Genomic DNA, 57,362 nt, shown 5'->3' with positions numbered 1-57,362 from the left:
ACAGGTGGCCACCAGCACAAGGCCGACGCCGAGGACGACGCCGATCATCGAGTTGGCCTCCAGCAGGAGCGTCACCGTGAGCAGGCCGCCGATCACACTGAACACCAGCGAACCGGCGAAACCCTCCCACGACTTCTTCGGGCTGATCGAGGGCACCATCGGATGCTTGCCGAACAGCACGCCCGCCACGTAACCGCCGACGTCGGAGCAGACCACCAGGATCATGAAGGTCAGCACCCGCAGGTTGCCGTCCGGCTCGAGCAGCAGCAACGTCGCGAACGAGGCGAGCAAGGGAATCCACGCCAGCGTGAACACGGTGATGGCGGTGTCGCGCAGGAAGTTTCGCGGCGCGGTCTGCAAACCGTGGTCGAACAGCCGCCACACCATGCAGATCAGCGTGGTGGCGGCGAACGCGCCCGCGACGCCGCTTGCACCGTACGGCCAGCCCAGCCAGAACACCGCTTGGCCGCCCGCGATCAGCGGAACCCGAGGGACCAGCACGTCGGCTTCGCGCAGCCGCTTGGCGACCTCCCAGGTGGCCACGCCGACCCCGGCCGCCGCGACCCCGATGAACACCTTCGGCACGAACAGCAGGATCGCGATCAGCGAGAGGCCCAAGCCGAAACCGACGGCGAGCGCGGCGGGCAGATTGCGGCCCGCACGTGAACCGCTCGACGCGGACGCGGTGTGGGCCGCCGCGGTGCCGGGAGACGACGCCGTGGGCCCGCCTAACGGTTCATGACAGGACGCCTCGGCATCGTGCGCGTGCTGTTGCCTCGCATCGGCTGTCCCGTTCACCGGCGGCTCCTCTGCCGCACCGGTCGCGGCGGCATTCTCGGCCACGATTGTCCCGTCGCTCAACTCGTCGTTCCGTTCGTCCCCCGCCCGGGCGGGCCTTGCGCTGTCTCGGCGGCACTCTCGGTGACGCGGGCCTCCTCCGGGCTCCGTCACGCCTGCTTGCCGATCCGCGTCAGACCTCGAGCAGTTCGGCTTCCTTGTGCTTGACCAGTTCGTCGACCTGGCCGACATACTTGGCGGTGGTCTTGTCGAGCTCCTTCTCGGCGCGCCCGACCTCGTCTTCGCCTGCCTCGCCATCCTTCTGGATGCGCGACAGTTCGTCCATCGCCTTGCGACGGACATTCCGGATGGCGACCTTGGCGTCCTCGCCCTTGCCCCTCGCCTGCTTGGCGAGTTCGCGGCGGCGCTCCTCGGTCAGCTGCGGAACACTGATCCGGATGATGTCGCCGTTATTGGTGGGGTTGACACCGAGATCCGAGTTACGGATCGCGGTTTCGATCGCGCCGAGCTGGCCGGCCTCGTAGGGCTTGATCACGACCATGCGCGGCTCCGGCACCGTGATGCTGGACATCTGGGTGATCGGGGTCGGCGACCCGTAGTAGTCGACCACGACCCGGGAGAACATGCCCGGATTCGCCCGGCCGGTACGAATGGTTCCGAGATCGTCCTTCGCCACCGAGACGGCCTTCTCCATCTTCTCCTCGGCGTCGAAGAGCGCTTCTTCAATCACGACCGTTTCCTCCACAGCGTCGTCATGTCATGATCCGCGGTCCGCGGGTATCAAGACCGAACCAGTGTGCCGATCTTCTCACCGGCGACCGCGCGGGCGATATTGCCCTTGGTCAACAAATTGAACACCAGAATCGGCATCTGGTTGTCCATGCACAAGCTGAAGGCGGTCGCGTCCGCGACTTTGAGGTCGCGCTCGATGACCTCTTTGTGCGTGATCTCGGAGTACATGGTCGCCGTCTCGTCGACGCGCGGGTCGGCGGTGAACACTCCGTCGACCGCCTTGGCCATCAGCACCACGTCCGCGCCGATCTCCAGCGCGCGCTGGGCGGCAGTGGTGTCGGTGGAGAAGTACGGCATGCCCATGCCCGCTCCGAAGATGACCACACGGCCCTTCTCCAGGTGCCGCTTGGCGCGCAACGGGAGATAGGGCTCGGCGACCTGGCCCATGGTGATCGCGGTCTGCACCCGGGTGTCAACGCCCTGCTGCTGCAGGAAGTCCTGCAGCGCAAGGCTGTTCATGACGGTGCCGAGCATGCCCATGTAGTCGGAGCGCGCGCGTTCCATGCCGCGCTCCTCGAGTTCGGCGCCACGGAAGAAGTTCCCGCCGCCGATCACCACGGCCACCTGGACGCCGGTGGCGACCACCTCGGCGATCTGCTCGGCCACCGTCTGCACGACGTCCGGGTCCAGCCCGACCTTCCCGCCGCCGAACATCTCCCCGCCGAGTTTCAGCAGTACCCGGCGATATCCTGGGCGATCGGTCCCCGGGTCCGTCATGGGTCTCCAGTCTCCTTCGGCGAGGGATTGTCGTTGTTGGGGCGATTCGTTGCGCATGGCAGGCGCCTGTGACGCAGATCAAGGCAGAGCGGCATCCATCCTGCCTTATTCGGTTGGAGCGGCAGCAGAAGGCCCCCCGTCAACCGGCGTTGGTTCGGTCGACGGGGGGCCTGCACGCTGGGGGTGCGGCGAGACTCAGTTCGCGCCGACCTCGAAGCGGGCGAAGCGGGTGACGGTGACACCGGCCTCGTCCAGCAGGGCCTTGACGGTCTTCTTCGAATCGGTGACCGACGCCTGCTCCAGCAGCACGACGTCCTTGAAGAAGCCGTTGACGCGGCCCTCGGTGATCTTCGGCAGCGCGGCCTCGGGCTTGCCCTCCTCGCGAGCGGTCTGCTCGGCGATGCGGCGTTCGTTCTCCACGATGTCGGCCGGGACCTCGTCGCGGGTGACGTACTTGGCCTTGAGCGCGGCGACCTGCATGGCGGCGGCACGGGCGGCCTCGGCCGCGGCGTCGCCCTCACCGGTGTACTCGACCAGCACGCCGACCGCGGGCGGCAGGTCGGAGGCACGCTTGTGCAGGTAGGTGGCGACCGGGCCGTTCAGCGAGATGACACGGCGCAGCTCGAGCTTCTCGCCGATCTTCGCGGCGAGCGCCTGCACCGCCTCGTCGACCGTCTTGCCGCCCAGGTCCAGGGCCTTCAGCGTCTCCAGGTCGCCCGGCTTGGCGGACGCCGCCGCGGCGACGACCTGCTCGGCCAACTGCTGGAACTCCGCGTTCTTCGCGACGAAGTCGGTTTCGGAGTTGATCTCGACCATGACGCCGTCCTTGGCGGCGACGAGGCCTTCGGCGGTGGTCCGCTCGGCACGCTTGCCGACGTCCTTCGCGCCCTTGATGCGCAGCAGCTCGACGGCCTTGTCGAAGTCACCGTCGGTCTCGGCCAGCGCGTTCTTGCAGTCCATCATCCCGGAGCCGGTCAGCTCCCGGAGCCGCTTCACATCGGCAGCGGTGTAGTTCGCCATTCTCGGCGAGCCTCCTTCGGAGAAGTGTGGGTGTTGGCAGCGGCGATCACGATGGCACTCGCCCGTGAACGCCGCCGAAACTGTGCCCAACCGCGGCGTTCGCGGGCCCCCGCGCGGTTACGCGGGCTGGTGCCTCCGGGACCGTCGCTCACGCCGCGGTGGTGACGAGCCTCAGGCCTCGGCCGAGGTCTCGGCGGCCTCGGCGCCGGGGGCGGCCTGCGCGAGCAGCTCCTGCTCCCACTCGGCCAGCGGCTCGCCCGCGCCCGCCTCCGGCTTCTCGTCGCCCGAAGCCCCGCCTGCGCGCGCCTGCACACCCTCGGCCACCGCGGAGGCGACGACCTTGGTCAGCAGGGCGGCGGAACGGATCGCGTCGTCGTTGCCCGGGATCGGGTAGTCGACCAGGTCGGGGTCGCAGTTGGTGTCCAGGATCGCGATGACCGGGATGTTCAGCTTGCGCGCCTCGCCGACGGCGATGTGCTCCTTGTTGGTGTCGACGACCCAGATGGCCGAAGGCACCTTCTGCATGTCGCGGATACCGCCGAGGGTGCGCTCCAGCTTGTTCATCTCACGCGTCAGCATGAGGATTTCCTTCTTGGTGCGACCCTCGAAGCCACCGGTCTGCTCCATGGCCTCGAGCTCCTTGAGGCGCTGCAGACGCTTGTGCACGGTGGAGAAGTTGGTGAGCATGCCACCCAGCCAGCGCTGGTTGACGTAGGGCATCCCGACGCGAGTCGCCTCGGCCGCGATCGACTCCTGGGCCTGCTTCTTGGTGCCGACGAAGAGAACGGTGCCACCGTGGGCGACGGTCTCCTTGACGAACTCGTAGGCCTTGTCGATGTAGGTCAGCGTCTGCTGCAGGTCGATGATGTAGATGCCGTTGCGGTCGGTGAAGATGAACCGCTTCATCTTCGGGTTCCAGCGCCGGGTCTGGTGTCCGAAGTGCGCGCCGCTGTCGAGCAGCTGCTTCATGGTTACGACAGCCATAGCTCCCGTATCTCTCTTTCGTTTGCCGGTTGACGCAGTGAATCGGTGATCCGCTGCCCTGGCGCCGCCGAATCGTCGGACCCGACCACGAAGGTGGGGACCAGCCGGCGATTCCCTGTTCCGAACACGCTGCCGCGAACCCAGATGTCTCGAGTCCGATTCGTACAGCGCCGCTATGAACAAGCACGGGTGGCGCGCGAAGTCGGTCCATGCAGGCACGGACCGCTCGATCAGTTTACGGCCTTCCGGCGCACAGATCTAAATCGGTCCGATCCGAAGGCTTTGACCAGGCGGAACGGTAGCTTTCCACAGGCGAGCGAGTTGTCCACAATCCACGGATCGGGCCCTCGGCGACGCCGGAACCGCGGAAGGCTGGAGCCATGAAACCGATCTCCACGGCGACCACCTTCCTCGTTCCGTTGTTCTTCGTGCTCGGCGTCGTGACCGCGCCGGCGAGCACAGCCGAGACGTCGGCCCCGAGACCCGCGTCCGGGGCATGCACGGGCTCTGCCTGCCTGCCCTCGTTGTCCGGATTACTGCGCCGCACGCCGCTTCCGTTCCGGCAATCCGGCCCCGGTGCGGCTAAGTACGCGGAGATGACTTCCGCCTCCGGCGATGGTGGCCTGTGCGCACCGCCCGTACCCCTTTGCGGGTCGTAGCCGACCTCCCGACCAGGCACGAATGCCCAATCCGAATGCCATGCGACTCGGTCGGCGTCTTTCCTCGGCGCTGGCTCTCGGCGTCGCCGCGATCGTCGCGACGACGCCGACCGCCGCAGCCGGACCCGAAGGGCGGTTCGGCTGGCCGCTGCAACCACGTCCGGCCGTGGTCCGGCACTTCGACAAGCCCGCGCAGAATTGGCTACCCGGACATCGCGGGGTCGATCTGGCCGGTGTCGAAGGGCAAGCCGTACTCGCCGCGGGGGAAGGGATCGTCGTGTTCGCGGGAACGGTGGCCGACAAGCCGGTCGTGTCCATCGAACACCCCGGCGGGTTGCGTACGACCTACGAGCCCGTACGCGCCGAGGTTTCCGTGGGAAGGCGGGTCGGACGCGGCGCGCGGATCGGCACGCTGGAGGCCGGGCACCCGGGATGCGCGACGGCGTGTCTGCACTGGGGAGCCCGCGTCGAGGGCGGTCGCCGCCGCAACCGTGAGTATCTGGACCCGCTCGGGCTTCTGCGCCTCACTCCCCTGCGGCTCAAACCGGTACGGCCCGAACCCGGCATCGGATGATCGGCCGCTGAGTTCGCGCCGCGTCTCAGTCTGTTTCGAGGCAGCCGAGACGATCGGGACCGGCGTGTCGGCGACCCGCGGTGGCGGGAGCGGGCGCGGCGGGGTGAAGATCGGGGGCATGACAGATGGGTTGTCGTCGTTCACATATTCCGAAGTCGGCGCGACCCGAGGGGTGCTGCCGGAGGGCTATCACGGGTTGCGACTGCGGCGGCGTCTCGGGCGCGGACGCGCGCTGTTCGAGCGGGCGGGAGCGGAGATTCTGAGCTACCGGGTGCAGAAGGGCACCGGGATCTTCCGGTCCGCCGATACGCCGACGGCCGAACCCGGTACCGCCGTCACGGTGCGGCTGGGGCTCGGCCCCGTGGGCATCACCGCTCCATGCCGGGTGGTGTACGTCCTCGACGAACCGGACCGGCGGGGGTTCGCGTACGGCACCTTGCCCGGACATCCGGCCTCGGGCGAAGAACTGTTCGCCGTCGAGTACGACTCCGCGGACGACACGGTGTACGGGCTCATCGTCGCGTTCTCCCGCGCCGCGACCTGGTACACCCGGATCGGCGGCCCGGTGGTGCGGCTGATCCAGCGTTTCGTCGCGGGCAGGTATATCGCGACGCTGCCGAGGTCTGCCTGACACACCGGCCGCGAGGCGCATCCGCCCAGCGTCCGACACTCTCGGGCGGGACGCGTGTCGATGAGCCTTGCCGGACCGGTGACTACGGTGTCACGATCGCGAAATCGGGGTCCGGGGCGTCGAAGATGTCGACGAGTTCGGCGAGCTTGGTGACATCTCCCTCGATCACGATGTCGCCCGCGGCTGCCGCGACGCCGAAGTCGTCGCCCGCCAGCAACACTCGGATCAGGGTCGCCTTGGCCAGCGTGAAGGTGGCGTCGGGTTCCGGCAGTTTCATGCCCGGCGCGACGTCGAAGTGGGTGAGGCGGCCGTTGCGCAGTTCCAGCCGATGCGTGCGGTCCTGGTCGGTGAGAATCCAATCCGTCACGAGCCGGTGGTTCCACGCCTTGGGACCGTCGACGCGCAACGCCAAGGCGTCGAAGATCTGGTCGACGTTCAGCGCCGCCACCATGGTCGGCGAATCGCTCTTGGTGGGCGTGCCGAACGAGCCGTAGCGCAGCTCGTAGGCTCCGCTGAGATAGAAGTTGCGCCAGGTCGCGTTCTCCGCCCCGTAGCCGAGTTGTTCGAACGTACTGGCCTGCAATTCTTTCGCGGCATCGTTGCCCGGATCGGCGAAGATGACGTAGTTGAGCACCTGCGCCACCCAGCGGTAGTCCCCAGCGTCATAGGACGTCCGCGCTTTACGCAGCACCTCGTCGGCGCCACCCATGAATTCCACGTGCCGCCGGGCGGATTCGACCGGCGGATGCTCCCACAGGTGCGCGGGGTTGCCGTCGAACCAGCCCATGTAGCGCTGGTAGATGGCTTTCACGTTGTGGCTGACCGAACCGTAGTATCCGCGCGCGTGCCAGGACTCCTCGATGGCGGGCGGAAGGGTGACCAGTTCAGCGATCTCCGCGCCCACGTACCCCTGGTTCAACAGGCGGACGGTCTGGTCGTGCAGGTACCCGTACAGGTCCCGTTGCAGCGAGAGGTACTCCACCAGTCGCGCGGTGCCCCAGGTCGGCCAATGGTGCGAGGCGAAGACGACGTCGGAGTCCCGGGCGAACAGGTTGATCGCCTCGGTCAGGTATTTCGCCCAGATGTGGGCGTCGCGCACCAGCGCGCCGCGCAGCGTGAGCACGTTGTGCAGCGTGTGGGTCGCGTTCTCCGCCATGCACAGGGCGCGGCGGTCGGGGAAGTAGAAGTTCATCTCCGCGGGGGCCTCGGTGCCGGGCGTCAGCTGGAAGACCATCCGGATTCCGTCGATCGTCTCCTCTTGACCGGTGGCGGTGATGTCGACGGTCGGCGGGATCAGCGTGACCGTGCCGACCGACGTGGTCTGCCCGAGCCCGGAGCCCACCGCGCCCAGTGGTCCGCGTGGCAGCACCGCGCCGTACATGTACCCCGCGCGGCGCGCCATCGCCGTGCCCGCGTAGATATTCTCGGCCACGGCGTGTTCCAGGAATCCGGCCGGCGCCAGCACCGGACAGCGCCCCGCCTCGACCGCCTCGGCGGTGGTGACTCCATACGCCCCGCCGAAATGGTCGGCGTGCGAATGGGTGTAGATCAGGCCGGTCACCGGGCGGTCGCCGCGATGGGCGCGGTAGAGCGCGAGACCGGCCGCCGCGGTCTCGGCCGAGATCAGCGGGTCGATCACGAGGACGCCGGTCGCGCCTTCGACCAGCGTCATGTTGGAGATGTCGAGACCTCGGATCTGGTAGATGCCGTCGCTGACCTCGAACAACCCCTGCCGTACCACGAGGCCGGACTGCCGCCAGAGACTGGGATGGACCGAGGCCGGGCAGGATTCCCGCAGGAACGAATAGGAGTCGTTGTCCCACACGACCGTCCCGTCCCCGGAGGTGACCACGCCGGGCTCCAGCGCCGCGATGAAGCCGCGCTCGGCGTCGGCCGGATCCGCCGTGTCGGCGAAGGGCAGTGCTGCGGCCGTACGCCGATGCTGCGCGACGATGAAGTCGCTCGGCTCGCTCGCTGTGCTCATTGTCGTCCTCCTGTCGTCTCGGCCAACGTTGCGGGCCGCTCCCCGTCAGGGCAGCGGATCGAGAAACCCGGCCGCCGCGGCGGCGGCAGCGACCACCACCACCGCCGCTGCGGTTACGGCGATGACGCGATCGCCATGGGCGTAGCGGCCTCGGCGCAGGCCGCGATTGCGGAGATAACAGGCCCCGGCCAGCGCCGCCATGGCGATCGCGGCGCCGACGGGCGCGACCGCGGCCGCGCGCCAGCCGCTGCCGAGCGCCTGATGCACGAACAGCGTGCCGACGACCATCGCCGACACGGCGGTGCGCCGCCACGCCAGTGCGGTGCGTTCGGCGGACAGATGTGGCGCGCTCACCGCAGCAGCACCGCCACCGCCGCCAGTACGGAGACGATCGCGATGCCCGCCGACAGGATCGGCACCAGCACCGTCTCCGGCAGCGGATCGCCGTGGCGCATGGCCACCCCGACGCGCCGCCAGTGCGCGTACGCACCGACCGCGACGACCACCGCCAGAACCAGGCAGCTCAGCGCTATAGCGCGCCGTAATCCGGCGATCCTGAAAGACTGCACCAGCGTGTGCACGGCGACGCCACCGGCCAGCAACCCCAGCGCGGTGCGCATCCAGGCCAGGAACGTGCGCTCGTTCGCGAGCGTGAAGCGGTAGTCGAGTTCCTCTTCGCCCTCTTCCGATTCGGCTTCCGGGTTCGGCAGCGTCACGCCGCCTCGGTTCGGGTCGGGAGACACCGCGTACCGGCCCATGTGCGTCCGGCGACGTCGGCCGGGCCACGACGGAAGGGGTGGCTTCTCTCGGCGCGAAGCGATGCCCCGGTGCATCGGGTGATGCCGGACTGCACGGTGGTCACGACGAACCACGCTAGTGCGCGCCGCGGGAACCCGCGCCGGACGATCACCTGCCACGGGAACGCACGCCGTGCCGGTAGGCGCGCCGGACGCAAGTGCTCGGTGAAAACGCCCATCGTCACGGTGTTCGAACGAAACTCTGCGGGCCTGCACCTGCGCGGCGGGGCCGGCAACCCCGATCCGATGGCCGGTCCGCCACCGCGCAGCTCTTGTGACGATCGTTCACCGTCGCGTGATCCGACCAGTTCGCAGCCTTCTTCGGCGGCACTGTTCCGGTCGGCGACGATCACGGGCACACTCCGTTGCTGAGCGCTTGGCAAACGATCGGCTACGTCAGGCTAACCGGAGCCGCGCCCGACCGTCCACGCTCCTCGCCCGCCCGTGACCGGGTGGTTATGCGGCCGGAGAGGGCGTCAGAGGGCGGTCGCGTCGTCGAATGTCATGGCCAGTCGCGAGACCGACGACGACATCAGCGCGCGCCGCGGCAGGCCGATCGACCGGAGCTCCGCGGCGATCTCGTGGTCGCCCAGGGTCAGCTGCGCCCCGCCGAGACGCGCTCGCATGCCGGAGGGACGCATCTCCCAGCGCGTGCAGCGGGTGACGCCGTCGATGTGCGAGTAGGCGTCGAACGACGACCCCGCGGCGCCGCGATTCGGGGTCGCGAACCCCGGCCGGACCGTGAGATCCGCGATGAGCCGCCCGTCCTGGTGCAGCGCGCCGCTGCGCGTCCGGTCGTCGTGGTCGACGACGAATTCGGCGAGTTCCTTGGGGAAGCACCAGATACCGCGGCCCGCGGCCAGGGTGAAGTCGCCGTCGACCGGCAGCCGGTGAATCAATACCCCGGCCCGCCCGGTGATCAGCGCTTTCAGATCGCCCGACCTCGATGCGGCGGTGTGGTGGCGCACCATGAACGAGACGCCGAACTCGTTGTAGGGGCCCAAGTCGCCGTCGACGTAGTCGACGAAGACCAGCGTGCACATCGCCCGCGCGCCCGGGAGCCGGAGAATCCGCAGACCGGAGTAGTCGATGAGGCGCTGTGCGGGCTCCGCGGGCACGAGGTAGGTCGCCATGAACGCGCGTGCGAGCCGGATGCGGACCGGCATTCGCACCTCTCGGCCGAGAACGGTGTGCGTGCTCATGTCGACGCCTTTCTGCACAGCGGCGCCCGGGCGCGCCGCGTTGCTTTGCGAGAGCCTCTCGCCGGATCAGATCAACCTATAGAACACGTTTCAATTTATCCCGGCAATATCGCTGTGCACCCGATTTCATTCTTGATAACACGTTTCAGGCGCGGCCGGGGTCTCTCGCCGGAGACTCTTGCCGGGGTTCCTGCAGATTGCGCAGACGCGCTTCCAGACCGTCGAGGACACAGAGCAGGCCGAAGTCGAACGCCATCGCACGCGCGGCCTCCTGGTCGGTCGGCGCGGTCGCCCGAAAGTCCGCGAGCATCTCGGGATAGTCGCCCGCCAGCTCCCCCATCACCTGCAGCATGCCGTCGGCGTCGATCTCCATACCCTGGGACACTTTGGCCCAGGCGATCTCCGGAATCACCTGGCCGAGGACGAAACACATCACCGTCCCGCTGGCCAGATAGATGTCCACACCGTGAAAACCGGCTTGGACGAACGCGCGGCGCAGCCGATCGCTCAACCGCAGCGAGTTCGGGCCGATGCTGGGCAGCTGCCCCACCAGCGATGCCATCCAGGGGTGCTCCCTGATGGACGCGCGCAGGCTGTAGGCGAAGGTGTTCAGCAGCTCGCGCCAGGAAGCCTGCTCGGGCTCCGGAGTTCGCACCAAGCCCCAGAACTCGTCGAGCACCAGCTCGAGCAACTCGTCCTTGTTGGACACATGCCAGTAGAGACTGGTTGCGCCGGCGCCCAGTTTGGCGCCGAGCTTGCGCATGCTCAGCGATTCCAGCCCCTCGGCGTCGAGAATCTCTACCGCCGCAGCGACGATCTGCTCGCGGCGCAGCCCGGACGACTTGGGCTGGCGCGACTGTTTGGTCCATACCGACGCGAACTGCTTGGTCACGACACGATTCTATAATCGCTCGCACACTGTTCGAGATTCTCGTACGCTGTGCGAGTGGAATCGAACGATGTACGAGACCCCCGCCGCTGGTGGGTCCTGGGGGTCCTCTGCCTGTCCTTACTCGTGCTGATGCTCGACAGCACCGTGCTCAATCTCGCGATCCCCTCGCTGATCCGGGAACTAGGCGCGACGCCGTCGGACGTGCAGTGGATTCTCGACGCCTACGTGCTGGTCTTCGCCGGGCTCCTGCTCACCGCGGGCAGCCTGTCCGACCGGTTCGGCAGGCGGCGAGCGCTGATCACGGGGCTGGCCGTGTTCGGCGTGGCGTCACTGGCCGCCGTGCTGGCGACCGAGCCGTGGCAGGTCGTGGCGGCGCGCGTCGCGATGGGCGTCGGAGGATCGCTGTTGATGCCGTCGACCCTCTCGATCCTGATGACCACTTTCGCCGAGGACGAACGGCGCACGGCGATGGCGGCATGGTCGACGGTGTCCATGGTCGGCATCGTCGCCGGACCGACACTCGGAGGCTTCCTGCTCCAGCACTACTGGTGGGGTTCGGTGTTCCTGCTGAACATCCCGGTGGCGCTGCTCGCGATCGTCGCGGCCGTTGTGCTGATGCCGGAGACCACCGGCGAACAGCGGCCGGTCGATCCGGTCGGCGTCGTCCTGTCCGTCGTGGCACTGAGCGCGACGGTCTACGTGATCATCGAGCGGGAATGGAACATCGGCGTGATCGCACTGGCCGTCGGGGCGGCGGCCGCCTTCGTCGTCTGGGAGAGCCGCTCGGACCATCCGATGCTGCCCTTGGCGGTGTTCCGCAGCCGCGATTTCACCGGCACGTGCTTCACCTTGCTGCTGATGGTCTTCGGCATGGGCGCGGTCATGCTGATGCTCACCCAATACCTGCAATTCGTCCTCGGCTACGGCCCGATGAAAGCCGGGCTGGCGCTGCTGCCGTACGCGGTAGCCGCGGCGATCTGCAACGGCCTGGGCGCGACGCTGGGCAAGACGCTGAGCAACAAGACACTGATCGTGTCGGGCCTGCTCGTCATGGGCGTGGCCTTCGGCATCCTCGCGGCGGGCAGCGGGTATCTGTGGGTGCTGGTCAGCATGCTGGTGATGGGGGTCGGCGGCGGTTTGGCGGGTCCGGCCGCCTACGCGGCCATCATGAGCGCGATACCGCTGCAGCACGCCGGCGTCGGCTCCGCGATGAACGACACGATCCAGCAGGTGGGCATGGCGATCAGCATCGCCATCCTCGGTAGCGTGCTGGCCGGTGTCTTCACCTCGCACATGCCCGCCGACGCCCCGGACGCGGCGCGCGAATCCATCGGTGCCGCCTTCCAGCTCGGGTACATCGAGCCCGCCAAGGACGCCTTCACCGCCGCCATGTCCACCGGCGCGTGGATCAGCGCCGGATTCAGCATCGCCGCCGCCTTGCTCGGTGCGGTCCTGCTGCGCGCCCGGCGGCCGCAAGTAGCCGGCCAGCCGGAAACCGCCCCGGTCGCGCACGGTTGATCACGCTCGCGGGCCGCGCCGGGCACGGTGCGCGCGCATCGCCCCCTCGCGGCCCGCCTGGCTCGACGAGTGCGTGCGGGCTGGGCAGAATAGCGATACCGAAGTCTCCTCGGTTCCCCCGGTATGAATGATTCCGACCCGGGGGTTGATGGTCTCACGCGCTCCTGCCGAGAAGAGTTGATGTGTATTCACAATGACGGCCTTCAACAAACGAGGGCTGGTGAAGCAATCAATCGCTGGAGACATCATGATCACGAACAAAATGCGCGTAACGGCGGCGGCGGTAGCGCTCGCACCGGTCATCGCTCTCGGTTCAGGTTTCGCTTCCGCCGCTCCGGACGTAGCGCCGGGACCCGTGCAAGTGGCGGATCAGCCGGTACCGGTTCAGGTCGAGCCCGCGACATTGGGCCTGATTTGGCCGCTCGGCATTTTCTGCGCTCCGCTGCTGCTGCTGCCGCCAGTGGTCAACGCGGTTGCCGTGTTCGTCTGCGCCGCTTGACCGCATTCGTCAGAAGTGCCTCGGACACGGGTGCGCCTCGGGCTGTGACCAGCCCGAGGCGTCTCGTCTTTCTCGGCCGTCGCGAATTTCGTTTCGGCTTTGCCGAAGCACCGATCGGGTGAACATCCGGGAATCAATCGTGACGCCCCGATAAGTGCGGTTGAATTACCGGATGACCAAGTTCAGGAAACTCGTGGGCGCTGCGGCGGCATTCGCCGCCGGCGCAGCGCTGTTCGGGGCACCCGGGACCGCGCAGGCCGCGACGCCATCCGTGCTGGGTGGCGGCTCCGGCATCGTCGTCGGCGGTCAGAACATCTGCACCCTCACCACGATCGGACGCGACTCCGGCGGTCGTCTGGTCGGGTTCACCGCGGGGCACTGCGGTGACGCGAACGCCGCCATCGTCCCCGAAGGCGACCGCGACGCCGGTACCGTCGGCACTGTCGTCTATGTCGGCAGCGAGATGGACTATTCCGTGATCGAATTCGATCCGGGCAAGGTCGCGCCGGTCAACCAGGTGGGCGGTACCACCATCACCGGCCTGGGCGGGCCCGCGCGATACCCGGACACCGTCTGCAAGGAAGGCCGGACGACCGGCCGGACCTGCGGACCCGCCTACGGCGACGTTTTCACCGGCGGCAATGTGACGTGGACGCAGACCTGTGTGGTCGAGGGCGATTCGGGCGCTCCGCTCGTCGTCGGGACCACACTCGTCGGCATGGTCAACGGCTACTTGGCCGTGCCGTGCATCGGCCCGCAACTGGGCACCGACATCACCGCCATCGTCGCCGACATCAACGCTCGCGGTGGCGCGGGTGCGGGTTTCCAACCGATCTGACCGGACCGCGAACTCTTCCGGTCATCCGGTCGGAGCCTTACCTTTCCTGGTCGGTGACGACACCGAATTCGATAGCGCGTTCGACCAGGAACAGCCGTTTCTGGTTCGGGGGTAAGGCTTCGACCTGGAATATCCGGAACAACGCACGCATGTGCGTCTTGACCGTCGAAAGACTCAGGCACAAATCGTCCGCGATCTGACGGTTGGAGGCCGGGTAGGAATAGGCGTCGCGCGCGTCGTACGGGCGGCACAACGCCGAGAGGACTAGATACTGGGCCGGGGTCAGCGAATTGCGGGTGGGCAACGGGGAATGCGCGAGCGTCATTTCCTCGCCTAAGGAGTCGGCGACCCGGAACACGAATACCGATCGGCCCACGCGAATCGAATCCCCGGAGCCGAGTTTCCGCCGCCCGCCGACGCGTTCGCCATTGACGAATGTCCCATTCTTGGACAGGCCGTCGTCGACGATGGTCCAGCATCCGCCGACGCGCTCCAGAATTGCATGCAACCGGGACACGGTCGGGTCGGAAGTCACGGTGATATCGGAAGTGCCGGAACGCCCGATCGTCATTCTGGACGCGCCGCCGTCGAGAGAGATTTCCCGCACGCCTTCCTCCTGCGCGACGGGCTGCGGCGAAATGGAAGCAGGGCGTCCCCACGCGGACTGCCCCACCAGTGGGTACAGTTCGCGACGCAGGGCCTGTGGTCCGCTGGACGTCGACATCGTTCGTCTTCCCACTCGAAGTACGCCGGGAACTGCGGGCACCGATTCGCTACTCTCAGGGTGCGCTTTCTCGGTGCCGAGCACAGGGGTTTCGACTACTTCGCTGCGTGAGTGAGTCGGTAGCAGACTCCGGGCACGTCAACGGCGACAAAACCAACCGAGCAGTCTGAATAGCCTGCCCGGGCCGGGTGCACGGACCCAGAATGGTCGGATGAGCGTCATCATCCGACCGCGCACCGAGACAGACCTCGACGCCTGCGCCGCGGCCCTGCGGCACGTCCACGAAATCGACCACTATCCGCAGGACTGGCCCGCCGACCCGGCGGGCTGGCTGTCGCCACCCAAACTGCTCGCGGCCGTTGTCGCCGACCGCGACGACGCCGTGGTCGGGCACATCGGCCTCGGCACGAGCCACAACACGCCGAAGGTCGTGCGCGAATCGGCCGGCACGGAGACTGTCGTCTCGGTGATCCGGTTGTACGTCCTCCCGGACGCGCGCCGAGCGGGAGTGGGTTCACGACTGCTGACCGAGGCCGCACGCATGGCCGCGAGCTGGGGCCAGCGCGCCGTCCTCACGGTGGCGTCCGACAGCACGGCGGCGATCGCCCTGTACGAGCGGCACGGTTGGCGGCATGTGCACAGCGGGCCCGGCGGCTGGCGTACCGCGGATGGACGAGAAGCACGGATGCGGTACTACGTCGGCCCCTGAGCCATGAAGCGGTCAAGCCCGGGGATGTGCCTGGTCGTGCACCTTCTTGAGCCGGTCGATGGAGACATGGGTGTACAGCTGCGTGGTGGCCAGACTGGCGTGCCCGAGAAGTTCCTGCACCATACGCAGGTCGGCCCCGCCTTCGAGAAGGTGCGTCGCGGCGGTGTGCCGCAGGCCGTGCGGTCCCATCCCCGGTGCACCGGGGATGGCCGAGACCACCTCGTGCACCACGGCTCTGGCCTGGCGTTGATCGAGACGCCTGCCGCGGCGGCCGAGCAGCAGCGCTCGACCGGACTCGGCGGTGGCGAAGGCAGGTCGGCCGTAGCGCAGCCAGTTGCCGACCGCGTCGTCGGCGGGGGCGCCGAACGGCGCCGATCGCTCCTTGTTGCCTTTGCCGAGCACGCGCACCACACGTCGTTCGCGGTCCACGTCCTCGACGTCCAGACCGCACAACTCGCTGACCCGGATGCCGGTGGCGTACAGCAACTCCACGATCACCCGGTCGCGCAGTGCCATCGGATCGCATTGCGCGGCACCGGATTCCGCGGCGCCCATGGCACCCAGCGCCTGTTGCCGCCCGAGTACGGCGGGTAGGACGCGATGCGCCTTCGGCGAACCCAGCCGCAGCCCCGGATCCGAGGGCAACCGGCCGGTCCGGGTAAGCCAGGCTGTGAACGTGCGCGCCGACGACGCGCGCCGTGCCACGGTCGTCCGCGCCGCGCCCGCCGCCGCTTGCTGGGCCAGCCACGAACGCAGCAACAGCAGGTCCAGCTCGCGGATCGCCGAATCCGCCGACCGCGTGTACAGATGTTCCAGCAGGGATCGCGCATCCCCGAGGTACGCGCGCACGGTGTGCTCCGAGCGGTTGCGCCCGAGCCGCAGATGCCTGCCGTATTCCATCAGCAGCGCTTCCAGGTCTTCGGGCAGTTCCTTCATGCTTCCACCGTCCCGATCCGCGGCGGGGATGGCAAGCGGCCGCGCCGGAGGCGCTCATCCGCGCCGCGCCGTTCGGTGCCAACCGCTTTCGTCACTCGCCACCAGACCCGTCAATTCGAGGGCGGACAAGCTCGCACGAACCGCGGGAAGGGGCAATCCGCACTGCCGGGACAGCTCCAGCGGCAGCCGGGAACCGATCCTCGGCAGCGCGGCGAAGACCAGCGCCTCCTCTCCCGTCAGCTGGCCCTCCGGGGCGCCGACCGCGGCTGCCGCTCCGGGAAGCGACAGCCGCAACGGCCCTGCTTCGTCGACGACCTCCTCCGCCCTGGTCACCAGAAGGGCTTCGCCGTCGCGGATCATGCGGTGGCAGCCCACCGAAGCGGCCGAGGTGACCGGCCCGGGCACGGCCAAGGCCGGACGGCCCAGGCGGCGAGCCCATTTGACGGTGTTCCGCGCACCGCTGCGCAGCCCTGCCTCGATGACGAGCACACCGTCGGCGAGGGCGGCGATCAACCGGTTCCGGGCGAGGAACTGATGCTTCTGCGCGGAGACGCCCGGCGGGTACTCGCTGACCACCAACCCGGACTCGGCTACATCGGCCAGCAAGCGCCCGTGCTGCGCGGGGTAGGGCCGGTCGATGCCGCAGGCCAGCACGGCGATGGTGAGACCCTCTACCGACAGCGCCGCCCGGTGCGCCATGCCGTCTATCCCGAAGGCGGCCCCGGAGACAATGGTCCACCCCTGTGCGGCCAGATCGCCCGCGATCTCTGCCGTGACCCGATTGCCGTACCCGGTGCTGCACCGCGCGCCCACCACCGCCACAGCGCGTTCGCTGGACTCCAGCAGCGAGCGGGGGCCGCGCACCCACAACACGAGCGGTACCGCGCCGTCGCGATCCCGGCCCGGCTCGAGCTGTGCGAGACCGAGCATGCGCCAGGCGGGCCACTCCGGGTCGTCGGGCGTCACCACCCGTCCGCCGATCCGCTCGATGATCTCCAGATCCCGCGCCGCCACGTCGACCGCGCGCCGCTGCGCGGTGGGTCCGCGAAGCGGTTCCGGCAACGCGCACTCCCGGACAGCACGCGCCGCCTCCACCACCCCGACCGACTCCACGAGCGCCGACAACGGCGCACAAGGCCCCTGCACCACCCGCGACAGGTACACCCAGGCGAGCCGCCGGGCATCCGATTCGCCGGGCGACGATCCGGGACCGCACGCGGGCACCCGAACCCCCGAGCGTCCCTCCGCGCCCGCAGGCGCTCGGGCCACCGCGCACGGGTCGTCGACGGTGCGCACGTTCGCCGCTGCCGGTCCGTCCTGCGCGAGCAGGTGCGCGACCGCGGGCGCATTCCCGGCGAACACTTCCCTGCCTCCAGGCAGGGCTCGGGCGGCAGGCGCGTCCGCGGCAGCGGGCAAGTCCGCCGAGGCAGGTGGGCCTGCGGCGGGCAAGAACTCGACGGCACGCACGTCGGCGACCGCCGACGCGTGGGCAGCCACACACTCGCCCCTGCCCACGGGCGCCTGACCCGCCGCAGGCAGCTCGGTGACCCCTGGCACGTCCACGTCAGCAGACACATCCCCGTCCTCAGGGGGCTCCCCCATTTCGAGCGGATTCGCGGTCGCGAACACGTCCCTGGCAGCACGCGGCGCCGCCATGGCGGACACGTCCGCAGCGACGCGCACGGTCACAGCCGCAGGCGGTTTTGCCGTCTCGTCTTCGGCCGGCGTTCTCGCGCTCATTGGGCACCCCGCTGACGAAAGTTCAGAGCCGCCAGAACGTCCTGCGCCGAAGGCACTTCGCCGCCACGCAAGTCGGAAATCGTCCAGGCGACGCGGATGGCCCGGTCCGCACCTCGCGCGGACATGCGACCGAGACGCAGTGCGGCCTCGACGGGCGCGAGCGATTCGCGCGGCAATCGGAATCGTTGACGCAGGACATGTCCGGGGACCTCGGCGTTGGTCAGCCACCCGTATTCGCGCCAGCGCTCGGCGGCGGCGCGCCGCGCGACGGCTACCCGGCCGCGGACCACCTCGCTGCTCTCCGCGGCGTCCGTGCTGAACGCCGCGCCGGACTGCCCGTGCATCCGCACCCAGATGTCGATCCGGTCCATCAGCGGCCCGGACAGTTTGCCGAGATAGCGGCGGCGCGCCAGCGGCGCGCAGATGCAGTCGACGTCGCGCGCCGGGGCACACGGGCACGGGTTGGCCGCCAGCACGAGCTGGAAACGAGCCGGATAGCGCGCGACACCGTCGCGCCGGGCAATGCGCACTTCCCCTTCTTCCAACGGCGTTCGCATCGCCTCCAGCACCTTCGCGCCGATCTCGGCGCATTCATCGAGGAACAGCACGCCGCGGTGGGCCCGGCTGACCGCACCCGGCCGGGCGGTGCCCGAACCACCGCCGATCATCGCGGTCACCGAAGTCGAATGATGTGGTGCGACGAACGGTGGCGCGGTGACCAACGGATGGTCACCGGCCAGCGTGCCCGCCATCGAGTGGATCGCGGTCACCTCCAGTGCCTCGCTCTCCGTGAGGGGCGGCAGCAGGCTCGGCAGACGTTGGGCCAGCATCGTTTTGCCGATGCCGGGCGGCCCGGTGAGCAGGAGATGGTGCCCGCCCGCCGCGGCCACCTCCAAGGCCCATCGAGCCTCGTCCTGCCCCACCACCTCGCTGAGATCGCCGCCGTGCCGCACCGCGTCCGGCAGATCGCCATCCGGCTCGTCGAGCGCGCCTTCTCCGCGCAGCCAGGCCACGACGGCGCGCAGGCTGCGCGCGCCGAAGACCTCGATGCCCTCTACCAGACCCGCCTCGGCCATGGTCACCGCCGGGACCACGACGGTGGACCAGCCGCCCTTGCGGGCCGCGAGCACGGCGGGCAGGATGCCGCGGACCCGCCGCACCCGGCCGTCCAGCGCGAGTTCGCCGAGCAGCACGGTCTTCGCGAGCCGGTCGGAGGGAACCGAGCCGGACGCGCCCAGCACCGCGACCGCCAGCGCAAGGTCGTAGACGCTGCCCAGCTTCGGCAATGTCGCGGGCGAGAGCGCGAGGACCACCCGGCCGTCGGGCCACTTCTCCCCCGAGTTCGCCACCGCCGAGCGGATCCGGTCGCGCGACTCCTGCAACGCGGTGTCGGGGAGCCCGACCAGGTGGACCGACGGCAGGCCTTGCCCGATATCGGCCTCGATCTCGACGAGCAGTCCGTCCACGCCGGTGACCGCGACCGAGTGCGCCCGTCCGAGGGCCATTCAGAACACCGCCCGGAGATGGTCGATGACCGGTGTACGACCACGCGCCACCAGCACCGACACGACGTCGAACCGGATACGCCGCCAGGGTCCGTCCTGTTCGGCCAGCCACAGCAGGGCCAGCCGCCGAATCCGCTGCTGCTTGACGAAGGTGACCGACTCGGCCGGAGTGCCGTAGCCAACGCCGGAACGGGTCTTGACCTCGACGAACGCCGTCACGTCCGCCTCTGTGGCGATCAGGTCGAGTTCGCCGTATCGGCAACGCCAGTTCCTGGCGACGATCTGCATCCCGGCGGCGCGCAGAAACGCCGCCGCCAGTTCCTCCCCGTGCGCGCCGAGCGCCTGTTTGTCTGTCACCCGGCCAGCGTGCGCCGGAACCTGATCAGGTCAGCGCCGCCGAACTGCGGATACAGAAAGCCTGGGGACAATCGAGCCGCTGTGCAGAACTCTCGGCCCGCTCACTCGGGCAGCCGCAGGTCCGGCTTCTCCAGCTCCTCGATGTTGACGTCCTTGAAGGTGATGACCCGGACGTGCTTGACGAAGCGGGCCGGGCGATACATGTCCCACACCCACGCGTCGCTCATCCGCACCTCGAAGTACACCTCGCCGTCCGCGTTCTGCGGGCGCAGCTCCACGGAGTTGGCCAGGTAGAAGCGGCGCTCGGTCTCCACCACGTACGAGAATTGACCGACGATGTCCTTGTACTCGCGATACAGCGAGAGCTCCATCTCGGTTTCGTACTTCTCGAGGTCCTCGGCACTCATCGGGTGGGACGTCCTCCTTCTCGCCGCATCGCGTCGTGTGCTGACATCATCGCGCATGCGCCGCGTCGGTAGCTACTCGGCCAGCCGTACGCCCGTCCGGAAACTGCTCGGACAGCGCTTCGTCCAGGCCCTCGGCCAGCACGGCGTCCGCGTCGTCGGCCGCCGCCGCGACCGGCCGCAACCCGGCGGCTTCGCGCACGTTGCGCCACGAGCGGCGGTGCTCGCTGCTGGGCCCGAGGCGGTGCAGCGCGGCGGTGTGCTCGGGCGTGTTGTAACCCTTGTGGGCGGCGAAGCCGTAGCCGGGGAACCGCTGGTCCAGCTCGACCATGATGCGGTCCCTGGTGACCTTCGCGAGGATGCTGGCCGCCGCGATGCAGGCGGCAGCGCCGTCACCCCCGATCACGGGCAGCGAGGGCACCGGGATACCGGGCACCCGGAATCCGTCGGTGAGCACGTAGCCGGGAGTGTGCCCGAGCCCGGCTACGGCGCGGCGCATTCCTTCGATATTGGCGACGTGGATGCCGATCGAGTCGATCTCCCAGGCCGGGATGACGATCACCTGGTAGGCGAGCGCCAGGCGAACGATCACCGGATACAGCTCTTCACGGGTGGCCTCGGTGAGCTTCTTGGAGTCGTCGAGGCCGGCCAGCTTGTCATACGCCTTCGGCGCGAGCAGGCACGCCGCCACCACGAGCGGTCCCGCGCAGGGGCCTCGCCCCGCTTCGTCCACACCGGCGACCGGCCCGAGACCGCTGCGGATCAACGCCGCCTCCAGCGTGCGCAGCCCTCCGGCCCTGCGCATCACCACGCGCGGCGGCCAAACGTTGCTCACCGGCACTCGCCCTTGCCCCACCGTCCAATTATCCTGCGCGCCGCGCGATCAGTTCTCCTGGGGATTCTCCGAACGCACCGGGCCGATCCGGCCGGGCGGCCAGATCTTGAACACCGCCTTGCCGCGGACGTTCTCCACGGGAATGGTGCCCTGCAGTTCGTCGGTGATGTGGGCGCGGGAGTCGGCCGACTGGTTGCGGTTGTCGCCCATCACCCACAGATGGCCCTCGGGCACCTTCACGGGCTTGAATTCGCGTCCGCCACTCGCGTTGTAGGGCTGACCCGGCACATAGGGGGCGAGGTAGCGGGCGTACGGCTCGTCCAGCGGTTTGCCGTCCACGATGACCCGGCCCTGCGGATCGCAGCACTCCACGGTCTGGCCGCCGACCGCGATCACCCGCTTCACCAGATCGTTCTCGTCCGGCGGCACCAGGCCGAAGAAGGAGAAGAAGTTCTGCACGCCGCGGACGGCGGGATTGTCCGAGCGGATCGACTGGTAGTGGGTGTTCCACGAGGGGGGCCCGACGAACACGACCACGTCACCCGGTTGCGGATCGCCCCAGTAGTAGCTCAGCTTCTGCACGTAGATGCGGTCACCGGTGCATCCGGCGCAACCGTGCAACGTGGTTTCCATCGACTCCGACGGAATCACGTACGGCCGACCGACGAAGGTGACCATCAGCGCGGCGATCACCGCGGCGATCACGATGAGGATCGGCAATTCCTGCCAGAACGGCCGCTGCTTCTTCTTCGACCGCCGCTTGGCGCGGCCTGCCCGCGTACTCTCGTCGCCCGATTCGGACACCGACACCGACCCACTTTCGTCTGCCACGCCGAACAGATTAGCCCGGCAGCGAAACCGTGGTCCGATGCCGGGCTGAGGAAAATCTGTTGTACCGAAAAGCTAACTCAGCGCTTTTCCTTGATCTTGGCGGCCTTGCCGCGCAGATCGCGCAGGTAGTACAGCTTGGCCCGGCGGACGTCACCGCGGGTCACGACATCGATGTGGTCGATGTTCGGGCTGTGCACCGGGAAGGTGCGCTCCACACCGACACCGAACGACACCTTGCGGACGGTGAAGGTCTCGCGGATGCCACCACCCTGGCGGCGGATCACGACGCCCTTGAAGACCTGGATGCGCTCCTTCGAGCCTTCGATGACCTTCACGTGCACGTTCAGCGTGTCGCCCGGCCGGAACTCGGGGACGTCGCTGCGCAGCGACTTCTCGTCGACGAAGTCAAGGGTGTTCATTTCCATCCTTCTGGTTTCGCGCGAACAGAGGACCCTGGCGACACTGGGCGTGCTCGGCCGGTTCATGCTCCGAATTAAGGGGGTGCGCCGGGTCGACAACCACCCAGGGCAACCTGAGCATTGTGCCAGATCGGCACGCTCCGGAAGAAATCGGCCCGGCTTGTGCCGGTTGCGCGTGGCCCGGCAGCGACCTACCGGCCGCGGCCTTCCGCGCATCCTGCCATCACGACTCCGGCGGGAGGATCGGCGAGGCGAACACTTCCTCCAGCGGGGTCGGGCCGGTGTAGCGGCGGCAGTGGCAGCCCACCCATTCCCGCAGGCCGTGCGTGCCCTTACGGGAGATCTCGGCGTGGCAGGTGCCGGTGGCGCGGTCGTGCAACGACAGGTCGTGCCCGCAACCGCAGCGCGCGGGAAGCCTCTGCCCCGATCGGACTCGACGATGCCCGAACCTGCCACAGACCCAGCCGACACCGACCAGGCCGGCGCCGACCGCGAGACTCAAAGGATCCAACACGATCACAGTATACGTATACGCATAGCCGATATCGGCCGGATCGGGACAAGTCCGGTGACTTCGCCGAGTATGCCGTTCTCAGTGGTTTCGTTCGCCGCTGATCGCGTCCTGGGCGGGCGGCGGGCCGGGCGCGTCCAGCGGACCGTGGTCGGGGTGCCAGAGCGAGTGGTGCCGGTGCGGGGCGGGTGGAGCGGGCACGACCGTGCGAGTGAGTTCCGCTTCCGCCGCCGTGCGGACATGCTCGACGTCCGGTTTCCCCGCGACGAGGTCCTGCACGAAGATCTTCGCGCGGATGACCGGCCGGCGATAGCGCCGTTCCCGGACGATCGCCCGGTACCTCAGGCGCCTTCGGTCGGCGTAACGCCAACGCGCCCACGGCGCACCCGGGCGGCTCAGCCGCAGCGCACCGACGACCAGCAGGGGCAGGAAGAACATGCCGAACAGGCCGGTCCAGATCTTCCCTTTGGCGATCACGATCGCCGCCAGAGCGAGATTGACCACCGCGAACGCGACAACGAAGGCGCGCACCTCGGCACTGGGATCACGGCGGAAATCGTTGATGTCCAGCATCCACAGCGGGTGGAAGCCGAGCAGCAGCAATCCCGTCACGGCGAGCGCGACGAACACCGCGTCCACCGACGTTCGTCCCTGCTCCTCCCAGTACACGTCGCGCAGATAGAAGATCAGCGCGAACTCGTCGAGCACCAGCGCGGCGCCCACACCGAAGAACGCGGCGAGGACGCTCGCCGTGGCCGTGTCGGCGCTCTGGTACTCGGCGACCATGCCGACGCCGGAGGCGAGCACCAGCACGACCCCGAACACCATGTGGTGGATGTGCGTGTCACCGGCCCGCAGATTGCCCGGCCACCATCGCACGCGCGCGCGGATGAGCCGGACGCTGACCCGGATGAACAGGAATCCGACGATGAATCCGAGGAGGAAGCACAACAACGGCAGCCGCCCTTGGGCGATCACGTCCTCGTGGAGCCACCGTCGCATGGCCGCTACTCCCTCCCGCGCACCGGGCTACTGGCCGAAACCCGCCCTGCGCAGCGCGTCGGCCATCGCGCCGGTCGGTGCGGGCGCGTTCCGGCGCTGGTTGCCGCCGCGCCCCTGTCCTTGATTGCGGTTCTGGCCCTGCTGCCTGTTCTGACCATTCTGCCGCTGCCGCGGCTCGCCGCCTCCGGAGCGGCCACCCTGGTCGGATCGGCCGCCTTGGCCGCGCTGGCGGTTGTCGCCGCCCTTGGCGGGTGCGCCCGGCTCGTCGTCCAGGCGCAGCGACAGGCCGATGCGCTGACGCGCCACGTCCACCTCGAGCACCTTGACCTTGACCACGTCGCCGGACTTGACCACCTCGCGCGGGTCCTTGACGAAGTTGTGCGACATGGCCGAGACGTGTACCAGGCCGTCCTGGTGCACGCCCACGTCGACGAACGCGCCGAACGCGGCCACGTTGGTCACCACGCCCTCGAGGACCATGCCCGGTTTCAGGTCGGCGACCTTCTCCACACCCGCGGCGAACTCGGCGGTCTTGAACTCCGGACGCGGGTCGCGGCCGGGCTTCTCCAGTTCGGCGATGATGTCGGTGACGGTCGGGACACCGAAGCGTTCGTCGGTGAAATCGCCGGCGTGCAGCGACCGCAGGACCGTCGTGTTGCCGATGACCTCCGCGATGCCGCGGCCGGTGGATTCGAGGATGCGCCGCACCACCGGATACGCCTCCGGGTGCACCGCGGAGGTGTCCAGCGGATCGTCGCCGCCGCGGATGCGCAAGAAGCCCGCGCACTGCTCGAACGCCTTCGGCCCCAGGCGCGGGACGTCGAGCAGCGCGGTCCTGCTGCGGAACGGGCCGTTCTGGTCCCGGTGCGCCACGATGCTCTCCGCCACCGACCCGGCGATGCCGGACACCCGTGACAGCAGCGGCACCGAGGCCGTGTTCACGTCGACGCCGACCGCGTTCACCGCGTCCTCCACCACCGCGCCCAGCGAGCGGGCCAGCAGCGACTCGGATACGTCGTGCTGGTACTGGCCGACGCCGATGGATTTGGGGTCGATCTTCACCAGCTCGGCCAGCGGGTCCTGCAGCCGCCGCGCGATCGACACCGCGCCGCGCAGCGACACGTCCAGGTCAGGCAGTTCCTGCGAGGCGTAGGCCGAGGCGGAGTACACCGACGCACCCGCCTCGGAGACCACGATCTTGGTGGGTTTGTTCTCCGGGATGCGCGAGATCAGCTCGGCGGCAAGGGCGTCGGTCTCGCGCGAGGCGGTGCCGTTGCCGATGGCGATGAGTTCCACGCCGAACCGGGCGACCAGCGCGCCCAGCACCGCCAGCGACTTCTCGGTCTGGCCCTGCGGCTTGTGCGGGTAGATCACCTCGGTGGCGACCACCTTGCCGGTGGCGTCGACCACCGCGACCTTGACGCCGGTGCGGTAGCCGGGGTCCAGGCCCATGGTCGTGCGGGTGCCCGCGGGGGCGGCGAGCAGCAGATCGCGCAGATTCGCGGCGAAAACGTCGACCGCGTCCTTCTCCGCGGCCTGCCGCAGCCGCATCCTGGTGTCGATGCCCAGGCTGACCTGCAGCTTGGTGCGCCACGCCCAGCGCACGGTGTCCAGCAGCCAGGAGTCGGCGGGCCTGCCACGGTCGGCGATGCCGAAGCGCGTTGCGATGCGACCCTCGTAGACGGTGCGCTCGCCCGGCTGCGGCTCCTCGGTGTCCGGCTCGAGGTGCAGGGTGAGCACCTCCTCCTTCTCCCCGCGCAGCAGCGCGAGGATGCGGTGCGAGGGCAGCTTGTCGAACGGCTCACTGAACTCGAAGTAGTCGGCGAACTTCGCGCCCGCCTCCTCCTTGCCCGCCCGCACGGTCGAGGTGACCTGCCCGCGATTCCACATCAGTTCGCGCAACTCCCCGACCAGATCGGCGTCCTCGGCGAAGCGCTCGACCAGAATGGCGCGCGCACCGTCGAGCTGCTCGGCGGTGTACTGCGCCGGATCGGTGTTCGGATCCTCGATCAAAGCGTCGGCCACCGGCTCGTGCCCGGCCTCGCGCGCGATCTGCGCCTTGGTGCGCCGCTTCGGCTTGTACGGCAGGTAGATGTCCTCGAGCCGGGCCTTGGTCTCGGCGAGCAGGATCTGCCGGTGCAGGGCCTCGTCGAGTTTGCCCTGGCCGCGGATCGATTCGATGATCGAGGCCCGGCGCTCGTCGAGTTCGCGCAGGTAGTGCAGACGTTCGTCGAGCAAGCGCAGCTGCGCGTCGTCCAGTCCGCCGGTGATCTCCTTGCGGTACCGCGCGATGAACGGCACCGTCGAACCCGCGTCGAGGAGCTCGACGGCGGCGCGCACCTGGGTTTCACGCACCGCGAGTTCCTCGGCGATGCGACGGTTCACGCTGGCTGGGCCCGCGGTATCGGAGCGTGGCACGGCGGGTGTGGACTCTGCACTGGCAGTCTCGGGCGCTGTCGTCACGTCGGAGACACTACCGCTCCCCCGCCTCTGCGCGTCTTCTGCCGGTCGCCGGTGCCCCGCCGTTCCGCGGCAGGCCCGCCGTGATGCGGCGGGCCGATTTCTGGGCGTAGCCGGTGGGTCATCCATGTTCTCCGGCATCAGAAGTCGCTGGTCGAATCAGGTCGCTTCCGCTGCCGGCGCGAGGATCGCTCGGGCGAGTTCCCGCATCTCCGCTTTGCGGATCTTGCCGGTGACCGTCATCGGGAATTCCTCGACGACGTGCACGTAGCGGGGAATCTTGAAGTGCGCCAGCTTGCCCGCGGCGAACTCCCGCACGGCCGCCGCGTCCAACGGCGCTGCGCCCTCGCGCATCCGGATCCAGGCCATCAGCTCCTCGCCGTACTTCGGGTCGGGTACGCCGATCACCTGCGCGTCCAGGATGTCGGGATGGGTGTAGAGGAATTCCTCTATTTCCCGTGGGTAGATGTTCTCGCCGCCGCGGATGACCATGTCCTTGATCCGGCCGGTGACAGCCAGGTAGCCGTCGGCGTCCATCACGCCGATGTCGCCGGTGTGCATCCAGCGGGCGGCATCGATGGCTTCGGCGGTCTTCTCCGGATCATCCCAGTACCCGAGCATCACCGAGTAACCGCGCGTGCACAGCTCACCCGGTTCGCCGCGCGGCACCGTGAGACCCGTTGCGGGATCGACGATCTTGACCTCCAGGTGCGGCCCGACCCGGCCGACCGTGGCGGTACGCCGGTCGATGCCGTCGTCGCGCCGGGTCTGCGTGCTGACCGGCGAGGTCTCGGTCATGCCGTAGCAGATGCTCACCTCGCGCATGCCCATCCGGCCGATGACCCGCTTCATCACCTCGACCGGACACGGCGAGCCGGCCATGATCCCGGTGCGCAGGGTGGACAGATCCGCAGCGGCCGTGTCCAATTCGGCGAGCATGTCGATGAACATCGTCGGAACGCCGTAAAGAGAAGTGCAGCGCTCCGCCTCGACCGCGGCCAGCGTCGCCTTCGGATCGAACGAGGGCGCCGGGATCACGATGGCCGCACCGTGGCTGGTGCTCGCGAGATTGCCCATGACCATCCCGAAGCAATGGTAGAACGGCGTCGGGACGCAGATCCGGTCCTGTTCGGTGTATCCGCACAGCTCGCCGACGAAATAGCCGTTGTTCAGGATGTTGTGATGGCTGAGCGTGGCGCCCTTCGGGAAACCCGTGGTGCCGGAGGTGTACTGGATGTTGATCGGGTCGTCGGCCGACAGCCGCGCGGCGAGCGTGGCAAGCCGATCGGCGTCGATCTCGGTGCGGGTCAGCGCGTCCCACGCGGATGTGCCCAGCACGAGCACCTCGGTCAGCGCCGGGCAATCCGGCCGGACCTGTTCGATCATGGCGACGTAGTCCGAGGATTTGAACCGCTCGGCCGCGATGAGCATCCGCACGCCCGCCTGGCGCAGCACGTACTCCAGTTCGCTGGTGCGATAGGCCGGGTTGATATTGACCAGGATCGCGCCGATCTTCGCCGTGGCGTACTGCACGAGAAACCATTCCGCGCAGTTCGGCGCCCAGATGCCGACCCGGTCGCCCTTGCCGATGCCCTGGTCGGCGAGTCCGCAGGCCAGCGCGTCGACGGCGGCGCCGAGCGCACGGTAGGTCCAGCGCCGTCCGCTCGGCCGGTCCACCAGCGCTTCCCGATCCGGGAACGCCGCCACCGTGCGATCGAGATTGCCGCCGATCGTGTCGCCGAGCAGGGGGACGTCCGAGACGCCGGAGGAGTAACTGGGCAGGGGCAGCGCAGCGGCCGAAGTCATCGGGCACCGCCCTGCCGCAGCACGAACCGCTGCACCTTGCCGCTGGGAGTCTTCGGCAGGCTGTCCACGAAGTGGACCCTGCGCGGGTAGGCGTGCGCGGCGAACTTCCTCTTCACCAGACTCTGCAGCTCGGCTTCCAGCTCGGGACCGCCCGTCGCGCCGTCGCGCAGCACGACGAACGCCTCCAGCACCTCCCCCCGCAGTTCGTCCGGCATGCCGACCACGGCCGCCTCCGCGACCTGCTCGTGCAGCACCAGCACACTCTCCACCTCGAACGGGCCGATGCGGTAGCCCGCCATGATGATCACGTCGTCGTCGCGGGCGGAGAAATGGAAGAAACCGTCGGCATCCCGCGAGCCCGCGTCGCCGGTCAGATACCAGCGGCCGTCGGCGGTGTAGCGCTGCGCGGTGCGCTCAGGGGCGTCGAGGTAGCCGAGGAACCACAGCAGCGGGCTGCGTTCGGTGTCGATCGCGACGCGGCCCAATTGCCCTGGCGGGGCGAGGACGTCGGCGTCGTCGGCGAGCACGGCGCAGGTCCAGCCCGGCAACGAGCGGCCCATCGAGCCCGCGGGAGTCTCGACGTCGAGGTCTTCGTGCCAGGCGTTGCAGATGACCATGCCGTGCTCGGTCTGCCCGTAGTGGTCGCGCACCGCGACACCCAGGTATTCGACGGACCAGGCGACGACCTCGGGTGTCAGCGGCTCCCCCGCCGAGGAGGCACGGCGCAGCCGGGAATGCACCGGCGGCGTGGTGCCGTCGGCGCGCAACGCGCGATAGACCGTCGGCGCGGCGGCGAAGTTCGTGACGCCGAAGGTGTCCAGCACCTGCCAGGTGAGCGGGGCGGAGAAACCCGCGTGCAGCAGGACGCTGCGGACGCCGGTGGCCAGCGGGCCGAGGATGGCGTAGTAGAGGCCGTAGGCCCAACCCGGGTCGGCGGCGTTCCAGAAGACGTCGTCGGGGCGCACGTCCAGCGCGAATTCCTGGTAGGCGTGGAAGGAGGCGAGCGCGCGCAGCGGGATCGGGACGCCCTTGGGTGTGCCGGTGGTGCCGCTGGTGAACAGCTGGACCAGCAGTCCGTCGCCGCCCACCGCGACCGGATCGGCATGGAGGTCGGTAGCCGATCGGGACTCGAGCAGGTCGTCGAACCGCAGCGCACCCTCGGGGGCCTCGGCGCCCGCGACGATCAGCCGCCGAGTCGGGTCCGCGGGCAGATCCGGCCCGGATGCCAGCTTCGGCGCCTGGTCGGCATCGGCGATGACCACCGAGGCGCGGCTCGCGTTCAAACGCAGGGCGATGGCGGGCGGCGCGAAGGCGGTGAACAGCGGCACGTGCACCGCGCCGCGCCGCCAGATGCCGAGCAATGCCACCACCAGGTCCGCTGACTTCGCCATCAGCGTGGCCACCCGGTGGCCCGGCTCGACACCGAGCCCGGCGAGCGCGGCCGCGAACCGGGCGGAGCGTTCGCGCAGTTCGCCGTAGGTGAGGTCGGTCGAGGACAGGTCGGCCTCGACGATCGTGAAGGCGACCCGGTCGGCCGGGTGCCGGTCGCACAGCAGGTCCGCCGCCGACGCGTCGGCGCGGTCGTAACAATCCAGCAGTTCGCGCACCCGCTGATTCGGATCGGTGCCCATCTTCAGTTCTCCTCGTTCTGTGATCCAGCGCAACCCGGGTGTGCAATAGGATGTGGGTCACATCCCGCCGCCCACTACCCCCGAAAAGGGGTGAGTCCCGTGACCCACACCGCTCTGCTGCGTCCGCGCGACAGCGACGCGCTGCGTGCCGAGATCCGCTGGGTGGCGAGCACAGCGGGCGTGCCGGTGGCGTTCGGTGGCGAAGTGCACGGCGACGCGCTGCTGCTGTCGGAATTCGTCGGCACACTGACCAACGGCCTGCGCGGCCTGGCCGTCGTGCGGACCTCGGGACTGGGCGGCCGGGTGATGGATTCCGGACGGCCCGCCGCGGTCTCGGACTATCGCCGCGCCTCCTCGATCACCCACGACTACGACGGACCGGTCTCCGGCGAGGGCATCCGCTCGGTGCTGGCCGTTCCCGTGGTGGTGGACCGGCGTTCCCGCGCGGTGCTCTACGCCGCGACGCGTGGCGCGAGCCCGCTGGGCGACCGCACCGCGGATCTCGTCGTCCAGGCCGGTCGACGCCTGGCCACCGAGATCGCCGTGCGCGACGAGGTCGACCGCAGGGTGCGGCTGCTCGAGGCGGCCGCGCCGTCGCAGGCGGCGGCCCCGGCGATCACCGAGGAGCTGCGCGACATCCACGCCGAACTGCGCGGCATGGCACGCTCGGCCGACGACGATCGGTTGCGCGCACGCCTGCACGCGGTGTGCGAACGGCTCACCCGGGTCCTCACCGGAGACCCACACCCCGACAGCCCGAAACTGTCCCGCCGCGAACTCGACGTGCTTTCCCAGATCGCCCTCGGCTGCACCAATCAGGAAGCGGCGCAACGCCTCTCACTCGGTCCGGAAACCGTGAAGAGCTACCTGCGCAACGCGATGGTCAAACTCGACGCCCACTCCCGGCACGAGGCCGTGGTAGCCGCCCGCCGCCACGGCCTGCTGCCGTGAGGCGTGCGGCTTCCCGTCAGGCCTCGTCCTGCTCCGTGAGCAGGTCGGGGCGGCGTTCGCGGGTGCGGGCGAGTGATTGCTCGCGCCGCCACGCCGCGACTTTCGCGTGGTCGCCGGACAGCAGGATCGGTGGGACATCGAGGCCGCGCCAGGAGACCGGGCGGGTGTAGCTGGGGCCTTCGAGCAGCCCGTCGGAGAACGAATCCTCTTGATGGGATTGCTGATTGCCGAGCACGCCCGGCAGCAGCCGGACCACGGCCTCGGTCATCACCAGCACGGCCGCCTCGCCGCCGATCAGCACGTAGTCGCCGATGCTGACCTCCTCCACCCGCACGCGGCGGGCGGCGTCGTCGAAAACGCGCTGGTCGATGCCCTCGTAGCGGCCGCAGGCGAAGACCAGATGCCGCTCGGCGGCCCAGCGGTGCGCGGTCGGCTGCGTGAACGGCACGCCGGCCGGGGTGGGGACGACGAGTAGTGCGTCGTCGGGGCAGACCTCGTCGAGCGCGTCGCCCCACACGGTCGGCTTCATGACCATGCCGGGTCCACCCCCGTAGGGAGCGTCGTCGACCGACTTGTGCACGTCATGGGTCCACCGGCGCAGATCGTGCACCGTGAGCGAGATCAGTCCCTTGTCGATCGCCTTCCCGAGCAACGCCGTGCGCAGCGGCTCCAGGTATTCCGGGAAAATCGTGACGACGTCGAGCTTCATGCCTGTCTCCTCTCGCCGCCGGGCGTGCCGGCCGGGCGAGCGACACGTGAGCGGGTCCCCCACCGCCTCATTCCGGATCGAGCAGACCCTCGGGCGGATCGATCACGATCACGCCCTCGGCGAGCGACACCGTGGGCACGATGGCGGTGACGAACGGGATCAGGATCTCCCGCCCGTCGTCGGCGGCGCGCACTTCGAGCAGCTCACCGGCCGCGGAGTGCAGCACTTCGCGCACGGATCCGACCACGGTGCCATCGGCGAGCCGGACCTCCAGCCCCTCGAGCTCGTGGTCGTAGAACTCGTCCGGGTCCTCGGAAGGCGGGAGATCGGCGCTGTCGACCAGGAACAGCATGCCGCGCAGCGCGTCGGACGCGGTGCGGTCGGTCACGCCGGCCAGGAACACCAGAAGCCGGCCCGAGTGCTCCCGGGCCGACTCCACGGTGAAATCGCGGACCTCCGCCGAGCGCGGCAGCCTGCCGCGCAACCGGACGCCCGGCGCGAAACGCGCCTCGGGCTCGTCGGTCCGTACCTCGACGACGAGTTCGCCGCGCACGCCGTGCGACTTGGCGACCCGTCCGACGACGAGTTCCATCTACTGGTCGGTGTCGACCACGTCGACCCGGATGCCCCGGCCACCGATACCGGCGACGAGGGTGCGCAGCGCGGTCGCGGTGCGTCCACCGCGACCGATCACCTTGCCCAGGTCATCGGGGTGAACGTGCACCTCGACGGTGCGCCCGCGACGGCCGGTGATCAGCTCGACGCGGACGTCCTCGGGGTTGGCGACGATGCCGCGCACCAGGTGCTCGACGGCATCGGCGACGACGGCGCTCACTGATCCATCACCTCGAGACGCAACTCACCCGTCGTCGCGACCGGCCCTCGGACGGCTCGGGACGGGTATCGAGTGGACGGGTAGGGCCGGCTCATTACTCGGCGGCCTCAGCGGACTCGGCGCCCTCTTCGGCGTCCTTCTTGCCCTTCTTCTTCGGGGTGACGGCCTCGGCGACCGGCTCGTTGTCGGCGGCGGCCAGCGCGGCGTTGAACAGGTCCAGCTTCGACGGCTTGGCCGGCTTGACCTTCAGGGTCCCCTCGGCGCCGTCGATGCCCTTGAACTTCTGCCAGTCGCCGGTGATCTTCAGCAGCTGCAGGACCGGCTCGGTCGGCTGCGCGCCCACGCCCAGCCAGTACTGCACGCGCTCGGAGTCGATCTCGATCAGCGAGGGCTCTTCCTTCGGGTGGTACTTGCCGATGGACTCGATGGCCCGGCCGTCGCGGCGGGTGCGGGCGTCGGCGACGACGACGCGGTACTGCGGGTTGCGGATCTTGCCCAGGCGGGTGAGCTTGATGCGGACAGCCACTGCTGATCTGCCTTTCGTTGGTTGGTCACGACGCAATTCGGCGACCCGCATGGTCTGCGAGCCCGGTTTTGCGCTTTCGAGTGTGTGACCGCCGCGCGGTACGGAACCGGAGACGGGCTGACACTTGTCCGGAAGGACGGTGGTCCATTGTGCCAGACCGGACGATCACGCCAGAAATCGCGTCCGTGTTCACGCGAAGGCGCCCGCGCGCCATAACCAGACATGGGACTCTTCCGGCGCAGCCGCGCGCGAACCGCCCGCCGCACCAGCGAGATCGTGGGTGAACTCGGCGAGGAGGCCGTGGTCGAGTACGTCGCACCCGTCGTGTTCCGGGTGCTGCGCCTGATGGCCGCAGGGGTCGCCCGCGCCATCGAGTGAGGTGGCGGCTTCGACTCGGACTGCTCAGCCGGGAGCGACGGCGGTGAGCGCCCGGGTGGGCACCCAGGGACCGCCCCACCACATCCGCCACCCGACCGGGCGCAGGGCGATGGCGGTCGCGCCGGTGGCCGCCAGGACGGCGCGGTAATCCCGCGTCTTGCCGATGTCCACGATGACCAGTTTGCCGCCGGGACGCAGCACGCGGCACGCCTCGCGGACCGCCGCCGCACGGCCCTCGGCGGTCCGGATGTCGTGGATCGCCAGACTGGAGACGACGACGTCGAACGCACCGTCCGGGAACGGCATGCGGGTCATGTCGCCGGTGCGCAACTCGATCCGGTCGGCGACGTTCTCGGCGAGCGCGTTCTGCTCGGCGGTGGCCGGGGTGTTCCCGCAGTGGTCGGCCGAGCACCACAGGTCCAGACCCACCGCCCGCCCGGCGGGCAGGCGGCGCGCCGCGGCCAGCAGCACCGCCCCCCGTCCGCACCCCATGTCGAGTAATCGTTCGTCGCCGCGCAGGTCGAGTTCGTCGAGCAGGCCCGCCCAGACCCGGAACTTGCCCCGGCGGGTGGCGTGCAGGAACAACCCGAACTGCGCGGCCAGCACGACGCCGATCAGTAGGAGCAGCAGACTCGGACGCAGCTGCTGGAACAGCGCCACCACCAGGGCGGCGGCGAGATACCCGACCGCGAGAACTCCCAGCAACAGCAGCACCGACGGCGCGTCGATGCCGTACGACGCGCGCCACGGAGGGGCTATCATCGGCCGATTGTATCCAGCGCCAATACTATTCGCGCCCGGTTCGCTCTCGTCAGCGCACCAGCGGAGCAAAGGTGCGCCCGGCGAGCTCGACCGCTCCCGGTTCGTGCCCGTTGAACACCATATTGATGATCAGTCCGTCGACGCCGTGGTCGAGAACGCGGGTCCGCAGCTGTTCGGCAACCTCGTCCGGTGTACCGACGAACTGGCGGTCGGCCGGGCTCTGCGCGCGCTCGGCGTCCGAGAGCGCCGACAGGTCGATACCCATGCGGCTCAGGTAGTCCCGCTGCTGCTTGCGCACCAGATCACCGTCCTCGTCCATCATCACGAAGCACAGGTAGCTGGTCTCCAGCGTCTGCGGGTCCCGGCCGGCCTCGGCGCAGCGCGTGCGCAGCGCCTCGATCTTGCGTGGCAGTTCGGAGGCGTTGCAGATGATGTTGAGATGGTCGGCGAAGCGGGCGGCCAAGCCGAAGGTCTTCTTCTCACCGCTGCCGCCGAGCAGGATCGGCAGGTCGTCGCGCACGCGCGGCTCGTTCATGGCGTTCTCGACCCGGTACCACTTGCCCTCGAAGGTGGGCCGCTCGCCGCGCAGCATCGGCTGGATGATGTGCAGCGCCTCGTCGAGCCGCTCGAAGCGGTCGGTGAACGTGCCGAATTCGTAGCCGAGGGAGCGGTGCTCGAGTTCGAACCAGCCCGCGCCGATGCCGAGGACCGCGCGGCCGCCGCTGACCACGTCCAGCGTGGTGACGGTCTTGGCGAGCATGGCCGGGTTGCGGTAGGTGTTGCCGGTGACCAGCGCCGACAACTGGATTCGCTCCGTCGCCGTGGCCAGGCCGCCGAGCGCGGTATAGGCCTCGAGCATCGGCTCGTCGGGCGTGCCGATGCCGGGCAGCTGATAGAAGTGGTCCATGACGAAGGCCGTGTCGAACCCGGCGGCTTCGGCTTCTCGGGCCTGCGCGATCACCGTGGGGAAGAGCTCGCGCACCGACTTGCCGTAGCTGAAGTTGGGCATCTGGTATCCGAGGCGAATTGTCACGAAATCCGACCTTACGCCGCTTTCGGATACTCGCGGGTGAGCCCAGGTGACAAGTTATCGATGGCCGGTCACCGGTCCGCGCCCGCCGTACCCGCGCCCGCGCAGAACGACGGCGTACGGCGTGCCGAGCGTCTCGGGGTGGGTACGCGGATCCTTCTCGTAGACAACGAAATCCGCGGGCGCGCCGTCCTCGATACCGGGTCGCCCGAGCCAGACGCGGGCGTCCCAGCAGGCCGCGCCGAGCGCGTCGTGCCGGGACAGGCCCGCGGCGCCGAGCGCCGCGATCTCGTCGGCGATGCGCCCGTGCCGGATGGAGCCGCCCGCGTCGGTGCCCGCGAAGATCGGCACGCCCGCCTCGTGCGCGGCGGCGACCGTGCCGCGCACCCGCCGGTGCAGGTCGCGCATGTGCGCGGCGTAGACCGGGAACTTGCCCGCACTGTCGGCGATGCCCGGGAAGGTGTCGATATTGATCAGGGTGGGAACCAGCGCGGTGCCGTGCTCGACCATCATCTCGATGGTCTCGTCGGTGAGACCGGTGCCGTGCTCCAGGCAGTCGATACCGGCGTCGATCAGACCGGGTAGCGCGTCCTCGCCGAAGACATGCGCGGTGACCCGCGCGCCGTTGGCATGTGCGGCGTCGATGGCCTCCTTCAGGATCGCGTCGCTCCACAACGGCCGCAGGTCGCCCACGGAGCGGTCGATCCAGTCGCCGACGATCTTCACCCAGCCGTCGCCGAGACGGGCCTGCTCGGCGACGATCTCCGGCAGGTCGCGTTCGTCGTCGAGCTCGATGCCCAGTTCGCGGATGTAGCGCTTCGGCCGCGCGATGTGGCGGCCGGCGCGGATGATCCGCGGCAGCTCGTCGTGGTCGTCGACGAAGCGGGTGTCGATCGGCGAGCCCGCGTCGCGCAGCAGCAGGGCACCGGCGTCGCGCTCGGTCTCGGCCTGCGCGATGGCGCCCGCGCGGTCCTCGTGGCCCCCGCCGTACCGGATCCCGACGTGGCAGTGCGCGTCGACCAGGCCCGGCACGATCCAGCCTGAGCGGCACAGCGTCTCGGCTCCGGGCACGGGCTCGAACGACACCAGGCCGTCGCGCACCCACAGGTCGCGCAGCTCGCCCTCGGGAAGAACCACACCGCGTAGATGCACCGCAACCTCCTGGAACTCGTCGGCGGCCTCCAACCTACTGTCCGATTCCGGGATCGGTCATCCGCGCGAAGCATGGCCACGGGACAGCGAAGCCCTTCCAGCAGGCCGCTCGACCGCGCCCTTCGCGTGATCGAGCCGCGCACAACCGCGGCGCAGACGCACGCCGCCCACGAACATCGTGGGCGGCGGAAGTGTCCTACTTCTTGGGGAACTTCAGCTTGGACAGATCGAAGCCCTCCAAGCCGGGCGGCAACTGGTCCAGCCCGGCCGGCATGTTGGACAGGTCGGGCATCCCGGCGGGCATGCCGGGCATGCCGCCCATCCCGGGGAAGCCGCCGCGCACCTTCGGCGGCGTCGGGCCACGCCCGCCCTTCTTCCCCTTCTTGCCCTTCTTCGCGTTGCCGCGGCGAGAGCCGGGCAGCCCCATCTGGCGGCCCATCATGGCCATCATCTTCTTGGCCTCGAAGAAGCGGTCGACGAGCTGGTTGACCTCGGAGACCTGGACGCCGGAACCGTTGGCGATGCGCAGCCGGCGCGAGGCGTTGATGATCTTCGGATTCGCCCGTTCGGCCGGGGTCATGCCGCGGATGATCGCCTGCACGCGGTCGAGCTGCTTGTCGTCGACCTGGGCGAGCACGTCCTTCATCTGGCCCGCGCCCGGCAGCATGCCCAGCAGGTTGCCGATCGGGCCCATCTTGCGGATGGCCAGCATCTGGTCGAGGAAGTCCTCGAGGGTGAGCTCGCCGCTGCCGATCTTGCGGGCGGCCTCTTCGGCCTGCTGGGCGTCGTAGACCTGCTCGGCCTGCTCGATCAGGGTGAGCACGTCACCCATGCCGAGGATGCGGCTGGCCATGCGATCGGGGTGGAAGACGTCGAAGTCCTCGAGCTTCTCACCGGTCGAGGCGAACAGGATCGGCACACCGGTGACCTCGCGAACGCTGAGCGCCGCACCACCGCGGGCGTCGCCGTCGAGCTTGGTGAGCACCACGCCGGTGAAACCGACGCCGTCGCGGAACGCCTCGGCGGTGTTGACCGCGTCCTGGCCGATCATCGCGTCGAGCACGAAGAGGGTCTCGTCCGGTTGCACGGCGTCGCGGATGCCCGCGGCCTGGCGCATGAGCTCCTCGTCGATGCCGAGACGGCCCGCGGTGTCGACGATGACGACGTCGTACTGCTTCTGCCGCGCCTCCTCGACACCGCCGCGCGCCACGTTCACCGGATCGGCGGCCGAGATGCCCAAGGGATTCTCCCCGCCGCCGACGGACGTGCCGGGGTGCGGCGCGTAGACGGGCACGCCCGCGCGCTCGCCGACCACTTGCAACTGGGTGACGGCGCCGGGACGCTGCAGGTCACACGCCACCAGCAGCGGCTGGTGGCCCTGGCCCTTCAGCAGTTTCGCCAACTTGCCCGCGAGCGTGGTCTTACCGGAACCCTGCAGACCGGCCAGCATGACCACCGTCGGCGGATTCTTGGCCAGGTTCAGCCGCCTGGTCTCGCCGCCGAGGATGCCGACGAGTTCCTCGTTGACGATCTTCACGACCTGCTGGGCCGGGTTCAGCGCCGCGCTGACCTCGGCGCCCTTGGCGCGCTCCTTGATCCGCCCGATGAAACCGCGGACCACGGGCAGCGCGACGTCGGCCTCCAGCAGGGCCAGGCGGATCTCGCGGCAGGTGGCGTCGATGTCGGCCGGTGACAGACGCCCCTTACCGCGCAGATCCTTGAGGGCACCGGTAAGCCGGTCGGACAGGGATTCGAACACCGATCGCGCTCCTGATCTCGGGGGACGTCACATTCTCTCCCAGGGTAATGGGATCGCCCGCGTGTTCGCGCAGGCGGTGCGTCCTTCCCCGCGGAACGCGGGCCGCTAGTCGAGCACGCGGCGGCGCGGCTTGGCCGTTTTGCGGTAGTCGTGGTTCTCCTCGGCCACCATGAAAACCGCCTCGTTGGCGGTCAGGCCCAGCTGGAGGGCCAGGCCGTCGAGGAGGGCCCACTCCGCCGTACTCGGGATGGGCGAGGTGGCGACGGTGGAGGCGATCGTCATCGCGGTCACCGCCTGTCGCCCGGTCAAGGTGCGACCCGGAAGCCAGGAGACCACCCACCGGTCGCCGCCGACGCAGCGCGCCATGTGCGTGGTCTCGTCACTCGTCATCGTGGATGCCGAAACGACTTCAATTGCCACCGACCTGCTCCCCTCGTGCTCGCGATAGCCAGACGCTCTAGATCGTAGGGGCGGGCCACAAGGCCGGAGTTCGGATGCAGCAAATATCTCGCAACAGATTGATCACCGGATAAATCTGCTGCTAATTGCCGTTTTCTGGATTATCCACACCTTCCTCAGGAGGTTTCGGCGCAGTTTTGGGAACCACCGCGAGAAGCGCTTTCTCGATCGTTTCCCGGCGCGCGGGACCGTCCTCGGAGCCCAAATTCAGGCAGAAACTGTCGACCACCGCCGAGCCCATGGTGACCACCTTGGCCCAGCGCACGTCGGCTCCGCATCCGGCGAGTTCGGCGGCGAGACGGCTGAGCAGACCGACCCGGTCCTCGGCGCGCAATTCCAGGATCACCTGGCCGGGCACCGAGGTGTCCGACCAGATCACGCGCGGCTGGGCCTGCGCGTACCTGCTGCGGCCGACTGTGCTCGCCTCGCGCTCACGTTTGGCCAGCGCCGCGGGGACGTCCAGGTCGCCTGCCGTGGCGCGGATCAATTCCTGGCGCAGCAGACCCGGGTCCGGCGGATCACCGAACTTGGGCGCGACAACGAAAGTGTCCACCGCGCAAGCGCCTTCGCCCCCGAGCGCGGCCGACAGCACCCGCAGCGAATGCAGCGCGAGCACACCGGCGGCGTCCGAGAGCAGACCCGGGCTGTCGGGCGCGATGACGGTCACCACATAGGTGTGTTTGCTCTCACCGGGCTTCAGATCGACGTGCACCCCGCCCGCCCTGGCCTTCTCGACCAGCTCCGGCGCGATCGGCTCCGGCGTCGGCAGCTGGTCACCCGCCATGACCAACCGGCAGCGCCGGACCAGTTCGCCGATCAGTGAAGCCTTCCAGTCACCCCAGACCCCGGGGCCGGTGGCCAGCGAATCCGCCTCGGCCAAAGTGTGCAGCAGTTCCAGCAACTGCGGATCGCCGTCGAGCGCGTCGACGACGTAGCGCACCGTCTCCGGATCGGACAGGTCGCGCCGGGTGGCGGTCTCCGGCAGCAGCAGGTGGTAGCGCACGACCGCGCTGAGCGCACGCACGTCCGAGGGCCACAAGCCGAGGCGGCGGCCGATGTGCGTGGCGAGTTCCGCGCCGACGACGCTGTGGTCGCCCGACCGGCCCTTGCCGATATCGTGCAGCAGCGCGCCGAGAGCGAGCAGGTCCGGGCGCGCCACCCGCGTGCTCAGCCCGCCCGCGTAGGCGACGGTCTCCATGAGATGGCGGTCGACGGTCCAGATGTGCTGGACATCGCGCGGCGGCAGGTCGCGCACGGCGCCCCATTCCGGCAGCAGCCTGCCCCACAGTCCCGTGCGGTCCAGCGCCTCGATCGCGTCGATGGTGCCGCGGCCCGCGCCCAACAGCACCAGCAGGTCGTTGAGGGCGTCCTTGGGCCACGGCTCGCGTAGCTCGGGGGCGTCCTCCGAGAGCCGGTTCAACGTGGTGGCCGACATGGGCAGACCGGTCTGCGCCGACGCGGCCGCCACGCGCAGGATCAGGCCGGGGTCGCGCTGCGGGCGGGCGTCCCTGGCCAGCACGACCTCGCCCGCGTGCTCGACGACTCCCTCGTCCAGCGGCCTGCGCACCGGCATCCGGCGCAGGCGCGCCAATCCCCGCCGGGGCAGCGCGTTGGCCGCGGTGCGCAGTCCTACGTCGACGGAGTAACTGACCGTCCGGGCCGAATCGCTCAGGGTGCGCGCCAGATCGAACCGATCGCCGATGCGCAGGGCCGCGCCGATCTCGTCGGCGTCCTGCGCTCGCAGTTGGTCGCGAGCCCGGCCCGCCACGCGGTGCAGTTCGGTGCGCACGTCGAGCAGGCGCCGATGCGCTTGCTTCAATCCGCCGCCCGGCACGTCCGGCCCCAATCCGGGCATGGCGTCGGTCAGCTGGGCGATGGCCAGCGCGTCGAGTAATTGGATGTCGCGCAGCCCGCCGCGCCCGTTCTTCAGATCGGGCTCGGCGCGGTGCGCGATCTCGCCGTTGCGCTCCCATCTGGCCTGGGCTTGGGCGATGAGCTCGTCGAAGCGGGAGCGGATGCCGGTGCGCCACTCCCGCCGCACCCCGCCGATCAGCAGATTGCTCAATTCCTGGTCGCCGACGATGTGCCTGGCCTCGAGCATGCCCAGCGCGGCGATGAGATCGTCCGAAGCCACCCGCAGCGCCTGCGGAACGGTCCGCACACTGTGGTCGAGTTTGATGTGGGCGTCCCACAGCGGGTACCACAGCTGGTCGGCGACCTCGGCCACCCGGGCCGGGTCGACGTCGTCGTGCAGCAGCACCAGATCCAGATCGGAGAACGGCAGCATCTCGCCGCGGCCGAGACCGCCGACGGCCACCACGGCCAAGCCGCTGTCGGGAGCGATGCCCAGTTCGGCGCCCTTGCTGGTGAGCCACAGTTCGTAGAGGTCGACCAGGGCGTGGCGCAACGACTCGGCGTCCAGCCGGGGATTGCGCGGCTGGCCGCCGTCGAGCAGTTGGGTTCGCGCGCGGACCAGGTCGGCCGCGCCGTTGGACACCTTGCCGTTGCCTTCTCCGGTGGCCTTCCGATCACCGTCGTGCTGGTACTGACTACCCACAACCCACCGCCCATTTCATGCGCGCGGCCCCGCCCCGACCGGGTGGTCCGGCGGGAGCGGGGCCGCCGCTCGACTCGATTTCCGCTACAGCGCGTCGGTACCGCGTTCGCCGGTCCGCACCCGGATGATGGACTCCACCGGAGTGACCCAGACCTTGCCGTCGCCGATCTTGCCGGTGCGGGAGGCCTCCACGATCACCTCCACGACCTTGTCGACGGACGCGTCGTCCACGACGACCTCGACGCGGACCTTCGGCACGAAATCGACGGAGTACTCCGCGCCGCGGTACACCTCGGTGTGGCCCTTCTGCCGGCCGTACCCTTGGACCTCGCTGACGGTCATGCCCAACACACCCGCCTGCTCGAGCCCGGACTTGACGTCCTCGAGCGTGAACGGTTTGACGATTGCGGTGATCAGTTTCATGTTCGTCATGCCTCCTTGACGGCCGAACGTGCCGTGCTACCCAGAGCGGCGAAGTCGTAGGCGGTTTCCGCGTGCTCGGACTCGTCCAAGCCCACCGACTCTGCTTCCTCGCTCACGCGCAGCCCAATGGTGAACTTCACGATATAGGCAATGATCAGCGTCGCGACGAAGGAGAAGGCAAGTACCACACCGGCGCCCACCGCCTGCCGCCACAGCTGATCGACTCCGCCGCCGTAGAACAGACCGGTCTTGGCCGCACCCGCCTCGGGCGCCGCGACGAAACCGACCATCAGGGTGCCGACGATGCCGCCGACCAGGTGCACGCCGACCACGTCGAGCGAGTCGTCGAAGCCGAACCGGAACTTCAGGCCGACCGCGAGGGCGCACAGCGCGCCGGCTACGACGCCGATGGCGAGCGCTCCGAGGACGTTCACCGAGGAGCACGAGGGGGTGATGGCGACCAGGCCCGCCACGATGCCCGAAGCCGCGCCCAGCGAGGTGGGCTTGCCGTCGCGGATCTTCTCCACCAGCAACCAGGCCAGCATCGCGGCGCAGGTCGCGATGGTGGTGGTGACGAAAGTCGAACCGGCGAGGCCGCCGGAGGTCACCGCGGAGCCCGCGTTGAAGCCGAACCAGCCGAACCACAGCAGACCTGCGCCGAGCATGACGAACGGCAGGTTGTGCGGGCGGAACGGCGTCGTCGGCCAGCCCTTGCGCTTGCCGAGCACCAGCACCAGGGCCAGACCGGCCGCACCGGCGTTGATGTGCACCGCCGTGCCGCCTGCGAAGTCGACCGCGAGCAGTTTGTTGGCGATCCAGCCGCCCTCGTGCACGACGTTGCCGTCGGCGTCCTTCACGTCGAAGTCGAACACCCAGTGCGCGACCGGGAAGTACACCACCGTGGACCAGATGCCTGCGAAGAGCAGCCACGCGCCGAACTTCAAGCGGTCGGCGACCGCGCCCGAGATGAGGGCAACCGTGATGATGGCGAACATCAACTGGAAGGCAACGAAGACGGTCGCCGGAATCGTGCCCGCGAGCGGGATGTTCACCGCTTCGGTGGTGACCGCGCCCGCCGCGTCCTTGGCCTCGGCGACGGAGTTGCCGCCGATCAGGCCCTTCAGGCCGAAGAACTGCGTCGGGTCACCGATCACGCCGAACGTGTTGTCGCCGAACGCCGTCGAGTATCCGTACAGCGACCACAGCACGCCGACCAAGCCCATGGCGCTGATGCTCATCATGATCATGTTGAGCACGTTCTTCGACCGGACCATGCCGCCGTAGAAGAAAGCCAGGCCCGGCGTCATCAGCAACACCAGCGCCGAACTCGCCAGCATCCATGCGGTGTCACCGGTATCCGGTGCACCGGTAAGTGGAAAAGCCACTTTTATGTCCTCCTCATCTCGGGCCCCGCCGACTCCGGCAAATGGACCTGAACAGAAGGGTCCTTACTCGGTGTTTCATCCGTAGAGCTGACGTGTTTCACCTACGTGAACGGATGGCGCAGCCGTGTTGCCACTACGTTTCGTCACGTACACCGGGCGTTTTCCGGTGCTGTGAGGCCGACGTTCGGAAATCGGACATTCGTTACCGGGGAGGAGAACTCGGCAAACATCCGGGGTGTGATCGCCCTCGCATTCCGGTGCCGAGGACGCACCGTGGCCCGCCGACCGGAACAGAGCGGGCCGCAGTCCCTTCGAAGGAGTACTGGTTCGGGAAGGCTCAGCCCAGCAGCGCGTCCACGAACGCGGCGGGCTCGAACGGAGCCAGGTCGTCGGCGCCCTCGCCGAGCCCGACCAGTTTCACCGGCACGCCCAGTTCGTGCTGGACCTGGAAGACGATGCCGCCCTTGGCCGTGCCGTCCAGCTTGGTCAGCACGACGCCGGTGATGTCGACCACTTCCGCGAACACCCTGGCCTGGGTCAGGCCGTTCTGCCCAACGGTCGCGTCCAGCACCAGCAGGACCTCGTCGACGGCGGCCTTCTTCTCCACCACGCGCTTGACCTTGCCCAGCTCGTCCATCAGGCCCGTCTTGGTGTGCAACCGACCGGCCGTGTCGACGAGCACCGCGTCGACGCCGCGTTCGATGCCCGCGGCCACGGCGTCGAACGCGACCGCGGCCGGATCTGCGCCCTCGCGGCCGCGGACGGTGTCGGCGCCGACCCGCTCGCCCCAGGTCTGCAGCTGGTCGGCGGCCGCGGCGCGGAAGGTGTCGGCCGCGCCGAGCAGCACGCGGCGGCCGTCGGCGACGAGCACGCGCGCGAGCTTGCCGGTAGTGGTCGTCTTGCCGGTGCCGTTCACGCCGACCACCAGCAGGATGGACGGGTGATCCGGGTGCGGCAGGGCGCGCACCGAGCGGTCGAGTTCCGGACGCAACTGCTCGATCAGCACGTCGCGCAGCACGGCACGGGCCTCATCGGCGGTGCGCACACTGCGCGCCGCCATCTCCGAACGCAGCCGGGCGACGACGGCCGTGGTGCTCGCGGTGCCGAGATCGGCCAGCACGAGAGTGTCCTCGACCTCTTCCCACGAGTCCTCGTCGAGGTCACCGCCGCCGAGCAGGCCCAGCAGGCTCTTGCCGACCGCGTTCTGCGAGCGGGACAGGCGGCCGCGCAGCCGGACCAGGCGGCCGGCGGTGGGCTCGATCTCCTCCAGCGCGGCGGGCGCCTCGACGCCCGCGGGCGTGTCGGGAGCGACGAGTTCGGTGGCGGCTCCGGTGTCGAGGCCCGCGGTGACCGGTTCGGCGGTCGTGTCCGCGGCCGCGGTGTCGTCCGCCGTGACGGGCGCGGCGTCGGCGACGGGGTTCTCCGGCGACGCCACCTCATCGGTGGCGGGCGGCGCCGTCTCGGGTTCGGCCGGTGCGGCAGCCCCGGCCGCGGGCGGCGCCTCCGCGACATCCGCCTCGGGCAGGGGAACGTTGGTGATGCCGCGCCTTGGCGCGTCGCGCGGAATCGCGGCGTCGTCGCCGACGTGCGGCTGTCCTTCGGTATCGGTGCGCTCGACCGGTTGCGGTTCGGTCGCCGTGCCGCCCCGGCTGAAGGCGAATCCACCGGACGCTGTGTAACCACCGGACCGGTCGGTCACCTCCTTGTCCTGCGTGGGCGGAGTCAGCGACACGCGGCCGCGCTTGTACCGGACGAAACCGGCGACGAGCACGACGAGCAGCAGTGCGGCGACCGCGGCGATCAGGATCCAGACTTCGGGACTCACGCGAACCATCCTTGCAGACCGATCGTCACGGGCCGGGCCCCGAGCCGCCCCTGGCGCGCGAGTCGCGCCACCGGGCAGACCGCACGAGTTCGGCGAATACCGCAGGTACCGGGCGATGGGCGCGCCCGGGCGGACACCGACACAGCCCTCCAGATTTCTTGTCCTGCGGAACTTCTCGCGAAGGGACAATAGGATCGGCGACGTGACCGATCGAAACGTGCTTGGGGGGCCGCTGGAAGAGTGCGGCACCGATCCTCTCACCGGCTTCTACCGGGACGGCTGCTGCAGTACCGGGCCGGAGGATCTGGGCAGCCACACAGTGTGCACCGTCGTCACGGCAGAATTCCTGGAACATCAGGCTTCCATCGGAAACGATTTGAGCACTCCGCGCCCAGAGAATAATTTTCCCGGTCTGCAGCCGGGCGACCGGTGGTGCGTGGTGGCTGTGCGATGGCTGCACGCGCACGAGGACGGCGTCGCCGCGCCCGTGGTCCTGGCCGCCACCCACGAGAACGCCCTGGAAGTGATCTCGATGGACATCCTGCGCAAATACGCCGTCGACGTACCGGACGACGTCAGCGATCTGCTCTGAGCAACCGATAACTCTCTCTCCCGCGGCGGCGGCGCGAGAACCACCGGTCCACACGGACCGCAGACCGTCTCCTATGGGCCTGGTGGCGCAGCGGAGAAGCGGATGGCGCACATGCGCCATCCCCGCTAGCGAGCCGCCGCGACACGCCGACGATGGGCCTTCTGCCGGCATGCCGCCGAGCAATATCTGGCCCGACGGCCCCTCCCGGCCCGCGGCACCGCCGCGTGGCACACCGGACAGCGATCGCCTTCCGTTTCGTTACGTTCGCTTGATTCGTTACGAGTTTCGATTGCGGCACCCCGTTCCGTTACTCCCGCCTCGCCCGGCCGGGCGCGCAGCGCGTCCAGCACGATCGCCGCGGTGCGGTCCACATCGCCCCGCGCCTTCCGGAGTTGCTGGATCGCAACGCATCCGGTGAAGATCGCCAGTACGTCATCGAGTTCGATGTCGGCCCGGACCGCTCCGTCGCGCTGGGCGGCATCCAGCAGGGCGCCCAGCGCGCGGTGGAAACGCACGCCCGCGCCCTGCAACAGCGCACGCGGCCAGCCGTCGTCGGACTGGACCAGGTCGCACAGCGCCTGGTTACCCGGCGTCGTGGCGATCACGGCGGTGCACAGGTCGAAGAAGGCGGCGCCGGGGTCCGGTGCGCCGATCCGGTCGGCGGCCATCTTCGCCAACCGGTCGATGCGCTGCTGCATTACGGCTTCCAGCAGAGCGGCTTTCGTCGGGAAGTGGCGGTAGACGGTGCCCGCGCCGACACCCGCCCGCCGGGCGACCTCGGCGAGCGATACCGAGGCGCCCTGTTCCGCGAAGGCTCGCTGCGCGGCCGCCAGCACGAGGGCGCGATTGCGCCGGGCGTCGGCTCGGGACAGCCCATCCGGGGCGAGCGATGTGGTCATTTCGTTACGGCCCTCCTGCAAGCGACCTGGTCAATCGGGTCGGGCCACCCGTATCGTCCGAATCCGGGTTGTCCGACCCGATTCTAACGAGCAGAGAAGGCGCAGCATGTCCCCTCAGCACAACCTCATCCTGGTCACCGGCGCCACCGGCAAGCAGGGCGGCGTCACCGCCCGCAGGCTGCTGGCAGACGGCAGGGCGGTGCGCGCGCTGGTCCGCGACGCGCAAGCGCCCGCCGCACAGGACTTGGCCGCGGCGGGCGCGGAACTCGTCGTCGGCGATTTCGATTCCCCGGAGACCCTGCCCGGGGCGCTGGCCGGTGTCACCGGGCTGTTTCTGGTCCCGCCCGCCGCCTACCGCCCGCAGGGCTGGGATGTCGACCTGGAAGCCGCGCGCGGGCGAGCGGTCGTCGAAGCGGCGCGCAATGCGGGCGTGCGGCAGATCGTGTTCACCGGCATCGCCTCGATGGGCGACAACGCGTCCTGGGGCGTGACGGGCAAGAAGCGCATCGAAGACGCCGTCATCGCCAGCGGCGCCCGCTACACGCTCCTGCGCCCCGTGCGCTTCATGGAGAACTACCTGCTGCGCACGTCGCCGGTCGACGGCATCTTCGACGGCGTGCACCGGCATCTGTTTCCGGCCGAAGGGCCGATGAAGGTCATCGCCCTCGCGGATATCGGCGATATCGCCGCTCTCGTTTTCGCTGATCCGGATCGCTTCCACGGCCGGGTCCTCGAACTCGCGGGCGACGTGCTCGCCCCGCCCGCGGCCGCCGCGGCGATCAGCGCGGCCACCGGCCACCCGGTCCGCTACCACGAGGTCGGCGAAGCGGAGGCGGACGCGATCGGCGAGGAGATCGGCAATACCTGGCGTTTGCTGCGCCACACCGGCGGATGGCGCGCCGACGTCGACGAAACCCGCGAAATCCATCCCGGCCTGCGGACATTCGACACCTGGCTCGCCGAAACCGGTGCGGCCCAGATCAAAGCGCTGCTGGACAGCGAAAAAGCTTCCGCCGCTCGGTAGTCCACCGCACCGCTGCTCGAACCCGGCGGATCCGCACTCCTCGCCACGAGACAACCCGGCGGATCCGCCTCAGGTGAAGGGGACGACAGACCTGGGCGCATTCTCGCGTGAACGGTCCGGCGGGTCCGCGCCCGCGCGCGACAACCCTCGCGATCTGTGCCCCTCACGTCGGACTGCCCGGCGCGCCGTGCCGACTGCCTGCTGAACACGGAATCACCTGCTCACCAGGGTGGTCGAGCTGCCGGGCGTCCCGTCGGCACGGTGCTACGCCCGCGCAGACGGTCCCGCCGTGACCTGGCGGGCGCCGAGTCGACGAGATCTTCGGCCCCTCGCGCAAGCCCGTCCACGAATACAAGGGGTGGGTGCGGCTCAGCCCACCGGGGCCAGGTTCTCCCCGCGCAGCCGCTGGGAGATCACCTGGGTGATGCCGTCGCCGCGCATGCTGACGCCGTAGAGCGCGTCGGCGATCTCCATCGTCGGCTTCTGATGGGTGATGACGATCAGCTGGCTCTTCTCCCGCAGCTGCTCGAACAGGCCGATCAGGCGGCGCAGGTTGGTGTCGTCCAGCGCGGCCTCGACCTCGTCCATCACGTAGAACGGCGAGGGCCGGGCGCGGAAGATGGCCACCAGCAACGCGACCGCGGTCAGCGACTTCTCCCCGCCGGACAGCAGCGACAGCCGCTTGACCTTCTTGCCCGGCGGGCGGGCCTCCACCTCGATGCCGGTGGTGAGCATGTCCGAGGGATCGGTGAGCAGCAGCCTCCCCTCGCCGCCGGGGAACAGTTTCGCGAACACCTCGACGAACTCGCGCTCCACGTCGGCGTATGCCTCGGTGAACACCTGGAGGATGCGCGCGTCGACCTCGGCGACGACGTCCATGAGGTCCTTGCGCGCGCTCTTGACATCGTCCAGCTGGGTGGCCAGGAAGTTGTAGCGTTCCTCCAGCGCCGCGAATTCCTCCAGCGCCAGCGGATTCACCTTGCCCAGGGTGGCGAGGTCCTTCTCCGCGCGCTTGGCGCGACGCTCCTGCGTCTGCCGGTCATATGGCATCGGAGCGGGTTCGCTGACCTGCTCGCCCCGCTCCTTGGCCTGCTCGTACTCCTGCATCTCCAGCGCCGAGGGCGGCAGCGGCACGTCCGGACCGTATTCGGCGATCAGGTCGTCCAACGCGATGCCGAATTGCTCGGCGATGGTCGCCTCCAGCTGCTCGATGCGCAGCGCGGCTTGGGCTTTGGCCACTTCGTCCCGGTGCACCGCGTCGGTGAGCTGGGTCAGCTGCGCGGTGAGCGCACGCGCCCGCTCCTTCACCTGCTCGACCTGTGCGGCGCACTCCGAGCGCCTGCGCACGAGTTCGTCGCGGCGCGCGCCCGCCTCACCGACGACGCGCTCCAGCTCGGCGGCGATCTTCGCGCCGGACTCGGCGACCGCGGCGGCCACCTCCGCCGCTTTCTTGCGCGCGGCCTGGGCGCGTTCGGCCCGCGCCCGGTTGTCCCGTTCGGCGCGCGCGGCACGGCGGAGCGAGTCCGCTTTGCCGCGTACGGATTCCGCGCGCTCCTCGGCGGTGCGCACGGCGAGCCTGGCCTCCACCTCCATCGCGCGTGCCTCGGCCAGCGCGGCCGCCGCCTCCTCGCGGGCGCGTCCGGCGGATTCGGTGCCCGCCGCGCCCGCACCGTCGGCGTCCACCTCGGACTGCTCGAGTTCCGCGTGCCGCAGGCGATCCTCCAGTTCGGCCAGCGCGGCCAGCGCCTCTTCCCGGCTCGCCTCCGCGTCGTCGCGCTGGCCGAGCAGCCGTTCGCTCTCCGCGTGCGCGGTACGGGCGGTCTGGCCGAGCCTGCCCAGACGTTCGTAGATCGCGACCAGCGCCTGATCGGATTCGTGCAGAGCGAGCAGCGCCTGGTCGACGGCGTCCTTACGGTCGGACTGCTCCTCGAGCGCGCCGGACAGCGCCGCCTCGAGTTCCTCGGCGCGCCGCTGCGCGGAGACCAGGTCGGCCCGGGCGGCATCGATGTCGGCCTGGATCTCCAGCTGGCTGGGCGCGCGATCGGAACCACCCAGCAGCCAGCCGTGTCCGGCGAGGTCGCCGTCACGGGTGACCACGCGCAGCTCGGGCCGAGCCGCGACCAGCGCGCGGGCGGACGGCAGATCGTCGGCCACCGCGATTCCCGCGGTCAGCGCCGCGATCGCGCCGCGCACCGTGTCGGGGCACTCGACCACGTCCACCAGCAGGCGGGCGCCGCCGGGCAAGGCGCCCGACTTCGGCGGCTCGGCGCCGGCGATACCGAAGACAACGGCGGCGCGGCCACCGTCGGCGTCCTTGAGCGCTTGGATCGCGGCGTGCGCGGACTCGCCGGTGTCGGCGGCGACGGCGTCGGCCAGGGGGCCCAGTGCCGCCGCGACCGCCGCCTCGAAGCCCGCGTGCACGCGCAGCAGGCCCGACAGCGGTCCGAGCAATCCTTGTTCGCGGTGCTCCACCAGCCAGGCGACACCGTCGCGGCGGGCCAGGTTCATCCCCAGCGCCTCGATCCGCGCACCAAGTGACGCGACTCGTTTGCTCGCGTCGCGGTCCTGCTCGCGCAGTTCGGTGACACGCTGATCGGCCAGTTCCAGGGCCTGCACGGCGTGCTCGTGCTGGGCGTCCAGCCCCGCCTCGCCCGCGTCGAGTTCGGTGAGTTCGTCCTGCACCGTGTCGAATTCGGCCTGCGCCGCCTCGCCTCTGTGGCGAGCGTCGGCGATGGCGACCGACAGGCGCGCGATCTCCGCGTCCACCGACTGCGCCCTGGCCCGCAGCGTATCGACCTTGCCGGACAACCGGGCCACGCCCTCGCGCCGGTCGGCGATCGCCCGCACGGCGGCCAGGTGCGCCTGTTCGGCGGCCTTGGCGGCGTGTTCGCGTTCGGCCAGTTGGTCCCTGGCCGCTTCCAGGGTCTCGGCGGCCATCTCGACCGCCTCGCGCAGCTCGGCCTCCTCGGCCTCGACGCGGTCGGCCTCGGCCTCGAGCTGTTCGGGATCGCGGCCGGTGCTGACCGGAGCGGCGGCGTCCAGGTGCCGCGCGCGGTCGCCCGCGATGCGGATGGTCGCGTTGACCCGCTCGGCCAGCGCGGAGAGCTGGAACCAGATCTGGGCGGCGGCCTCGGCGCTCGGCGTCAGCCGCGACAGCTGGAACTCCTGCTGCGCCAGCGCCGCGTTGGCCGCGTCCAGCTCGGTCTGCACGGTGATCTGCTGCTCGCGCGCGTACGCCTCCTTGCTCTGCTGGCTCGCCAGCTCCGCGCGGCGGGTGACCAGGTCGTCGGCGGCCAGGCGCAGCCGGGCGTCGCGCAGATCGGCCTGGACGGTCTGTGCCCTGCGGGCCACTTCGGCCTGCCTGCCCAGCGGTTTGAGCTGGCGGCGCAATTCGGTGGTGAGGTCGGTCAGCCGGGCCAGGTTGGCCTGCATGGCCTCCAGCTTGCGGACCGCCTTCTCCTTGCGTTTGCGATGCTTGAGCACACCGGCGGCCTCCTCGACGAACGCGCGCCGATCCTCCGGGCGGGACTCGAGGATGGCCGACAACTGGCCCTGCCCGACGATGACGTGCATCTCCCGGCCGATGCCGGAGTCGCTGAGCAGTTCCTGCACGTCCATCAAGCGGCAGGAGTTGCCGTTGATCTCGTATTCGCCCGCGCCGTCGCGGAACATGCGCCGGGTGATGGACACCTCGGCGTAGTCGATCGGCAGCGCGCCATCGGAATTGTCGATGGTCAGCGTGACCTCGGCGCGGCCGAGCGGTGCGCGGCCCGCCGTGCCCGCGAAGATCACATCCTGCATCTTGCCGCCCCGCAGCGCCTTCGCACCCTGCTCGCCCATCACCCAGGTGAGCGCGTCGACGACGTTCGACTTGCCCGATCCGTTCGGACCGACCACACACGTGATGCCGGGCTCCAACCGCAGCGTCGTCGCGGACGCGAAGGATTTGAAGCCCTTCAGCGTCAGGCTCTTCAGGTGCAAGTTCGACGACCTTTCCGTGTTCTGCCCGGTCGGCGTTCTGCGTGGTCGAGACAACGCATCCGGCGACCAGTCATGGTATCCGTCGCGTGCCGGGCGCTTCCCGGCCCCGACGGCGCATGCGGCCGAGGGGCGGTTCGGCGACATCCGTAGGTTATCGACTCGCCGCCGGTTCGCGCGCATTTTGATGTGCCCGAGGTTTGCCGATCCGGCTCCCCGCAGCGGCGGTCGCACCGGGCGGCACCGGTTTTGCGAATCCGGCCGGAGGACGCGCCGCCGTGCGGGAAGCCGCTCGCGCACTCGGTCGATCGGCGACGCGCTCGCGGCCCTCGAGTCCGCCGATTCGGGACGGTCTCGAACTGGCACTGACGTCGCGCGCCCCGGCCACATACGATCCCTCTGATTCGCCAGCGGAACGTTCGGGAGCGCACCACGATGTCGGCCCCTTCGCCAGGGACAAGCACGCGGTTCCGCCTTGCCCGGATCACGGGGCTGGTACTCGGCAGCCTGGTGTTCCTGCATGCCTGTGAGCGCAGCAAGAGCGCGCTACTCAGCGATGTGCGGGTGGAGGTGGCGGTAGCGGTCGCGCTCGGTGTCGGCGCCCTGGCCGCGGCGTGGTTCGAGATCAAGCTGCGGGCGCTGGAGCATGACGCGGACTCGCCGTGGGACGACCCCCCGGAGGACGAAACTCCCAGTTCTGGGAATTTTCGCGGTCGAGCCGGGCGCTCGGCCGACCCGGCGTACGGCACGGACCGGCGCGCCGCGCACAGCGCCGCCTCGGCGCGGTCGGCGCCCATGGCCGCCCCGGAGGACGACGACCAGCCGGAAGCGGGGCGCGGTGCTTTCGTCACCGGGATTGCGCGGACATTGCGGATCACCCGCGCCGGTACCTCGGACGAAGGGCAATCGCTGCTCCCGCTGGGCGCGATGACGAAATGGATGCGCCGCGTCGACCCAGCCGACGACACCGACCCCGACGAGCTCGACGACTACGACGAGATGGAACAGGTGACCCGCACCGAGACGGGCGAACTCGTCATCGAATCGAGCAGGCGGACGGTGCGGGCCAAGATCTCCCGCTCCGGCGACCTCGTCGTGCACGGCCGGGGGCACAGTGGCGCGCCGCCACGATCCGAATGGAAGTGGACCTTCCAGCCCGACACCTTTCCCGCCGTCCGGGCAGCCCTCGGCGACGGACCCGGCGACCTCCTCGATCTGCTCGAGGAGACCATCCCCTGGCTGGACGCCGGTGCCCGGCACGATCCCGGCGCATGGCTGCGCGCCCACGACATTCCGGCGGCGTATCGGGAGAAGGGCGTCAGCGCCACACAGGACACCCGCGAACTGCCCGTGCTCCGGCCAGGGCGTCCCCCGCGGCCGCCCCGTGGGAGCGGTTCCCCCCGGAAGCCGCCCCGCGAGGAGTCCAGCGGCGGGACCTCGCGCGCGTCCGCCGATAACGTGGACGCCCGGCCCCGCCGTGGCGGACCCGCCACACGATCCCCTGAGCGGGGCGATCGGGGCGCCACCCAACGCAGAGCCGCCGATCCGCAGTCGCCGTCCCGGCGAGTTCCCGGTGACGATTCCCTGGCCGCCGGACGGCGGAATCCCTCGTCCGACGACTACGCTCCGGCCGCGCGGCGCCACCGCGACGATCCCGAATCCGCGCGCAAGGGCAAGCGATTCCCGCGAACCGGCGGGGCGGATCCGCTCGCCGGTCCTACGCCGGGCCGTCCCGATCTGCCGAGACGCAGGCATCAAGATCCCGCCGACGACCCGCGCCATGTCGGCGGACAGCCGGACGAGTTCGGCGACGCGGATGCCCGTCGGCCGCGCACGGATCGGCAGATGGGGCGCCGACAGAACGCACCGACGGACTTCGAGCCCGGGGCCCGTCGGCGAGAGCGGCCCGCGTCCCCCCATCGCGACGACCTGTCCGACCGAGCCCCGGAACGGACCTACGACCAACCGCCGCCCGGCCGTCGCCATCGCGGCGATCAGGGATCACGGTACGAAACCTCGTTCCCGTCGCACGAGTCGTCCCGGCGCGGCCGGTAGGAAACGCGAACGGCGCTGCCACCCGATACCCCGGATGACAGCGCCGCGAAAGCAAGCTCAGCTCACGCGCTGGGTGAAACGGCCGTTCTCGAAGCCGGCCACCATGCGGAACGCGAGCACGGCGCCCCACGGGCCGATCACCCAGATCGGCCAGAAGTAGGTGAAGGCGCCGACGCTCAGTGAGATCGCACCCCAGATGACGAGCACCAGCAGGCTCACGCCGAGCCAAGTGCTGCCTTCGATGCGCTGCCAGATCGGGAAGCGCGGGCGCGTGGCCGCCGGGGTGGCCGCGTCCTTGCCGAGTTCGGGCAGATCCGACAGCACCGCGCGCAGGTCCTCGCGGTCGGTGGTGGCGTACACCTGGGCGACGCGCTGGTCGTATTCGGGCAGGTCGAGCCGCCCGTCTGCCATGTGCCTGCCGAGCAGGCGCACCACGATGTCGCGTTCGGCAGTCGAGGCGCGGGTGCCGGTGGAGATGTCCATGCCTGGTCCTATCGACGAGTTCCACACTCCATAGTGGAATATGAATCCATCATAACCCTCCAAAGTGGAATGTCAACCCGGAGCTGATTCCGTCTCGAAAAGCCCGCCTCGACGCTTTCCAGCGGTAGTGTTCCCTCCGGGAACAGCTGTATGGACAGGTGTTCAGTGGCGGGGCCGCCGAGCGGCCGGACCCGCGTCCCGACGAACTCGCTCAGGAGGCACAGGTGTCGGAAACCGTCCGCGGGGTCGTGGCCCGCAGCAAAGGCGCACCGGTGGAGATCACGGAGATCGTCATCCCGGACCCGGGCCCGCACGACGTGGTGGTACGGGTGCAGGCGTGCGGCGTCTGCCACACCGATCTGCACTATCGCGAAGGCGGGATCACCGACGACTTCCCGTTCCTGCTCGGCCACGAGGCCGCCGGGGTGGTGGAAACCGTCGGCGCCGCGGTCACCCACGTGGCGAAGGGTGACTACGTAATCCTCAACTGGCGCGCGGTCTGCGGCGAGTGCCGGGCGTGCAAACGGGGCCGTCCCTGGTACTGCTTCGACAGCCGCAACGCGAGCGCGAAGATGACACTCGCCGACGGCACCGAGCTGGCCCCCGCGCTGGGCATCGGTGCGTTCGTCGACAAGACCCTCGTACACGAGGGCCAGTGCACCAAGGTGGATCCGGCCGCCGACCCCGCGGTGGCGGGCCTGCTCGGCTGCGGCGTGATGGCGGGCATCGGCGCGGCACTGCACACCGGCAACGTCTCGATCGGCGACAGCGTCGCGGTGATCGGCTGCGGCGGCGTCGGGGACGCGGCGATCGCCGGGGCCCGGCTGGCCGGGGCGAAAACCATCATCGCGGTGGACCGCGACGCCCGGAAACTGCGCTGGGCCGGCGATTTCGGCGCCACCCACACGGTCGACGCCACCACCGAGGACGTGGCCGAGAAGATCCAGGAGTACACCGACGGGTGGGGCGCCGACGTCGTCATCGACGCTGTCGGCCGGCCGGAGACCTGGAAGCAGGCGTTCTACGGCCGCGACCTGGCCGGCACGGTGGTTCTCGTCGGCGTGCCGACCCCGGAGATGACCATCGAGATGCCGCTGCTGGACCTGTTCTCCCGCGGCGGTGCGTTGAAATCCTCCTGGTACGGCGACTGTCTGCCGGAACGCGACTTCCCCACCCTGATCGACCTGCACCGCCAGGGACGGCTGCCGCTGGACCGTTTCGTCACCGAACGCATCGGGCTCGACCAGGTGGAGCAAGCCTTCGCCAAGATGCACACCGGTGACGTGCTGCGCTCGGTGGTGGTCTGGTGACCGTCCGCATCGACCGCGTCGTCACTTCCGGCGAATTCTGTCTCGACGGCGGCACCTGGGCGGTGGACAACAACATCTGGCTGGTCGGCGACGACGACGAGGTGGTCGTCATCGACGCCGCCCACGACGCCGACCCGATCGTCGCGGCGGTCGCCGGGCGCACGGTCCGCGCGATCGTCTGCACCCACGGGCACAACGATCACGTGACGGTCGCCCCCGAACTCGCCGAGCGGCTGAGCGCACCGATTCTGCTGCATCCCGGGGACGAGCCGCTGTGGCGCATGACCCATCCGCGAGCCGAGTACCGGCCGCTCGCGGACGGTGAGCGAATCGCCGTCGCCGACACCGAGATCCAGGTGCTGCACACACCCGGCCACTCCCCCGGATCGGTCGCACTGCATCTGCCCGCGGCGAAGGTCGTGTTCACCGGTGACACGTTGTTCGCCGGTGGGCCCGGCGCGACCGGTCGCTCGTTCTCCGATTTCGGCACGATCATCGAGTCGATTCGCGAACGCCTGCTGACGCTCCCGGAGGAGACCGAGGTGCATACCGGACACGGCGATTCCACCACTATCGGCGCGGAGAAACCCTTCCTCGACGACTGGATCGCCCGCGGCCACTGATCGCCGCGGGCGGACATACGTCAGGACCCGCGAGTCAACCGCGGTAGGGATACCGGCGGTCCAGCTCCAGATTCACCTGGAGGACGTCCACCCGCGGCTCACCGAGGAATCCCAGCGTCCGGCCGCTGGTGTGCTCGTCCACCAGGGCGCGGACCTGGTCCTCGGAAACCCCGCGCGCCCTGGCGACACGGGACGCCTGGATGGCCGCGTACTCCGGCGAGATATTCGGATCCAGTCCGCTCCCGCTCGCGGTGACGGCATCGGCGGGCACCGCAGGATCGGCGGGCGCGTCGCCCCGGATCGGGACGACTCGCCCGGCGGAATAGTCCTGTCCCGGTTCGGCGCAGTCCACTCGGACGCCGCGGTAGGCCGCGACGAACGGCCGCGCCGGACACGCCTCGTTCACGCTGACGACCTGCGTGGGATGCGTGACGTCCCCATCGGGGTCGCGTGGTCCGAGCACCGAGAGCACCGCGCCCACGCCATTTTTCGTGCAGAACGGACGGCTCCCGTCGACGCTTTCACGGTCGCCGACCTCTTTGCTGCGGGCGCACACCGTGGTGAGCAGGCTCGCACGTGCCGGGGTGTCGACGATGTCCTCCGGTCCCAGGTTGCTCGCGGCGGTGGACATCGGGTCGTAGCCGTCACCCGCTGCGGACGGACGGCTCTGGAAGTACTGCACCAGGGCCGCACCGCCGGAGTCGGTGAACGATTGCCCGATCAGGCTGGACCCCACGATGGTTCCGCCGACGTCCGCCAGCGACCCGTCCGCTTTCTCGTGCAGCCCGGGCAGCTGGGCCACCGCGAAAACGGCCGACGGGTAGACGATTCCGGTGATCGCCGTCAGCGCGAGCAGTGCGCGCAGGGCGGCGAGATGCTGCCGGAGCCAGGTTGAGAGGCGCATATCAGGACATCCCGGGGAGGAACTGGACCACGAGGTCGATGAGTTTTATGCCGAGGAACGGCGCGACGACGCCGCCCAGTCCGTACACGGTCAGATTGCGGCTGAGCAACTTCGACGCGTTCGACGGCCGATAGCGCACGCCGCGCAGGGCCAACGGGATCAGCGCGACGATGACGAGGGCGTTGAAGATGACCGCGGACAGGATCGCCGACTGCGGGCTGGACAGTCGCATGACGTTCAGCAGGTCCAGGCCGGGGAACAGCGTCACGAACAGCGCGGGAATGATCGCGAAGTATTTGGCGATGTCGTTGGCGATGGAGAACGTCGTCAGCGCCCCGCGAGTGATCAGCAACTGCTTGCCGATCTCCACGATCTCGATCAATTTGGTCGGATCGGAATCCAGATCGACCATGTTGCCCGCCTCTTTGGCGGCCGACGTACCGGTGTTCATCGCGACGCCCACGTCGGCCTGTGCGAGCGCGGGCGCGTCGTTGGTGCCGTCGCCGGTCATCGCGACCAGCCGTCCGCCCTCCTGCTCCCGCTTGATCAGCGCCAGCTTGTCCTCCGGCGTCGCCTCGGCGAGGAAGTCGTCGACGCCCGCTTCGTCCGCGATCGCCTCGGCGGTCAACGGGTTGTCGCCGGTGATCATCACCGTGCGGATGCCCATGCTGCGCATCTCGTCGAACCGCTCCCGCAGGCCCTGCTTCACCACGTCCTTGAGGTGGATCACGCCGAGCACCCGGGCGTCACCGCCGTCGACCTGGCCGACGACCAAGGGCGTGCCGCCCGCGGCGGAGATGCCGTCGACGGTCGCTCCGAGCTCGGCGGGCACCGAACCGCCCTGCGACCGCACCCATTCGGTGACCGCGCTCGCCGCGCCCTTGCGTAACAGGCGCTCCTCGACGTCGACGCCGGACATCCGGGTCTGCGCGGTGAACTCCACCCACCGCGCGTGACTCAACTCGCCG

The 57,362-nt window shown here is 69.5% G+C and carries 55 protein-coding genes (2 of these 55 running past the window's edge); 13 read left to right on the top strand and 42 right to left on the bottom strand.

All coding sequences use genetic code 11. The features are described 5' to 3' along the window. The 5 genes from NNI01S_RS10475 to rpsB form a co-directional block, all read right to left on the bottom strand. Positions 1-861: the 5' portion of a phosphatidate cytidylyltransferase gene (locus tag NNI01S_RS10475; protein WP_063019814.1), read on the bottom strand. Its footprint begins 150 nt before the window's first position; 861 of the gene's 1,011 nt are visible here — the first part of the coding sequence; it begins with the start codon at positions 859-861; its stop codon lies off the left edge, out of view. A gap of 109 nt (positions 862-970) precedes the next feature. Further along, positions 971-1,528, bottom strand: coding sequence for a ribosome recycling factor (frr, locus tag NNI01S_RS10470; protein WP_040868343.1), 558 nt, complete (start codon positions 1,526-1,528; stop codon positions 971-973). A gap of 50 nt (positions 1,529-1,578) precedes the next feature. Then, a complete protein-coding gene (gene pyrH, locus NNI01S_RS10465) occupies positions 1,579-2,307 on the bottom strand; it encodes a UMP kinase (RefSeq protein WP_040780648.1) in 729 nt (242 codons plus the stop codon). A gap of 195 nt (positions 2,308-2,502) precedes the next feature. Then, complete coding sequence (gene tsf, locus NNI01S_RS10460; protein WP_063019813.1) at positions 2,503-3,327, bottom strand: translation elongation factor Ts; 825 nt, start codon at positions 3,325-3,327, stop codon at positions 2,503-2,505. A 171-nt stretch (positions 3,328-3,498) separates the two neighbouring features. Then, a complete protein-coding gene (gene rpsB, locus NNI01S_RS10455) occupies positions 3,499-4,311 on the bottom strand; it encodes a 30S ribosomal protein S2 (protein WP_063019812.1) in 813 nt (270 codons plus the stop codon). 681 nt (positions 4,312-4,992) lie between these two features. On the opposite strand from rpsB, the gene NNI01S_RS10450 reads away from it, so the two are divergent. Next, entirely contained in the window at positions 4,993-5,544 is a 552-nt protein-coding gene (locus tag NNI01S_RS10450; protein ID WP_084488678.1) for a M23 family metallopeptidase, read from the top strand. A 118-nt stretch (positions 5,545-5,662) separates the two neighbouring features. Further along, on the top strand, positions 5,663-6,175 hold the full coding sequence (locus NNI01S_RS10445) for a DUF1990 domain-containing protein (RefSeq protein ID WP_063019895.1): 513 nt from the start codon (positions 5,663-5,665) through the stop codon (positions 6,173-6,175). An 82-nt stretch (positions 6,176-6,257) separates the two neighbouring features. On the opposite strand, the gene NNI01S_RS10440 is transcribed toward NNI01S_RS10445, so the two are convergent. From NNI01S_RS10440 to NNI01S_RS10415, 5 genes are all read right to left on the bottom strand, one after another. After that, positions 6,258-8,159 (bottom strand): alkyl/aryl-sulfatase, encoded by a 1,902-nt coding sequence (locus NNI01S_RS10440; protein WP_063019810.1) that lies wholly within the window; start codon positions 8,157-8,159, stop codon positions 6,258-6,260. A 45-nt stretch (positions 8,160-8,204) separates the two neighbouring features. Next, positions 8,205-8,513: a DUF202 domain-containing protein gene (locus tag NNI01S_RS10435; RefSeq protein WP_063019809.1), complete on the bottom strand. Its 309-nt coding sequence runs from the start codon at positions 8,511-8,513 to the stop codon at positions 8,205-8,207. Continuing rightward, on the bottom strand, positions 8,510-8,875 hold the full coding sequence (locus tag NNI01S_RS10430; protein WP_063019808.1) for a YidH family protein: 366 nt from the start codon (positions 8,873-8,875) through the stop codon (positions 8,510-8,512). The genes NNI01S_RS10435 and NNI01S_RS10430 overlap by 4 nt, the downstream gene beginning before the upstream one ends. A gap of 557 nt (positions 8,876-9,432) precedes the next feature. Continuing rightward, positions 9,433-10,158, bottom strand: coding sequence for an acetoacetate decarboxylase family protein (locus NNI01S_RS10420; RefSeq protein ID WP_063019806.1), 726 nt, complete (start codon positions 10,156-10,158; stop codon positions 9,433-9,435). Between the two features lie 145 nt (positions 10,159-10,303). Next, complete coding sequence (locus tag NNI01S_RS10415) at positions 10,304-11,050, bottom strand: TetR/AcrR family transcriptional regulator (RefSeq protein ID WP_063019805.1); 747 nt, start codon at positions 11,048-11,050, stop codon at positions 10,304-10,306. Between the two features lie 54 nt (positions 11,051-11,104). Between NNI01S_RS10415 and NNI01S_RS10410 the strand changes: the two genes are divergently transcribed. From NNI01S_RS10410 to NNI01S_RS10400, 3 genes are all read left to right on the top strand, one after another. Further along, positions 11,105-12,568, top strand: coding sequence for an MFS transporter (locus NNI01S_RS10410; RefSeq protein ID WP_063019804.1), 1,464 nt, complete (start codon positions 11,105-11,107; stop codon positions 12,566-12,568). 193 nt (positions 12,569-12,761) lie between these two features. Continuing rightward, positions 12,762-13,067, top strand: a complete 306-nt coding sequence (locus NNI01S_RS10405; protein WP_063019803.1) for a hypothetical protein — start codon at positions 12,762-12,764, stop codon at positions 13,065-13,067. A 172-nt stretch (positions 13,068-13,239) separates the two neighbouring features. Next, positions 13,240-13,905, top strand: coding sequence for a chymotrypsin family serine protease (locus tag NNI01S_RS10400; RefSeq protein ID WP_063019802.1), 666 nt, complete (start codon positions 13,240-13,242; stop codon positions 13,903-13,905). Positions 13,906-13,942: 37 nt separating this feature from the next. Here the strand turns inward: NNI01S_RS10400 and NNI01S_RS10395 are convergent, their stop codons facing one another. Beyond that, positions 13,943-14,629 carry an FHA domain-containing protein gene (locus NNI01S_RS10395; protein WP_084488676.1) on the bottom strand — a complete coding sequence of 229 codons (687 nt, stop codon included), beginning with the start codon at positions 14,627-14,629 and terminating at the stop codon, positions 13,943-13,945. A 211-nt stretch (positions 14,630-14,840) separates the two neighbouring features. Here NNI01S_RS10395 and NNI01S_RS10390 point away from each other — a divergent pair, with 211 nt between their 5' ends. Next, a complete protein-coding gene (locus NNI01S_RS10390) occupies positions 14,841-15,338 on the top strand; it encodes a GNAT family N-acetyltransferase (RefSeq protein WP_063917390.1) in 498 nt (165 codons plus the stop codon). 12 nt (positions 15,339-15,350) lie between these two features. On the opposite strand, the gene NNI01S_RS10385 is transcribed toward NNI01S_RS10390, so the two are convergent. The 13 genes from NNI01S_RS10385 to NNI01S_RS10325 all read right to left on the bottom strand — a co-directional run bounded on the left by NNI01S_RS10385 (position 15,351) and on the right by NNI01S_RS10325 (position 29,775). Beyond that, positions 15,351-16,274 (bottom strand): tyrosine-type recombinase/integrase, encoded by a 924-nt coding sequence (locus NNI01S_RS10385; RefSeq protein WP_063019801.1) that lies wholly within the window; start codon positions 16,272-16,274, stop codon positions 15,351-15,353. Between the two features lie 54 nt (positions 16,275-16,328). Beyond that, a complete protein-coding gene (dprA, locus tag NNI01S_RS10380) occupies positions 16,329-17,498 on the bottom strand; it encodes a DNA-processing protein DprA (RefSeq protein WP_063019892.1) in 1,170 nt (389 codons plus the stop codon). A gap of 512 nt (positions 17,499-18,010) precedes the next feature. Then, positions 18,011-19,519 (bottom strand): YifB family Mg chelatase-like AAA ATPase, encoded by a 1,509-nt coding sequence (locus tag NNI01S_RS10375; RefSeq protein WP_063019800.1) that lies wholly within the window; start codon positions 19,517-19,519, stop codon positions 18,011-18,013. Beyond that, positions 19,520-19,876: a YraN family protein gene (locus NNI01S_RS10370; RefSeq protein ID WP_063019799.1), complete on the bottom strand. Its 357-nt coding sequence runs from the start codon at positions 19,874-19,876 to the stop codon at positions 19,520-19,522. 101 nt (positions 19,877-19,977) lie between these two features. Next, positions 19,978-20,283: a DUF2469 domain-containing protein gene (locus NNI01S_RS10365; RefSeq protein ID WP_011210678.1), complete on the bottom strand. Its 306-nt coding sequence runs from the start codon at positions 20,281-20,283 to the stop codon at positions 19,978-19,980. 46 nt (positions 20,284-20,329) lie between these two features. After that, entirely contained in the window at positions 20,330-21,115 is a 786-nt protein-coding gene (locus NNI01S_RS10360) for a ribonuclease HII (RefSeq protein WP_157114684.1), read from the bottom strand. 48 nt (positions 21,116-21,163) lie between these two features. Next, a complete protein-coding gene (gene lepB, locus NNI01S_RS10355) occupies positions 21,164-21,946 on the bottom strand; it encodes a signal peptidase I (protein WP_157114683.1) in 783 nt (260 codons plus the stop codon). Positions 21,947-22,023: 77 nt separating this feature from the next. Then, the gene (gene rplS, locus NNI01S_RS10350; protein WP_014352079.1) at positions 22,024-22,365 is read right to left on the bottom strand and encodes a 50S ribosomal protein L19; all 342 of its coding nucleotides are present in this window, start codon (positions 22,363-22,365) and stop codon (positions 22,024-22,026) included. Between the two features lie 223 nt (positions 22,366-22,588). Continuing rightward, complete coding sequence (locus tag NNI01S_RS10345; protein WP_063917405.1) at positions 22,589-22,879, bottom strand: hypothetical protein; 291 nt, start codon at positions 22,877-22,879, stop codon at positions 22,589-22,591. A 78-nt stretch (positions 22,880-22,957) separates the two neighbouring features. Next, positions 22,958-23,878 carry a hypothetical protein gene (locus NNI01S_RS10340; protein ID WP_063019797.1) on the bottom strand — a complete coding sequence of 307 codons (921 nt, stop codon included), beginning with the start codon at positions 23,876-23,878 and terminating at the stop codon, positions 22,958-22,960. A gap of 27 nt (positions 23,879-23,905) precedes the next feature. Further along, the gene (locus NNI01S_RS10335) at positions 23,906-26,296 is read right to left on the bottom strand and encodes a Tex family protein (RefSeq protein WP_063019796.1); all 2,391 of its coding nucleotides are present in this window, start codon (positions 26,294-26,296) and stop codon (positions 23,906-23,908) included. A 201-nt stretch (positions 26,297-26,497) separates the two neighbouring features. Beyond that, positions 26,498-28,144, bottom strand: coding sequence for an AMP-binding protein (locus tag NNI01S_RS10330; protein WP_063019795.1), 1,647 nt, complete (start codon positions 28,142-28,144; stop codon positions 26,498-26,500). Then, entirely contained in the window at positions 28,141-29,775 is a 1,635-nt protein-coding gene (locus NNI01S_RS10325; protein ID WP_063019794.1) for an AMP-binding protein, read from the bottom strand. Before NNI01S_RS10325 ends, NNI01S_RS10330 begins: the two co-directional genes overlap by 4 nt. Before the next feature lie 99 nt (positions 29,776-29,874). Between NNI01S_RS10325 and NNI01S_RS10320 the strand changes: the two genes are divergently transcribed. Further along, positions 29,875-30,726 (top strand): helix-turn-helix transcriptional regulator, encoded by an 852-nt coding sequence (locus NNI01S_RS10320; protein ID WP_157114682.1) that lies wholly within the window; start codon positions 29,875-29,877, stop codon positions 30,724-30,726. 16 nt (positions 30,727-30,742) lie between these two features. Here NNI01S_RS10320 and trmD read toward each other — a convergent pair whose 3' ends face one another. The 4 genes from trmD to rpsP form a co-directional block, all read right to left on the bottom strand. Next, positions 30,743-31,435, bottom strand: a complete 693-nt coding sequence (trmD, locus tag NNI01S_RS10315) for a tRNA (guanosine(37)-N1)-methyltransferase TrmD (protein ID WP_063019792.1) — start codon at positions 31,433-31,435, stop codon at positions 30,743-30,745. A 67-nt stretch (positions 31,436-31,502) separates the two neighbouring features. After that, positions 31,503-32,027: a ribosome maturation factor RimM gene (gene rimM, locus NNI01S_RS10310; protein ID WP_063019791.1), complete on the bottom strand. Its 525-nt coding sequence runs from the start codon at positions 32,025-32,027 to the stop codon at positions 31,503-31,505. Then, positions 32,028-32,270, bottom strand: a complete 243-nt coding sequence (locus tag NNI01S_RS10305) for an RNA-binding protein (RefSeq protein ID WP_040708791.1) — start codon at positions 32,268-32,270, stop codon at positions 32,028-32,030. It abuts the gene before it with no gap. Between the two features lie 94 nt (positions 32,271-32,364). Further along, a complete protein-coding gene (rpsP, locus tag NNI01S_RS10300; protein ID WP_063019790.1) occupies positions 32,365-32,796 on the bottom strand; it encodes a 30S ribosomal protein S16 in 432 nt (143 codons plus the stop codon). A 222-nt stretch (positions 32,797-33,018) separates the two neighbouring features. Here rpsP and NNI01S_RS34420 point away from each other — a divergent pair, with 222 nt between their 5' ends. Continuing rightward, on the top strand, positions 33,019-33,174 hold the full coding sequence (locus NNI01S_RS34420; protein ID WP_157114681.1) for a hypothetical protein: 156 nt from the start codon (positions 33,019-33,021) through the stop codon (positions 33,172-33,174). 24 nt (positions 33,175-33,198) lie between these two features. Here NNI01S_RS34420 and NNI01S_RS10295 read toward each other — a convergent pair whose 3' ends face one another. The 9 genes from NNI01S_RS10295 to ftsY form a co-directional block, all read right to left on the bottom strand. Continuing rightward, positions 33,199-33,936, bottom strand: coding sequence for a class I SAM-dependent methyltransferase (locus tag NNI01S_RS10295; protein ID WP_063019789.1), 738 nt, complete (start codon positions 33,934-33,936; stop codon positions 33,199-33,201). 49 nt (positions 33,937-33,985) lie between these two features. Further along, entirely contained in the window at positions 33,986-34,969 is a 984-nt protein-coding gene (locus NNI01S_RS10290; protein WP_063019788.1) for an LLM class F420-dependent oxidoreductase, read from the bottom strand. Positions 34,970-35,023: 54 nt separating this feature from the next. Then, entirely contained in the window at positions 35,024-36,118 is a 1,095-nt protein-coding gene (locus tag NNI01S_RS10285) for an amidohydrolase family protein (protein WP_063019889.1), read from the bottom strand. Between the two features lie 196 nt (positions 36,119-36,314). After that, a complete protein-coding gene (gene ffh, locus NNI01S_RS10280; protein ID WP_063019787.1) occupies positions 36,315-37,877 on the bottom strand; it encodes a signal recognition particle protein in 1,563 nt (520 codons plus the stop codon). Between the two features lie 105 nt (positions 37,878-37,982). After that, entirely contained in the window at positions 37,983-38,297 is a 315-nt protein-coding gene (locus NNI01S_RS10275) for a hypothetical protein (RefSeq protein ID WP_245676058.1), read from the bottom strand. Positions 38,298-38,418: 121 nt separating this feature from the next. Then, the gene (locus tag NNI01S_RS10270) at positions 38,419-40,833 is read right to left on the bottom strand and encodes a [protein-PII] uridylyltransferase (protein ID WP_435825029.1); all 2,415 of its coding nucleotides are present in this window, start codon (positions 40,831-40,833) and stop codon (positions 38,419-38,421) included. 144 nt (positions 40,834-40,977) lie between these two features. Beyond that, positions 40,978-41,316 carry a P-II family nitrogen regulator gene (locus tag NNI01S_RS10265; RefSeq protein WP_040868325.1) on the bottom strand — a complete coding sequence of 113 codons (339 nt, stop codon included), beginning with the start codon at positions 41,314-41,316 and terminating at the stop codon, positions 40,978-40,980. A gap of 5 nt (positions 41,317-41,321) precedes the next feature. After that, positions 41,322-42,701: an ammonium transporter gene (locus NNI01S_RS10260; RefSeq protein ID WP_063019784.1), complete on the bottom strand. Its 1,380-nt coding sequence runs from the start codon at positions 42,699-42,701 to the stop codon at positions 41,322-41,324. Positions 42,702-43,038: 337 nt separating this feature from the next. Then, entirely contained in the window at positions 43,039-44,535 is a 1,497-nt protein-coding gene (gene ftsY / locus NNI01S_RS10255; RefSeq protein ID WP_063019783.1) for a signal recognition particle-docking protein FtsY, read from the bottom strand. A 193-nt stretch (positions 44,536-44,728) separates the two neighbouring features. Here ftsY and NNI01S_RS10250 point away from each other — a divergent pair, with 193 nt between their 5' ends. Continuing rightward, positions 44,729-45,118: a DUF2237 family protein gene (locus NNI01S_RS10250; protein WP_019048221.1), complete on the top strand. Its 390-nt coding sequence runs from the start codon at positions 44,729-44,731 to the stop codon at positions 45,116-45,118. Between the two features lie 125 nt (positions 45,119-45,243). Here the strand turns inward: NNI01S_RS10250 and NNI01S_RS10245 are convergent, their stop codons facing one another. Further along, positions 45,244-46,017, bottom strand: coding sequence for a TetR/AcrR family transcriptional regulator (locus NNI01S_RS10245; RefSeq protein ID WP_063019782.1), 774 nt, complete (start codon positions 46,015-46,017; stop codon positions 45,244-45,246). 106 nt (positions 46,018-46,123) lie between these two features. On the opposite strand from NNI01S_RS10245, the gene NNI01S_RS10240 reads away from it, so the two are divergent. Continuing rightward, positions 46,124-47,041 carry an NmrA family NAD(P)-binding protein gene (locus tag NNI01S_RS10240; protein ID WP_063019781.1) on the top strand — a complete coding sequence of 306 codons (918 nt, stop codon included), beginning with the start codon at positions 46,124-46,126 and terminating at the stop codon, positions 47,039-47,041. 369 nt (positions 47,042-47,410) lie between these two features. Here NNI01S_RS10240 and smc read toward each other — a convergent pair whose 3' ends face one another. Beyond that, positions 47,411-51,022 (bottom strand): chromosome segregation protein SMC, encoded by a 3,612-nt coding sequence (smc, locus tag NNI01S_RS10235; RefSeq protein WP_063019780.1) that lies wholly within the window; start codon positions 51,020-51,022, stop codon positions 47,411-47,413. Positions 51,023-51,454: 432 nt separating this feature from the next. On the opposite strand from smc, the gene NNI01S_RS10230 reads away from it, so the two are divergent. Continuing rightward, on the top strand, positions 51,455-53,074 hold the full coding sequence (locus NNI01S_RS10230; protein WP_157114680.1) for a hypothetical protein: 1,620 nt from the start codon (positions 51,455-51,457) through the stop codon (positions 53,072-53,074). Positions 53,075-53,131: 57 nt separating this feature from the next. Here NNI01S_RS10230 and NNI01S_RS10225 read toward each other — a convergent pair whose 3' ends face one another. Continuing rightward, the gene (locus tag NNI01S_RS10225; protein ID WP_063019778.1) at positions 53,132-53,557 is read right to left on the bottom strand and encodes a DUF1707 SHOCT-like domain-containing protein; all 426 of its coding nucleotides are present in this window, start codon (positions 53,555-53,557) and stop codon (positions 53,132-53,134) included. Positions 53,558-53,781: 224 nt separating this feature from the next. On the opposite strand from NNI01S_RS10225, the gene NNI01S_RS10220 reads away from it, so the two are divergent. Next, entirely contained in the window at positions 53,782-54,867 is a 1,086-nt protein-coding gene (locus NNI01S_RS10220) for an S-(hydroxymethyl)mycothiol dehydrogenase (protein ID WP_063019888.1), read from the top strand. After that, positions 54,861-55,490 carry an MBL fold metallo-hydrolase gene (locus tag NNI01S_RS10215; protein ID WP_435825028.1) on the top strand — a complete coding sequence of 210 codons (630 nt, stop codon included), beginning with the start codon at positions 54,861-54,863 and terminating at the stop codon, positions 55,488-55,490. Before NNI01S_RS10220 ends, NNI01S_RS10215 begins: the two co-directional genes overlap by 7 nt. A gap of 34 nt (positions 55,491-55,524) precedes the next feature. Here the strand turns inward: NNI01S_RS10215 and NNI01S_RS10210 are convergent, their stop codons facing one another. Together NNI01S_RS10210 and kdpB are read right to left on the bottom strand one after the other, a co-directional pair. After that, entirely contained in the window at positions 55,525-56,394 is an 870-nt protein-coding gene (locus tag NNI01S_RS10210) for a potassium-transporting ATPase subunit C (protein WP_063019776.1), read from the bottom strand. A 1-nt stretch (position 56,395) separates the two neighbouring features. Beyond that, positions 56,396-57,362: the 3' end of a potassium-transporting ATPase subunit KdpB gene (gene kdpB, locus NNI01S_RS10205; RefSeq protein ID WP_063019775.1), read on the bottom strand. The gene runs 1,190 nt beyond the window's last position; only the last 967 of its 2,157 coding nucleotides appear in the window; the start codon falls outside the window, past its right edge; it ends in the stop codon at positions 56,396-56,398.

The sequence above is a fragment of the Nocardia niwae NBRC 108934 = DSM 45340 genome, from assembly GCF_001613465.1.
In the GTDB taxonomy this organism is placed as follows: Bacteria; Actinomycetota; Actinomycetes; order Mycobacteriales; family Mycobacteriaceae; genus Nocardia; species Nocardia niwae.
Note: the sequence above shows the minus strand (reverse complement) of the source record. Positions and strands in the feature narration are given on the sequence as shown.

Excerpts from the sequence above, each read along its gene's own strand:
- NNI01S_RS10440 (WP_063019810.1), bottom strand. The coding sequence starts at position 8,159 with ATGAGCACAGCGAGCGAGCCGAGCGACTTCATCGTCGCGCAGCATCGG.
- NNI01S_RS10420 (WP_063019806.1), bottom strand. The coding sequence starts at position 10,158 with ATGAGCACGCACACCGTTCTCGGCCGAGAGGTGCGAATGCCGGTCCGC.
- rimM (WP_063019791.1), bottom strand. The coding sequence starts at position 32,027 with ATGGAACTCGTCGTCGGACGGGTCGCCAAGTCGCACGGCGTGCGCGGC.
- NNI01S_RS10405 (WP_063019803.1), top strand. The coding sequence starts at position 12,762 with ATGACGGCCTTCAACAAACGAGGGCTGGTGAAGCAATCAATCGCTGGA.
- tsf (WP_063019813.1), bottom strand. The coding sequence starts at position 3,327 with ATGGCGAACTACACCGCTGCCGATGTGAAGCGGCTCCGGGAGCTGACC.
- NNI01S_RS10450 (WP_084488678.1), top strand. The coding sequence starts at position 4,993 with ATGCCCAATCCGAATGCCATGCGACTCGGTCGGCGTCTTTCCTCGGCG.
- NNI01S_RS10375 (WP_063019800.1), bottom strand. The coding sequence starts at position 19,519 with ATGGCCCTCGGACGGGCGCACTCGGTCGCGGTCACCGGCGTGGACGGA.
- NNI01S_RS10245 (WP_063019782.1), bottom strand. The coding sequence starts at position 46,017 with ATGACCACATCGCTCGCCCCGGATGGGCTGTCCCGAGCCGACGCCCGG.
- NNI01S_RS10390 (WP_063917390.1), top strand. The coding sequence starts at position 14,841 with ATGAGCGTCATCATCCGACCGCGCACCGAGACAGACCTCGACGCCTGC.
- NNI01S_RS10225 (WP_063019778.1), bottom strand. The coding sequence starts at position 53,557 with ATGGACATCTCCACCGGCACCCGCGCCTCGACTGCCGAACGCGACATC.
- NNI01S_RS10365 (WP_011210678.1), bottom strand. The coding sequence starts at position 20,283 with ATGAGTGCCGAGGACCTCGAGAAGTACGAAACCGAGATGGAGCTCTCG.
- NNI01S_RS10295 (WP_063019789.1), bottom strand. The coding sequence starts at position 33,936 with ATGATAGCCCCTCCGTGGCGCGCGTCGTACGGCATCGACGCGCCGTCG.
- NNI01S_RS10385 (WP_063019801.1), bottom strand. The coding sequence starts at position 16,274 with ATGAAGGAACTGCCCGAAGACCTGGAAGCGCTGCTGATGGAATACGGC.
- NNI01S_RS10395 (WP_084488676.1), bottom strand. The coding sequence starts at position 14,629 with ATGTCGACGTCCAGCGGACCACAGGCCCTGCGTCGCGAACTGTACCCA.
- pyrH (WP_040780648.1), bottom strand. The coding sequence starts at position 2,307 with ATGACGGACCCGGGGACCGATCGCCCAGGATATCGCCGGGTACTGCTG.
- NNI01S_RS10210 (WP_063019776.1), bottom strand. The coding sequence starts at position 56,394 with ATGCGCCTCTCAACCTGGCTCCGGCAGCATCTCGCCGCCCTGCGCGCA.
- NNI01S_RS34420 (WP_157114681.1), top strand. The coding sequence starts at position 33,019 with ATGGGACTCTTCCGGCGCAGCCGCGCGCGAACCGCCCGCCGCACCAGC.
- NNI01S_RS10400 (WP_063019802.1), top strand. The coding sequence starts at position 13,240 with ATGACCAAGTTCAGGAAACTCGTGGGCGCTGCGGCGGCATTCGCCGCC.
- rpsB (WP_063019812.1), bottom strand. The coding sequence starts at position 4,311 with ATGGCTGTCGTAACCATGAAGCAGCTGCTCGACAGCGGCGCGCACTTC.
- rplS (WP_014352079.1), bottom strand. The coding sequence starts at position 22,365 with ATGAACACCCTTGACTTCGTCGACGAGAAGTCGCTGCGCAGCGACGTC.
- NNI01S_RS10340 (WP_063019797.1), bottom strand. The coding sequence starts at position 23,878 with ATGCGACGGTGGCTCCACGAGGACGTGATCGCCCAAGGGCGGCTGCCG.
- NNI01S_RS10240 (WP_063019781.1), top strand. The coding sequence starts at position 46,124 with ATGTCCCCTCAGCACAACCTCATCCTGGTCACCGGCGCCACCGGCAAG.
- ftsY (WP_063019783.1), bottom strand. The coding sequence starts at position 44,535 with ATGGTTCGCGTGAGTCCCGAAGTCTGGATCCTGATCGCCGCGGTCGCC.
- NNI01S_RS10230 (WP_157114680.1), top strand. The coding sequence starts at position 51,455 with ATGTCGGCCCCTTCGCCAGGGACAAGCACGCGGTTCCGCCTTGCCCGG.
- NNI01S_RS10265 (WP_040868325.1), bottom strand. The coding sequence starts at position 41,316 with ATGAAACTGATCACCGCAATCGTCAAACCGTTCACGCTCGAGGACGTC.
- NNI01S_RS10445 (WP_063019895.1), top strand. The coding sequence starts at position 5,663 with ATGACAGATGGGTTGTCGTCGTTCACATATTCCGAAGTCGGCGCGACC.
- NNI01S_RS10325 (WP_063019794.1), bottom strand. The coding sequence starts at position 29,775 with ATGGGCACCGATCCGAATCAGCGGGTGCGCGAACTGCTGGATTGTTAC.
- NNI01S_RS10330 (WP_063019795.1), bottom strand. The coding sequence starts at position 28,144 with ATGACTTCGGCCGCTGCGCTGCCCCTGCCCAGTTACTCCTCCGGCGTC.
- trmD (WP_063019792.1), bottom strand. The coding sequence starts at position 31,435 with ATGAAGCTCGACGTCGTCACGATTTTCCCGGAATACCTGGAGCCGCTG.